60 protein-coding genes and 2 pseudogenes (1 of these 62 cut by a window edge) are annotated in these 55163 nt (G+C 70.3%); 35 read left to right on the top strand and 27 right to left on the bottom strand.

The features are described from left to right. The 3 genes from ACFWV3_RS15940 to ACFWV3_RS15930 form a co-directional block, all read right to left on the bottom strand. A protein-coding gene (locus ACFWV3_RS15940) for a hypothetical protein (RefSeq protein ID WP_382411940.1) crosses the window boundary here: on the bottom strand, positions 1-294 show its 5' portion. 111 nt of this gene lie to the left of the window's left edge; the window shows 294 of its 405 coding nt (coding positions 1-294); its start codon is at positions 292-294; its stop codon lies off the left edge, out of view. Continuing rightward, the gene (locus tag ACFWV3_RS15935) at positions 291-1184 is read right to left on the bottom strand and encodes a LytR/AlgR family response regulator transcription factor (RefSeq protein WP_382411939.1); all 894 of its coding nucleotides are present in this window, start codon (positions 1182-1184) and stop codon (positions 291-293) included. The genes ACFWV3_RS15940 and ACFWV3_RS15935 overlap by 4 nt, the downstream gene beginning before the upstream one ends. A 320-nt stretch (positions 1185-1504) precedes the next feature. Next, positions 1505-1792: a hypothetical protein gene (locus ACFWV3_RS15930; protein ID WP_382411938.1), complete on the bottom strand. Its 288-nt coding sequence runs from the start codon at positions 1790-1792 to the stop codon at positions 1505-1507. An 855-nt stretch (positions 1793-2647) separates the two neighbouring features. Between ACFWV3_RS15930 and ACFWV3_RS15925 the strand changes: the two genes are divergently transcribed. Continuing rightward, the gene (locus ACFWV3_RS15925) at positions 2648-7357 is read left to right on the top strand and encodes an NACHT domain-containing protein (protein WP_382411937.1); all 4710 of its coding nucleotides are present in this window, start codon (positions 2648-2650) and stop codon (positions 7355-7357) included. 5 nt (positions 7358-7362) lie between these two features. Here ACFWV3_RS15925 and ACFWV3_RS15920 read toward each other — a convergent pair whose 3' ends face one another. Together ACFWV3_RS15920 and ACFWV3_RS15915 are read right to left on the bottom strand one after the other, a co-directional pair. Continuing rightward, positions 7363-9852, bottom strand: a complete 2490-nt coding sequence (locus ACFWV3_RS15920; protein WP_382411936.1) for a DEAD/DEAH box helicase — start codon at positions 9850-9852, stop codon at positions 7363-7365. Between the two features lie 10 nt (positions 9853-9862). Next, the gene (locus ACFWV3_RS15915; RefSeq protein ID WP_382411935.1) at positions 9863-11212 is read right to left on the bottom strand and encodes a glutamine synthetase family protein; all 1350 of its coding nucleotides are present in this window, start codon (positions 11210-11212) and stop codon (positions 9863-9865) included. Positions 11213-11512: 300 nt separating this feature from the next. Between ACFWV3_RS15915 and ACFWV3_RS15910 the strand changes: the two genes are divergently transcribed. After that, a complete protein-coding gene (locus ACFWV3_RS15910) occupies positions 11513-12088 on the top strand; it encodes a MarR family winged helix-turn-helix transcriptional regulator (RefSeq protein WP_065920564.1) in 576 nt (191 codons plus the stop codon). A gap of 83 nt (positions 12089-12171) precedes the next feature. Here ACFWV3_RS15910 and ACFWV3_RS15905 read toward each other — a convergent pair whose 3' ends face one another. Next, positions 12172-13521 carry a pyridoxal phosphate-dependent decarboxylase family protein gene (locus ACFWV3_RS15905; RefSeq protein ID WP_382411933.1) on the bottom strand — a complete coding sequence of 450 codons (1350 nt, stop codon included), beginning with the start codon at positions 13519-13521 and terminating at the stop codon, positions 12172-12174. 221 nt (positions 13522-13742) lie between these two features. On the opposite strand from ACFWV3_RS15905, the gene ACFWV3_RS15900 reads away from it, so the two are divergent. From ACFWV3_RS15900 to ACFWV3_RS15885, 4 genes and pseudogenes are all read left to right on the top strand, one after another. After that, on the top strand, positions 13743-14429 hold the full coding sequence (locus tag ACFWV3_RS15900) for an energy-coupling factor ABC transporter permease (RefSeq protein ID WP_382411931.1): 687 nt from the start codon (positions 13743-13745) through the stop codon (positions 14427-14429). After that, the gene (locus ACFWV3_RS15895; RefSeq protein WP_382411930.1) at positions 14426-14707 is read left to right on the top strand and encodes a PDGLE domain-containing protein; all 282 of its coding nucleotides are present in this window, start codon (positions 14426-14428) and stop codon (positions 14705-14707) included. The genes ACFWV3_RS15900 and ACFWV3_RS15895 overlap by 4 nt, the downstream gene beginning before the upstream one ends. After that, positions 14707-15345 (top strand): annotated as a pseudogene (gene cbiQ / locus ACFWV3_RS15890) (cobalt ECF transporter T component CbiQ); the annotation flags it as partial. The gene ACFWV3_RS15895 and the pseudogene cbiQ, both read left to right, overlap by 1 nt. Next, entirely contained in the window at positions 15334-16119 is a 786-nt protein-coding gene (locus ACFWV3_RS15885) for an energy-coupling factor ABC transporter ATP-binding protein (RefSeq protein ID WP_382412334.1), read from the top strand. The pseudogene cbiQ and the gene ACFWV3_RS15885, both read left to right, overlap by 12 nt. Here ACFWV3_RS15885 and ACFWV3_RS15880 read toward each other — a convergent pair. Beyond that, positions 16101-16616 carry a TetR/AcrR family transcriptional regulator gene (locus ACFWV3_RS15880; protein ID WP_382411928.1) on the bottom strand — a complete coding sequence of 172 codons (516 nt, stop codon included), beginning with the start codon at positions 16614-16616 and terminating at the stop codon, positions 16101-16103. The genes ACFWV3_RS15885 and ACFWV3_RS15880 overlap by 19 nt on opposite strands. An 80-nt stretch (positions 16617-16696) precedes the next feature. On the opposite strand from ACFWV3_RS15880, the gene ACFWV3_RS15875 reads away from it, so the two are divergent. Both ACFWV3_RS15875 and ACFWV3_RS15870 read left to right on the top strand, forming a co-directional pair. Beyond that, on the top strand, positions 16697-17113 hold the full coding sequence (locus ACFWV3_RS15875; protein ID WP_382411927.1) for a nuclear transport factor 2 family protein: 417 nt from the start codon (positions 16697-16699) through the stop codon (positions 17111-17113). Continuing rightward, a complete protein-coding gene (locus ACFWV3_RS15870) occupies positions 17110-18015 on the top strand; it encodes a phosphotransferase (RefSeq protein WP_382411926.1) in 906 nt (301 codons plus the stop codon). The genes ACFWV3_RS15875 and ACFWV3_RS15870 overlap by 4 nt, the downstream gene beginning before the upstream one ends. Here ACFWV3_RS15870 and ACFWV3_RS15865 read toward each other — a convergent pair. Continuing rightward, positions 18012-18740, bottom strand: a complete 729-nt coding sequence (locus ACFWV3_RS15865) for an RDD family protein (RefSeq protein ID WP_382411925.1) — start codon at positions 18738-18740, stop codon at positions 18012-18014. The genes ACFWV3_RS15870 and ACFWV3_RS15865 overlap by 4 nt on opposite strands. Before the next feature lie 19 nt (positions 18741-18759). Between ACFWV3_RS15865 and ACFWV3_RS15860 the strand changes: the two genes are divergently transcribed. Continuing rightward, positions 18760-19767 carry a stage II sporulation protein M gene (locus tag ACFWV3_RS15860; protein WP_382411924.1) on the top strand — a complete coding sequence of 336 codons (1008 nt, stop codon included), beginning with the start codon at positions 18760-18762 and terminating at the stop codon, positions 19765-19767. Here the strand turns inward: ACFWV3_RS15860 and ACFWV3_RS15855 are convergent. The 6 genes from ACFWV3_RS15855 to ACFWV3_RS15830 all read right to left on the bottom strand — a co-directional run bounded on the left by ACFWV3_RS15855 (position 19764) and on the right by ACFWV3_RS15830 (position 25254). Then, the gene (locus tag ACFWV3_RS15855; RefSeq protein WP_382411923.1) at positions 19764-21053 is read right to left on the bottom strand and encodes a DUF58 domain-containing protein; all 1290 of its coding nucleotides are present in this window, start codon (positions 21051-21053) and stop codon (positions 19764-19766) included. The genes ACFWV3_RS15860 and ACFWV3_RS15855 overlap by 4 nt on opposite strands. A gap of 1 nt (position 21054) precedes the next feature. Beyond that, the gene (locus tag ACFWV3_RS15850; protein WP_382411921.1) at positions 21055-22011 is read right to left on the bottom strand and encodes an AAA family ATPase; all 957 of its coding nucleotides are present in this window, start codon (positions 22009-22011) and stop codon (positions 21055-21057) included. Beyond that, on the bottom strand, positions 22008-23039 hold the full coding sequence (locus ACFWV3_RS15845; RefSeq protein WP_382411919.1) for a DUF4350 domain-containing protein: 1032 nt from the start codon (positions 23037-23039) through the stop codon (positions 22008-22010). Before ACFWV3_RS15845 ends, ACFWV3_RS15850 begins: the two co-directional genes overlap by 4 nt. Beyond that, positions 23036-23635 (bottom strand): DUF4129 domain-containing protein, encoded by a 600-nt coding sequence (locus ACFWV3_RS15840; RefSeq protein WP_382411917.1) that lies wholly within the window; start codon positions 23633-23635, stop codon positions 23036-23038. The genes ACFWV3_RS15845 and ACFWV3_RS15840 overlap by 4 nt, the downstream gene beginning before the upstream one ends. After that, positions 23622-24605 (bottom strand): hypothetical protein, encoded by a 984-nt coding sequence (locus tag ACFWV3_RS15835; RefSeq protein ID WP_382411915.1) that lies wholly within the window; start codon positions 24603-24605, stop codon positions 23622-23624. The genes ACFWV3_RS15840 and ACFWV3_RS15835 overlap by 14 nt, the downstream gene beginning before the upstream one ends. 70 nt (positions 24606-24675) lie before the next feature. After that, positions 24676-25254, bottom strand: coding sequence for a uridine kinase (locus ACFWV3_RS15830; RefSeq protein ID WP_382411914.1), 579 nt, complete (start codon positions 25252-25254; stop codon positions 24676-24678). A 138-nt stretch (positions 25255-25392) separates the two neighbouring features. Here ACFWV3_RS15830 and ACFWV3_RS15825 point away from each other — a divergent pair, with 138 nt between their 5' ends. Beyond that, on the top strand, positions 25393-26742 hold the full coding sequence (locus ACFWV3_RS15825; protein WP_382411913.1) for a replication-associated recombination protein A: 1350 nt from the start codon (positions 25393-25395) through the stop codon (positions 26740-26742). Here ACFWV3_RS15825 and ACFWV3_RS15820 read toward each other — a convergent pair. Beyond that, on the bottom strand, positions 26729-27202 hold the full coding sequence (locus tag ACFWV3_RS15820; protein WP_382411912.1) for a GNAT family N-acetyltransferase: 474 nt from the start codon (positions 27200-27202) through the stop codon (positions 26729-26731). The genes ACFWV3_RS15825 and ACFWV3_RS15820 overlap by 14 nt on opposite strands. A 23-nt stretch (positions 27203-27225) precedes the next feature. Further along, entirely contained in the window at positions 27226-27633 is a 408-nt protein-coding gene (locus ACFWV3_RS15815; RefSeq protein WP_382411911.1) for a MarR family winged helix-turn-helix transcriptional regulator, read from the bottom strand. Between the two features lie 84 nt (positions 27634-27717). Between ACFWV3_RS15815 and ACFWV3_RS15810 the strand changes: the two genes are divergently transcribed. Together ACFWV3_RS15810 and ACFWV3_RS15805 are read left to right on the top strand one after the other, a co-directional pair. Continuing rightward, positions 27718-28614, top strand: a complete 897-nt coding sequence (locus ACFWV3_RS15810; RefSeq protein ID WP_382411910.1) for an alpha/beta hydrolase — start codon at positions 27718-27720, stop codon at positions 28612-28614. A 20-nt stretch (positions 28615-28634) separates the two neighbouring features. Further along, entirely contained in the window at positions 28635-29270 is a 636-nt protein-coding gene (locus ACFWV3_RS15805; protein WP_382411908.1) for a maleylpyruvate isomerase N-terminal domain-containing protein, read from the top strand. Here the strand turns inward: ACFWV3_RS15805 and ACFWV3_RS15800 are convergent. Next, entirely contained in the window at positions 29267-29845 is a 579-nt protein-coding gene (locus ACFWV3_RS15800) for a GNAT family N-acetyltransferase (protein ID WP_382411907.1), read from the bottom strand. The genes ACFWV3_RS15805 and ACFWV3_RS15800 overlap by 4 nt on opposite strands. Before the next feature lie 142 nt (positions 29846-29987). Between ACFWV3_RS15800 and ACFWV3_RS15795 the strand changes: the two genes are divergently transcribed. The 8 genes from ACFWV3_RS15795 (at position 29988) to ACFWV3_RS15760 (ending at position 36983) form a co-directional block, all read left to right on the top strand. Beyond that, positions 29988-30482 carry a DinB family protein gene (locus ACFWV3_RS15795; protein WP_382411906.1) on the top strand — a complete coding sequence of 165 codons (495 nt, stop codon included), beginning with the start codon at positions 29988-29990 and terminating at the stop codon, positions 30480-30482. A gap of 94 nt (positions 30483-30576) precedes the next feature. Next, positions 30577-30969, top strand: a complete 393-nt coding sequence (locus ACFWV3_RS15790) for a DUF948 domain-containing protein (RefSeq protein ID WP_330851618.1) — start codon at positions 30577-30579, stop codon at positions 30967-30969. Then, positions 30966-31235, top strand: a complete 270-nt coding sequence (locus ACFWV3_RS15785; RefSeq protein ID WP_382411905.1) for a hypothetical protein — start codon at positions 30966-30968, stop codon at positions 31233-31235. The genes ACFWV3_RS15790 and ACFWV3_RS15785 overlap by 4 nt, the downstream gene beginning before the upstream one ends. Positions 31236-31308: 73 nt before the next feature. Then, positions 31309-33978 (top strand): alanine--tRNA ligase, encoded by a 2670-nt coding sequence (alaS, locus tag ACFWV3_RS15780; RefSeq protein WP_382411904.1) that lies wholly within the window; start codon positions 31309-31311, stop codon positions 33976-33978. After that, positions 33965-34468, top strand: a complete 504-nt coding sequence (gene ruvX, locus ACFWV3_RS15775) for a Holliday junction resolvase RuvX (RefSeq protein WP_382411903.1) — start codon at positions 33965-33967, stop codon at positions 34466-34468. Before alaS ends, ruvX begins: the two co-directional genes overlap by 14 nt. Next, a complete protein-coding gene (gene mltG / locus ACFWV3_RS15770) occupies positions 34465-35682 on the top strand; it encodes an endolytic transglycosylase MltG (protein WP_382411902.1) in 1218 nt (405 codons plus the stop codon). Before ruvX ends, mltG begins: the two co-directional genes overlap by 4 nt. Continuing rightward, the gene (locus ACFWV3_RS15765; RefSeq protein WP_382411901.1) at positions 35682-36500 is read left to right on the top strand and encodes a shikimate dehydrogenase; all 819 of its coding nucleotides are present in this window, start codon (positions 35682-35684) and stop codon (positions 36498-36500) included. The genes mltG and ACFWV3_RS15765 overlap by 1 nt, the downstream gene beginning before the upstream one ends. A gap of 3 nt (positions 36501-36503) precedes the next feature. Next, positions 36504-36983, top strand: a complete 480-nt coding sequence (locus ACFWV3_RS15760) for a DUF6985 domain-containing protein (protein ID WP_382411900.1) — start codon at positions 36504-36506, stop codon at positions 36981-36983. 31 nt (positions 36984-37014) lie between these two features. Here the strand turns inward: ACFWV3_RS15760 and ACFWV3_RS15755 are convergent, their stop codons facing one another. From ACFWV3_RS15755 to ACFWV3_RS15745, 3 genes are all read right to left on the bottom strand, one after another. Next, positions 37015-37449, bottom strand: a complete 435-nt coding sequence (locus ACFWV3_RS15755; protein WP_382411899.1) for a hypothetical protein — start codon at positions 37447-37449, stop codon at positions 37015-37017. Beyond that, positions 37446-38792 (bottom strand): sensor histidine kinase, encoded by a 1347-nt coding sequence (locus ACFWV3_RS15750; RefSeq protein ID WP_382411898.1) that lies wholly within the window; start codon positions 38790-38792, stop codon positions 37446-37448. Before ACFWV3_RS15750 ends, ACFWV3_RS15755 begins: the two co-directional genes overlap by 4 nt. A gap of 80 nt (positions 38793-38872) precedes the next feature. Beyond that, positions 38873-39547, bottom strand: a complete 675-nt coding sequence (locus tag ACFWV3_RS15745; RefSeq protein WP_382411897.1) for a response regulator — start codon at positions 39545-39547, stop codon at positions 38873-38875. A gap of 102 nt (positions 39548-39649) precedes the next feature. Between ACFWV3_RS15745 and ACFWV3_RS15740 the strand changes: the two are divergent. Next, positions 39650-40141: pseudogene (locus ACFWV3_RS15740) on the top strand (phosphatase PAP2 family protein); the annotation flags it as partial. A 204-nt stretch (positions 40142-40345) separates the two neighbouring features. Here the strand turns inward: ACFWV3_RS15740 and ACFWV3_RS15735 are convergent. The 3 genes from ACFWV3_RS15735 to ACFWV3_RS15725 are packed head-to-tail and all read right to left on the bottom strand — an operon-like array spanning position 40346 to position 42678. Further along, a complete protein-coding gene (locus ACFWV3_RS15735; RefSeq protein ID WP_382412333.1) occupies positions 40346-40612 on the bottom strand; it encodes an HPr family phosphocarrier protein in 267 nt (88 codons plus the stop codon). Positions 40613-40639: 27 nt separating this feature from the next. Continuing rightward, positions 40640-41926, bottom strand: a complete 1287-nt coding sequence (locus ACFWV3_RS15730; RefSeq protein ID WP_382411896.1) for a PTS transporter subunit EIIC — start codon at positions 41924-41926, stop codon at positions 40640-40642. After that, the gene (locus ACFWV3_RS15725) at positions 41923-42678 is read right to left on the bottom strand and encodes a GntR family transcriptional regulator (protein WP_382411895.1); all 756 of its coding nucleotides are present in this window, start codon (positions 42676-42678) and stop codon (positions 41923-41925) included. The genes ACFWV3_RS15730 and ACFWV3_RS15725 overlap by 4 nt, the downstream gene beginning before the upstream one ends. Before the next feature lie 110 nt (positions 42679-42788). Here ACFWV3_RS15725 and ACFWV3_RS15720 point away from each other — a divergent pair, with 110 nt between their 5' ends. The 7 genes from ACFWV3_RS15720 to aroQ all read left to right on the top strand — a co-directional run bounded on the left by ACFWV3_RS15720 (position 42789) and on the right by aroQ (position 47492). Then, entirely contained in the window at positions 42789-43025 is a 237-nt protein-coding gene (locus ACFWV3_RS15720; protein ID WP_325517905.1) for a PTS glucose/sucrose transporter subunit IIB, read from the top strand. Then, positions 43022-43477: a PTS glucose transporter subunit IIA gene (locus ACFWV3_RS15715; RefSeq protein WP_382411894.1), complete on the top strand. Its 456-nt coding sequence runs from the start codon at positions 43022-43024 to the stop codon at positions 43475-43477. The genes ACFWV3_RS15720 and ACFWV3_RS15715 overlap by 4 nt, the downstream gene beginning before the upstream one ends. Before the next feature lie 315 nt (positions 43478-43792). Next, complete coding sequence (locus ACFWV3_RS15710; RefSeq protein ID WP_382411892.1) at positions 43793-44245, top strand: prepilin peptidase; 453 nt, start codon at positions 43793-43795, stop codon at positions 44243-44245. Positions 44246-44258: 13 nt separating this feature from the next. Beyond that, on the top strand, positions 44259-45458 hold the full coding sequence (gene aroC, locus ACFWV3_RS15705; protein ID WP_382411890.1) for a chorismate synthase: 1200 nt from the start codon (positions 44259-44261) through the stop codon (positions 45456-45458). Further along, complete coding sequence (locus tag ACFWV3_RS15700; protein WP_382411888.1) at positions 45455-45961, top strand: shikimate kinase; 507 nt, start codon at positions 45455-45457, stop codon at positions 45959-45961. The genes aroC and ACFWV3_RS15700 overlap by 4 nt, the downstream gene beginning before the upstream one ends. After that, positions 45958-47067, top strand: a complete 1110-nt coding sequence (aroB, locus tag ACFWV3_RS15695) for a 3-dehydroquinate synthase (RefSeq protein ID WP_382411887.1) — start codon at positions 45958-45960, stop codon at positions 47065-47067. The genes ACFWV3_RS15700 and aroB overlap by 4 nt, the downstream gene beginning before the upstream one ends. Next, positions 47064-47492 carry a type II 3-dehydroquinate dehydratase gene (gene aroQ, locus ACFWV3_RS15690; protein WP_382411886.1) on the top strand — a complete coding sequence of 143 codons (429 nt, stop codon included), beginning with the start codon at positions 47064-47066 and terminating at the stop codon, positions 47490-47492. The genes aroB and aroQ overlap by 4 nt, the downstream gene beginning before the upstream one ends. A 49-nt stretch (positions 47493-47541) precedes the next feature. Here aroQ and ACFWV3_RS15685 read toward each other — a convergent pair whose 3' ends face one another. After that, a complete protein-coding gene (locus tag ACFWV3_RS15685; RefSeq protein WP_382411885.1) occupies positions 47542-48273 on the bottom strand; it encodes a Long-chain-fatty-acid--CoA ligase in 732 nt (243 codons plus the stop codon). Positions 48274-48296: 23 nt separating this feature from the next. On the opposite strand from ACFWV3_RS15685, the gene ACFWV3_RS15680 reads away from it, so the two are divergent. After that, complete coding sequence (locus ACFWV3_RS15680; RefSeq protein ID WP_382411884.1) at positions 48297-48674, top strand: VOC family protein; 378 nt, start codon at positions 48297-48299, stop codon at positions 48672-48674. A gap of 58 nt (positions 48675-48732) precedes the next feature. Here the strand turns inward: ACFWV3_RS15680 and ACFWV3_RS15675 are convergent, their stop codons facing one another. Further along, positions 48733-49137: a B-4DMT family transporter gene (locus ACFWV3_RS15675; RefSeq protein WP_382411883.1), complete on the bottom strand. Its 405-nt coding sequence runs from the start codon at positions 49135-49137 to the stop codon at positions 48733-48735. 35 nt (positions 49138-49172) lie between these two features. Here ACFWV3_RS15675 and ACFWV3_RS15670 point away from each other — a divergent pair, with 35 nt between their 5' ends. From ACFWV3_RS15670 to ACFWV3_RS15655, 4 genes are all read left to right on the top strand, one after another. Then, positions 49173-50246, top strand: coding sequence for a M24 family metallopeptidase (locus ACFWV3_RS15670; RefSeq protein WP_382411881.1), 1074 nt, complete (start codon positions 49173-49175; stop codon positions 50244-50246). 31 nt (positions 50247-50277) lie between these two features. After that, positions 50278-50847 (top strand): elongation factor P, encoded by a 570-nt coding sequence (gene efp / locus ACFWV3_RS15665; protein WP_382411880.1) that lies wholly within the window; start codon positions 50278-50280, stop codon positions 50845-50847. Further along, positions 50847-51266, top strand: a complete 420-nt coding sequence (gene nusB, locus ACFWV3_RS15660; RefSeq protein WP_382411878.1) for a transcription antitermination factor NusB — start codon at positions 50847-50849, stop codon at positions 51264-51266. Before efp ends, nusB begins: the two co-directional genes overlap by 1 nt. Positions 51267-51339: 73 nt before the next feature. Next, on the top strand, positions 51340-51945 hold the full coding sequence (locus tag ACFWV3_RS15655; RefSeq protein ID WP_382411877.1) for a dihydrofolate reductase family protein: 606 nt from the start codon (positions 51340-51342) through the stop codon (positions 51943-51945). A gap of 4 nt (positions 51946-51949) precedes the next feature. Here ACFWV3_RS15655 and ACFWV3_RS15650 read toward each other — a convergent pair whose 3' ends face one another. Together ACFWV3_RS15650 and ACFWV3_RS15645 are read right to left on the bottom strand one after the other, a co-directional pair. After that, positions 51950-52588 carry an HD family hydrolase gene (locus ACFWV3_RS15650; protein WP_382411875.1) on the bottom strand — a complete coding sequence of 213 codons (639 nt, stop codon included), beginning with the start codon at positions 52586-52588 and terminating at the stop codon, positions 51950-51952. Between the two features lie 12 nt (positions 52589-52600). Beyond that, positions 52601-53308: an SDR family oxidoreductase gene (locus tag ACFWV3_RS15645; RefSeq protein WP_382411874.1), complete on the bottom strand. Its 708-nt coding sequence runs from the start codon at positions 53306-53308 to the stop codon at positions 52601-52603. 88 nt (positions 53309-53396) lie between these two features. Here ACFWV3_RS15645 and ACFWV3_RS15640 point away from each other — a divergent pair, with 88 nt between their 5' ends. Together ACFWV3_RS15640 and ACFWV3_RS15635 are read left to right on the top strand one after the other, a co-directional pair. Further along, the gene (locus tag ACFWV3_RS15640; RefSeq protein WP_382411873.1) at positions 53397-54206 is read left to right on the top strand and encodes a sigma-70 family RNA polymerase sigma factor; all 810 of its coding nucleotides are present in this window, start codon (positions 53397-53399) and stop codon (positions 54204-54206) included. Positions 54207-54291: 85 nt separating this feature from the next. Continuing rightward, positions 54292-55023, top strand: a complete 732-nt coding sequence (locus ACFWV3_RS15635) for a hypothetical protein (protein WP_382411872.1) — start codon at positions 54292-54294, stop codon at positions 55021-55023. The last annotated feature ends 140 nt before the right edge of the window (positions 55024-55163 follow it).

The following is a 55163-nucleotide window of genomic DNA, read 5'->3' as shown; positions in this document are numbered from 1 at the left end:
CCACGGCAACCCGAGCCCGAGCACCCGGAACCTGCCCAGCTCCGGCTCGATCGCGAACAGCAGCGGCAGCAGCGCGAGCGCCCCGCACGTCACCAGGCACACCGACAGGCCCAGCCGCCGTTGCGCCCGGATCAGCGAGCGCATGTAGACGGCGCCGAGCTCGCTCTGCTCGTTGATCTCGCGGGTGCCCGAGTACGGCCGCCGCGCACGGGGCGCCCGCGTGCGCGGGCTCGTCACCACCACGCGCTGGGCCGGCTTCGGCACCGGCCGGTGGGGTGGTGGCGGCGTGGTCACGATCCGAGCCCGTTCCTCGGTTGCACGGCACCGGGCACCGGCGCGGGCCGGGTGCGGCGGACGAGCAGCTGCCGCAGCTGTCTCGCGTGCCGGCGGCTGACCGGCAGCACGGCGCCGCCGATCGTGACGCTGAGGTGACCGTCCTCCAGGCGCATCTCGTCGATGTGCCCGAGCGACACCAGGTGGCTGCGGTGGATGCGGACGAACCCGGCGCTGCGCCAGCGTTCCTCCAGCCCGTTCAACGCCGCGCGGACCAGACCACTGCCCGTCGCGGTGTGCAGGCGGGCGTAGTCGCCGTGCGCCTCCACGTACCGGATGTCGGCGAGGCGGATGAACCGCGTGACGCCCCCGAGCTCGACGGGGATGACCTCGTCGCCGACCTCGGGCGGCGTGCCGGCGGTGGGCTGGCCGGACGGGGGAGTGGTGGGCTCGGCGGCCGTCTTCGAGTCCCAGACCTCGTGCACGATGCGGTGCACGGACTCGGCGAGGCGCTCCTGGCGCACCGGCTTGAGCAGGTAGTCGAGCGCCTTGAGCTCGAACGCCTCCACCGCGGGCTGCTGGTGCGCCGTCACGAACACGATGGGCGGCGGCTGCGCGAACCGGGAGAGCACGCGGGCGAGGTCGAGACCGTCGAGCCCGGGCATCCGGATGTCGAGGAACACGGCGTCCAGCGGCTGACCGGCGTCCATGGCGCGGTGCAGCACCCGCAACGCCTTCGTCGCGTCGGTGACCGCTTCCACGTGGGCGATGCGCGGGTCGGAACGCAGCAGGTACACGAGATCTTCCAGCGCGGGCGCCTCGTCGTCGACGGCGAGCACCCGCAGGGAGCGCTCGAGGCTGCCACGTCGATCCGGCCCCTCGCAGACGGGGCAGGGCAGACCAGAGGTCATTCGAGATCGAGTCCAAACTGTGTACGGCCGATCCTCACGTGGCGGCGATCAGACCACGTCCGGTCCTCACGCGCCCGGTGAGCCGAGGGCGTCGGATACGCGATCATGCCCCCTCACGGAGGGTGACCCGCCGCGGGGGTCCGTGTGCCGCACGTGCGCACAGCCGAACACCCCCTCCCACCCCTCGAACCCGGACGGCCGAATCATCCGCCAGGGTGAGGACGTGCGGAAACCCTCCGAACGGAGGTGTCTCGGATGCCAGACGTAAACCGTCTGACCACCCTCGATCGGGTGGGTTCCGTGGAGTGGAAGAACCGGCGTCAGGGCTGCCGGACGGCGCGGGGCGCGGCCGCGAGCGCGTCACCGAGCGTGATCTCCAGCTCGATGAACGACTCCTCCGCACGCCGGGCGGCCACGCTGACGGACGCGGCGGCCGCGGGCCCGACCAGTCTGCGGGTGGGCGCGCGCAACGCTTGGATCGCCTCGGACCACTGGTTCGAGAGCTTGGCGAGACCGCTCAGCGTGTCGACGAGGTCGTCGGCGTTGTCCGGCGGTGACGCGACGATCTCCGCCAGCCGGGCGCGCAGAGCGTCCAGGGCCGGGTCCACTTCAATCCTCCCGTCGTGTCGCGACAGCGGGTGAGGACGAGTGCGAACATTTCCCCCACTGGGCGACACCATATCTCGGCAACGGTGGTCCCGCGCAATGATGTTGCCGCACTGCGACTAACGAGGTCAATCGGCCACCATTGCGTCTCAACAGGCGCCGTTTAGCGTTCTTCCCGGCGCGTTGCCGGTTCTGCCGGTCAGATGGGCCAGGTGGCGCCGGGGTGTTGGGCCGAACCGGTGTGTCGGGGCGTGCGCGATTCACCGCATTGCGTTAGCGGACCGCGGTTTGCGGGTAGACCAATTAACTCTTTTGCGGGTGTTCGGCAGGAATGGTGGACGGTTCTACGATCTCGCGCGCGGGCCGTCGCTGCTGATCTTCGCGCAACTGCCGCTTCAGTTGATCGATGGGCGACACGGATGGCGCAATGCCCGAGACCACGTCTCCGGTGCGAGGTACCGTAGCCCGAGCCTTCGAAGCCGAACGAACACGGCAGGGGGTCGGGCATGGCCTCGGAGCGGGCGAGCGACGCAGCCAACGTAGTCCAGGTAGGTACTGTTCACGGCGACCTCAACGTCTCCATCGGCTCTCGCCGCGACGCCCCGGTGGAAATAGCGTCACTGATGCGCGCCCACGTCCTCATGGCTGAGCAGCTGCCTTACAGGCTGCGAGGCGCCCGTACACCGTCGTTGTCCACGGTTTACGTACGTCAGGACTTGGGCAGCGGCGGTGACGAGCTCTCGGTCGACGAGTCACGGCCGCGACCCATGGTGGACGGGCATGGGCAGCTCGTCGATGTGTCCACACCTTCGCGCGTGCGGGCGCCAGTGCGGCCTCCGTCGCACACTGTGCGTGAGGTGCTGGACGCCGATGACCACTTGGTGATTACGGGCGGCCCCGGCCAGGGCAAGTCCACCCTCGCACTGCGCTTGGCTGCCGACCTGGCGCTGAGCTGGTCCGGCGACGGAGCCGCCCCGTTGACCGAGGACGTCGTGCCGCTGCGCCTGCCCGCCAGGGAGCTTGCCGCGCGCCTCAACATGCCGTTCGCCGAGGCGTTGGCTGCGAGCGCACGCGCCGAATACAACGTGCGTCTGAAGTGCGCGATCGATCCGTCGCACTTCGAGGAGCGCGTCGATGGCCGCCGTTGGCTGCTGCTCGTCGACGGCCTCGACGAGGTCACCTCGTCCACCGACCGCGACGACCTCGTGCACGCGCTTGCCGGCTGGGCGTCCTCAGGCGACGTCTACCGGATCGTGCTGACGACCAGGCCGATCGAAGGTGGCGTTCTGACACCACTTCAACGCATCGGCGCCGTGCGCTACGAACTGCAGCCGTTCGACGAGGAGGCACTGAGGCTGTTTGCCGTGAGCTGGTTCGAGGAGGACAACGACTCGGCCACCAGCTTTCTGCGCCAGATCCGCAAGGCTTACCTCGACGAGCTGGTACGAGTGCCGCTGCTAGCGACGATCGCGGCGATCGTCTTCGAACAACGCCGCGCGCACCCGTTGCCGGACAACCAGTACGAGCTGTATGAGGCGTATCTCAAGTACCTGCGTACCGGCCACCCCCACCGCCCGAGTGCGCTGGACCCACACCGTGAGGCCCTGTTGGAACATCTCGGCCTGGTCCGTGTGGACGCCGACACCTCCTTGCTCGGCGCGGCCCGTGCCTGGGCCGCCGAAAACGCCAAAGGGGAGTGGCAGGACGACCTCGCCCGCTTCCTCACCGCGGTCGGCCCGTTCATGCTGCGAGCCGACGACGTTCAGTTCCTGCACCACAGCTTCGCCGACCACCTCGCCGCTACAGGAAGAGCGCGTGGCCTGCCGGACCGGTTCTCCGCTGAGCACACCGACTTCGCGCACCTCCTGCATGCCGCCCGCCCGCGGGAACACGGCCGCCATGCCCGACGAGTTTTGTTGCACTACGGCCGCCTGCACCCGCCCCAGGCCGACGCGTTGCTGGATGCATTGAACGGCGGTGACTCCGAGCAGCACTTGCTGGCTGCCCGTCTCCTGGCAGGTCACCTCCCTGCCCGTCCGGAGGCGGTCAGCAACTTCCTGGCCACCGCGCGTGGCTGGGCGATGACCACCCACTTCAACGCCTACGAGATCCTTGCGGGCGCGAGCAGGGCAACCCACCACCCAGGCTTGTCCGACTGGCTGGTTGGCCTTATGAACGACGAACGTGCGCCATGGAGCAGCCGCGTCGAGGCAGCGGCAGCTCTCGCTACCCGCCTGCGGGACCATCACGAGCAATCGGCTCTCGCATGCCTGCACACGACTGTCAGCAACCCGGATACTCAAGCTGGTCATCGTCTGATCGCAGCCGAAGCGCTGTCAGAACTCGGCGAGAGCCAACGAAACATGGCAGAGCACGCCTTGCGCGCGATTCTCGCCGATCCGTTCGCGACTTCGCGAGACCACCGCGACGCGGCCCTGGTGATGGCGTCACTGGGTGGTGCCGCCCGCCTCCATGCCGTTGATGAGCTGGTGGCCGCGTTGAATCATTCTGAGGCCTCCCAGACCAGCCTGGTCGAGGCAGCACGTGGACTGGTCGAGATCGCCGCTGAGCACTCCGGCATCTGCGCCGAAGTCCTCGCGGAGGTCCTGAGGACCAGGTCGGCGTCGGGCGGGACGAGCACATTGAACTTGGCTGCCGAAGCTCTCAGCGCGATGGGCCCTCGTGAGGTTGCACTCGGGGTTCGTGCACTTACCGAACGGATCACCAGCGTGCACCTCGCGCGGTGGGATCGTGTTGTCGCAGCGGCGACTATGGCCAGACTCGGCCCACCGCAGAGAGATCTGGCGGCCAGACACCTTCTGATGATGGCGGACGAGCCAGGTGTGCCACGCCACAACCTGTGGCAATGCGGCGAGATGCTCAGCAAGTGTGGGTGGGAACACCGCGAGCACGCGGTATCGGTCCTGCGGCGCGCGCTCCACGACGTCTCGGCCGACGCGAACATGCTCCTCTGGGCGGCGATGGCGTTCGGCGAGCTCGGTCCCCGGCATCAGGCGGAGGCCGTTGGCCACCTGAAGCATCTCATCGAAGCAACCGATCACCGGCACGCGGTGCACTGGGAGCGTGAAACTGCGCTCAGGGCACTCGCCACCACCGACAAGTCCGAGCGGCCGGGTGCTGTTGCAGCGCTGCGGGCGGTCCTGGCCGACGAGGTCATCGATCCAGGGCGTCGCAACCAAGCGGCCTTGGAGCTCGTGGAACTCGGGCCTGAGTTCCACGCCGAGGTCGTCGGCCCTCTTCGAGGGCTGACTGTGCAGCGGTACGCCCCCGAACTCAAGGTTTCGGCTTTGCGGTGCCTCGTCGCGCTCGACAGCCGCGTTCGTCCGGAGCTGGCGACTACCTTGATCTCGTTGATGGCTGTTCCCGGTGAGAGTGAAGACGCCGCGCCGATCGCGCAGTGGTTCACGAAAAGCACTTTCGATGACGTGCCCGCCGCGGCGGAGGTGCTGCTTCATGTGCTCGACGACCAAGGTCGCGACGAGGGCTGGCGGGGCAGCGCTGCCTGCAATCTGGTCACGCTGGGACAGCAGTTCCATCGCGACGCTGTACGCGGGCTGGTCGACCTCATCCGAGCAGAAGCGATTCCCAGGTGTTACCTGCGGCAGTGGCTGAAGCAGTTCACGGATGTCGCTGCGGTGTTCCAGAGGCAGATCGCGGACGCGCTGTGGGCGATGACAACGTGCAGTGACAGCACGACCGGGAAAGTCGTGAACTTCGCCGAAGCGATGGAGACGACCGGACGTCCGCACGAACCGGAATTCGTCGCCGTCCTCTGGCCGATAGTGGTAGATGCAAAGGCGGATCCTGAGCACCGCGTCAGAGCAGCGCTGCTCGTCGCCTCCGCGCAACCGGAGCTCGCGGGCCAAGTGGCCGAGGCAGTGGTGGGTGACCACCGCGATCGATCATCCGACTGGGACGACGAGCTGTGCGTGCTGACTCTGCTCGGCGCCGATCCGGCGCCACAACTGATCGAGCTCGTGGAAGATGCGGATACTCCCGTGGGGCACCGGGTGAGAGCGGTGAGCGCACTCGTCCAACTGCGGCGATGCGGGACGAGCGATTTTCTCCGGCGTTTCGCGGACGACGAGTACTTGTGTCACGAGGTCCGCGTGCACGCCTTGAAAGCACTCGCCGAACACTCCCGCAGCGCTGTAACCGAGGTGCTCGATTTCCACCAACGCGTGCAGAACGACCTGACGGAGACGGCCGTTAACCGGTGCGAATCCGCCAGACACACACATAAGCTCGACGTAACGGCAACGTCCGCTGTAGTCGATCAGTTGCGCGATGTGGCGGCGCACCCGGATCTGACTGCGGCAGAGAAGGTGCGGGCGCTCCGTCCTCTTGATGACATGACCCACGAGACGACCGTCGCCACGAACTTCCTGGCAGGCGCCATCGCGCGGGATCCGGCCTGCAGAGCGGCGGACCGGAAGACCGCACTTCACTACCAGATGCGGAGGGAGCGGCTGGCCGGTCAGCGGATGCTGCTCTCCGATCGATGGATCCCGCTGGAAGATCGTGTCCCGCATTGGGACTACTGGAGTTATCAACCTTTGCCGCGGGAGATCGAAGCTGCTGTTCGCGACGTGCTCGCCGCGCCGGAAAGCACCGTGCGCGATCGCGTGACTGCGGCCGTTGAACTGGCGCGGCTGTCGACGAGGTTCGTTGGTGAGGCAGTCGAGGTGTTGAACGGACTGGGGTGGCGAGGTCAGGAAGAGCTCGCGAAGTTCGGCCCTCGCTGGAGCAGCCAGGTGCAGACGAACGCACATGCCGTCGTCGCCGACCGTACGAAGCCGTGGCGGGACCGGTGGCTGGCGTCTCGTCTGCTGTGGCCAGCTGAACCGGGTGTGGAACCGCGTTCCGATGAACAGCGGATGGAACTGGCCGAGGCGTGCAAGGAGATCAACGTGTTGCGCGCGATGCTGACGAGCGACCGGCCGGCGACCCGATGGCGTGCTGCGAAACGGCTGCGCGAGTACGACTTCGCAGACCGGATCGCCGCAGCACAGGTGTTGGAGGCAATCGGCCGAGATCCGAGCACCAGCCCCGCGCTGCGGTGGCGGGCCGCCGAGGAGCTGGCCAGGTTCGGGGCGAAAGGTCGGGAACGTGGCGTTCCGGTGCTGCGCGACCTCATCGTCGACGAGAGCCTGCCGGCGCTGGCGCGGGTGGAGGCCGCAGGGGTGGTCGGCAGAATCAGGCCAGACCTGCGCTCCGAGATTGTGCGGTTCCTTCGCGCCATGAACGTTGGCGAGCCGATGTGGCGAATAAGGCTTCAGCAGACTTTGGGCGAGTTCGAATCCGAAGAAGGTGCGCGGGCGTTACATGGCATGACCACCGATCAGTCACCCGTGGTTCGGATCAGGGCCGCCGAGGCCATGCTCCAGCTACGGCGTGACTACCGCGAACGGGCCGCCATCACCGCGAGGAGCGTCATGCACGACGAGACGGCGCCGCGACATGTGCGTCGCCGTGCGGCGTGTGACCTCGCGCGGTGGAGCGACCTCTGTCTGGAGGAGGCGCGTGCCTTCCTGCGCGAGCTCTGAACGGGTCAGAGCTGGCCGACGTCCGTGATCGTCACGACCGCCTCGCCCAGCTCGTCCGACGCCGCCAGGTCCACCTCGGCGTTGAAGCCCCAGTCCTTGTCCCCCGCCGGGTCCTCGAAGATCTGCCGGCACACCCAGCGCTCGGGCTCGACGTTGATGATGAGGAACGCCGGGCCGCGCGCGTTCGGGCCCGCGCCGATGGTCGCGTGCTCCTCGAAGTACGGCTCGAGCGCGTCCATCCACTCCTTGGCCGTCCAGCCCGACTCGTGGTCGAGCTCACCGAGGGAGTACCAGTCGCGCTTCGCGGCCAGTTCCACGCGGCGGAACAGGGCGTTGCGGACCAGCACGCGGAACGCGCGGACGTTGCGGGTGACGGCGGGCGGCAGGTCGACGCGGACCTCGGGGGCAGCCTCGCCGTCCGGGTTCGTGAGCTTCTCCCACTCGTCGATCAGCGACGAGTCGACCTGGCGGACCAGCTCGCCCAGCCACGAGATCAGGTCCTGCAGCTCCTCGGTCTTGGCCTCTTCCGGCACTGTCTGCGACAGGGCCTTGTAGGCGTCGGCCAGGTAGCGCAGGACCAGGCCCTCTGAGCGGGCGAGGCCGTAGAAGGAGACGTACTCCGAGAACGTCATCGCGCGCTCGTACATGTCGCGCACGACGGCCTTCGGGGACAGCGCGTAGTCGCCGACCCACGGGTGGCCGCGGCGGTAGGTCAGGAACGCGGCGTCGAGCAGGTCGGCCAGCGGCTTGGGGTAGGTGACCTCGTCGAGCAGCTCCATGCGCTGGTCGTACTCGATGCCGTCGGCCTTCATCGCGCCGATCGCCTCGCCGCGCGCCTTGTGCTCCTGCGCGCCCAGGATCTGCCTCGGGTCGTCCAGGGTGGACTCGATCACCGACAGCACGTCGAGGGCGTAGCCCGGTGCCTCGCGGTCGAGCAGCTCGATGGCGGCCAGCGCGAACGGGGACAGCGGCTGGTTCAGCGCGAAGTTGAACTGCAGGTCGACGGTCAGGCGGAAGTCGTCGCCGTCGCGTTCCACGACGCCCGCGGCGACGAGCGCCCGGTACATCGCCAGCGCGCGCTTGATGTGCTTGAGCTGCTTCGGGCGGTCCTCGTGGTTGTCCTCGAGCAGGTGGCGCATCGCGGCGAACGCGCCACCGCCGGGGCGGCCGATCACGTTCAGCAGCATCGCGTGCGAGACCTGGAACGACGACGTCAGCGGCTCGGGCTCGGCGCCGACGAGGCGGTCGAACGTCGACTCGCTCCACGACACGAACCCGTCCGGTGCCTTCTTGCGCACGACCTTGCGGCGCTTCTTCGGGTCGTCGCCGGCCTTCGCCAGCGCCTTGATGTTCTCGACCTCGTGCTCGGGCGCCTGCACGACGACCGTGCCCACGGTGTCGTAGCCCGCCCGGCCCGCGCGGCCGGCGATCTGGTGGAACTCGCGGGCCTTCAGGATCCGGGTCCTCGTGCCGTCGTACTTCGACAACGCGGTGAAGACGACCGTGCGGATCGGCACGTTGATGCCGACGCCGAGGGTGTCCGTGCCGCAGATGACCTTCATCAGGCCCGCTTGCGCCAGCTGCTCGACCAGGCGGCGGTACTTGGGCAGCATGCCCGCGTGGTGCACGCCGATGCCGTGCCGCACGAGCCGCGACAGCGTCTTGCCGAATCCGGAGGAGAACCGGAAGTTGCCGATGGCGGCCGCGATCTCCTCCTTCTCCGGCTTCGAGGCGACGTTCACGCTCATCAGCGACTGCGCGCGCTCCAGCGCGGCGGCCTGGGTGAAGTGCACGACGTAGATCGGCGCCTCACGGCCGTGCAGCAGGTCCTCGATCGTCTCGTGCAACGGCGTGGAGACGTACTGGAAGTTCAACGGCACCGGGCGCTGCGCCGAGCGGACCACCGCGGTCGGGCGGCCGGTGCGCCGGGTGAGGTCCTTCTCGAAGAACGAGACGTCGCCCAGCGTCGCCGACATCAGCAGGAACTGCGCCTGGGTCAGCTCGACCAGCGGCACCTGCCACGCCCAGCCGCGGTCGGGCTCGCTGTAGAAGTGGAACTCGTCCATCACGACCTGGCCGACGTCGGCGTCGGCCCCGTCGCGCAGCGCGATGTTCGCGAGGATCTCGGCCGTGCAGCAGATGATGGGCGCCTGGTCGTTGACCGAGGCGTCGCCGGTCATCATGCCGACGTTCTCCGGACCGAACACGTCGCACAGCGCGAAGAACTTCTCCGAGACCAGCGCCTTGATCGGCGCCGTGTAGAAGCTGCGCTGGTTGCCGGCCATGGCGACGAGGTGGGCTCCGATGGCCACCAGGCTCTTGCCGGAACCGGTCGGCGTGCTGAGGATGACGTTGGCCCCGGAGACGAGTTCGATGACCGCCTCCTCCTGCGCCGGGTACAGCGCGAGGCCGCGTTCGGCGGCCCAGTGGGAGAAGGTGTCGAACAGTTCGTCTTCGTCGGCGATCGAGGTGAGCCGGTCCGTGAGTGCAGTCATCGCAGGTGAACTATAGGTGGTACGCGTACTCGGTGAACTCCCAGTCGGTCACGAACCGCTGGAACCGGGCCACCTCCTCCCACTTGAAGTCCACATAGGACCGCACGAAGTCCTTGCCCAGCACCTCGACCATCGCCGTGTCCTCCTCCAGGTACGCCAGCGCGTCGGGGAGGGTGGCGGGCAGCGTCGGGGCCTTCGACGGGTCGTAGCCGTAGCCCGCTGACGGCCGGGGCGGCTCGATCCGGTCGCGAATGCCCAGGTAGGTGGCCCCGATGAGGCCCGCGATGCCGAGGTAGGGGTTCGCGCTCGCGTCGCCGAGGCGCAGCTCCAGGCGGGTGGTCTCGCCGCGCTCGGCCGGCACGCGGAGCATGGCGCTGCGGTTGTCGAGGCCCCAGTCGATCAGCCACGGCGCGAGCGAGTCGGGGCCGAACCGCTTGTACGAGTTGACCGTCGGGTTGAGCAGCGCGGCCAGCGCCGGGGCGTGCTTGAGGATGCCGCCGATCGCCCAGCGCGCCTCGTCCGACAGGCCGTGCGATGTGCCCGCGGCCTGGAACGCGTTGCGGCCGTCCTTCTCGTGGCACGAGAGGTGCAGGTGGAAGCCGGACCCGCCGCCGTCGTTGAACGGTTTGGCCATGAACGTCGCGAGCCGGCCCTCCCGCCTGGCCAGCTCCTTGACGCTCGTCTTGAAGCGGAACGCGCGGTCGGCGGCGTCCATTGCGGGGGAGTGGACGAGGTTGATCTCGAACTGTCCGCCCGCGTACTCGTGGTTGCCGCCGGTCGTCTGCAGACCCGCCGAGCTGAGCGTCCGGAGAGTTCTCAGCAGATGCCCGTCGGAATCGCCGCGGCGCCCGGTCGCGTACACGTTGCCCGGCTCGTCGCAGTAGGGCCGCCACCCGTTCGGGCGGTCTTCGTCCGGTTCGCAGAGAAAATATTCCAACTCGGGGCCGACCACCGGCTGCAGTCCGGTGGTCTCGAATATTTCCAGCGTCCTGCGCAGGACTTGCCGCGGGGATTCGTCCACGGGTCTTTCGTCGGCGGGGCTCACGGCGTCGCCGATGCACCACGCGACGCCCGGCTCCCACGGGATCGGCAGCAGCGTGTCGAGGTCCGGGACCACGATCACGTCGGGCAGCCCGGCGTCGAGCACACCCCCGTTCTCGGTGGTCTTGCCTCCGGGCGTGGTGCTGTAGACGGCGCGGCAAAATGACAGCCCGCGCTGTATCACCGCTGGTAGATGCTCCACGAGGACGTCACGGCCGCGGTCGGTGCCGAGCAGGTCGGGGAAGACGACGCGCACCACGTCGATCCCACCCTCGCCCAGTCTCGTCGCGAGCTCCCGTGTCACCTGTTCACCGACCACGTCGGACTACCTTTCCGGCACAGTGTGTCGCTGGCACGGAGGGGATAACGTCGAGGGGCAAACGTTATGAACCCGTCCGCGGGGTAAAGACCACGTTCGGTCTCGGTGGTGCTCCACACTCATCGTCCACCACGGGGCAACAGTCCGTAACTGGACGGGTGACGACCGTCACGAGATCTTGCACGATGTGGGATCGTGATCAAAGTGGGTGCGGACAGACTCGCACCACATCACAGACATAGTTCGGAACCGCAAGTATTGTGCCGGGAACACCTGAGCTCGAGCACGGGAGACTTTGAGTTGTCTGGTCACCACACGATTGCCGAGACCGAGAAAGCCGTCCAGGCGAAGCTCGGCGCGGTGCCGCTGCACCGCGAGCAGATGGCGGCGGTGTCGAACATCCACCGCGCCGCGACCGCCATCCGCCAGCACCTCGAGAACTCGGTGCTGCGCACCAGCGATCTGACCTGGACCGGCTTCGTCGTGCTCTGGGTCGTGTGGATCTGGGGCGAGATGGAGACGCGGTACGTCGCCGAGGAGGCCGGCATCTCCAAGGGCACCCTGACCGGCGTCGCCAAGACGCTGCAGTCCAGGGGCCTGCTGGAGCGCATGGGCCACCCCACGGACGGGCGCCTCGCGGTCCTGCGCCTCACCCCCGAGGGTGAGGAGCTGATGGCCGACCTCTTCCCGAAGTTCAACGAGGAGGAGGTCTTCGTCTCCGACCCGCTGGAGTCCTCGGAGGCCCAGTCGCTGGCCGAGATGCTGCGCCGGATGGTCACGCACCTCGAGGCCAACGGCGAGCAGCGCCGGCTCGACCTGCGCGGCGACACGCCGTTGCCGCCGCGCCGCTCCGGCCGCAGGGCCAAGCACGGCTGACCGCGCACGCCGACGGGCGGCTCACCGGGGGTGAGCCGCCCATTTCGGCGTTGCCGCGGGTCTGACGGACCAGAGCGCGGGCCTCAGACCAGGCTCGACACCCGCGCGTGCAGCGTGTCGAGGTACTCCTCCGACTCCGGCTTCATCAGCACGCTGCGCAGCACCCTCGCCCCGTCCGCGTCGGCCGCCACCTCCGGGTGCCTGGCCGCGAACGCCGCCCTCGACGCCCGTGCCACGCTCAGGAACACCGGGTCGACGGCGGCGTTCATGCCGGTCTCCATCACCCGGTGCGACGCCGCGTCCACGGCCGACAGGCTCAGCGGGCTGGTGCGGGGGAAGTACGTCACGATGTCCAGCTCGGGCTCCTGGTAGAGCTCCAGGTGCTCCGACCCGCGGATCAGCGACGCCCACCGCACGGCCGCCCGCCGTCCCGCCGCCAAGACCTCACCCAGTCCGTCGCGGGTCAGCGGCAGCAGTCGCAGCGTCAGCCAGAGACCAGCGGCGGCCGCGCCCGCCCGTGAGCACTCCAGGCTGATCTCACCCAGGTGCATCTCGTCGGACGTGAAGTACGTATAGGGCGAATCGTGCAGGTAGAAGCGCCCGACCGAGGTGTCGCGGAACAGGACCGCGCCGCAGCCGTAGGGCTGCAAACCGTGCTTGTGCGGGTCCACCACCACGGAGTCGCACGAGCCGATGGCCTCCCACGGTTCTGGCTCCAGATCCGTGCCCGCCAGCAGGGTGAAGAAGCCGCCGTACGCTGCGTCGACGTGCACCCGTGCGTCGTAGCGACGTGCGACGTCCAGCACGAGATGCACCGGTTCGACGGCACCCAAAGCGGTAGTTCCCGGCGTAACCACGACCGTTCCGACCTTGCCGGTCTTCAGGAGCTCCTCGAGAGCGCCTACGTCCATGCGTCCACGGCCATCCACGGCCACAGGGAAACCCTTGACTCCGAGAACCCCGCACATGCGTGAGTGCGTGTAGTGCGCCTCGGAGGAGTAGGCGATGCCGCGGCCCGGATGCAGCGAACGGGCGACGAAGAGCGCCTCCAGGTTCGCGATCGTGCCGCTGGACGTCAGGTGCCCCAGGTGGTGCTCGCCGTAGCCGAACATCGTCGCGAGCTGCGAGATGACCTCGCGTTCCATGGCGGCGGTCGCGGGGCCGCCGTCGAGCGCGTGGTTGTTCGGGTTGATCAGCATCGCCGACAGGTAGCCCACGACCGCGGCCGGGTGCGGAGGCTTGAGCATCTGGCCTGCGTAGCGCGGGTGGAAGAACGGGTAGTTGTCGTGCAGCCGGTCCTGCAGCTCGGCCAGGGCGGAGCCGAAGACCGTCGGGTCGACCTGGAGCGACGAGTGGGGTGTGAAGGAGCCGTGCTCTGCGGTCCACTTCTCGTGGTTGGCCAGCGCCTCGTTGAGCCAGTGCTGAAGATCCACCGCACACCCCGCTCGTCGTGAAATCCGGATGTTCGAATTTGGACGTTACGGCAGACCCCGCGCGGTGACGAGCCGTCGCGGCGCACGCTCGGCCCGGCCGTCGAACCCGTTCGACAGGCCGCCACGAACACCGGGGTGTGACCACCGCCGCCTTCTTGCCTGCAAATCGTTGTTGCACAGTTCTAGCCATAGCCGAGTACCGGCAATTAGCGTGATCAGACATGTCACCTGTTGCCATGCACATGAGCGACGGTCTGCTGAACGCGCCGGTCTCGGTCGTGTTCCTCGTCATCGCGGCCGTGGGGGTCGGGTACGCGCTGGTCAGGGCACGCGCTGACCTCGACGACCGCACGGCGCCGATGGCGGGCCTGGTGGCCACGTTCATCTTCGCCGTCCAAATGATCAACTTCCCGATCCTGCCCGGCGCCTCCGGCCACCTGCTGGGCGGCGCGCTCGCGGCGATCCTCGTCGGCCCGTACGTCGGCGCGCTCTGCGTGACGATCGTGCTGGTCGTGCAGGCGCTGCTGTTCGCCGACGGCGGGCTCACCGCGCTCGGCGCCAACGTCACGAACATGGCGCTGATCGGCACCGCGACCGGGTTCCTCGTCGCCGTCGCCCTGCGCAAGCTCGCCGAGCGCGGCAAGGGCGGGCTGGCTGTCGTCGCGTTCGTCTCGGCCTTCGTCAACACGCTGCTCGCCTCGACCGGCTTCGTCGTCGAGTACGCGGTCGGCGGCGTCGGCGGGGTCGAGATCGGCAAGGTCGCGCTGCTGATGTGGGGCCTGCACGCGCTGATCGGCGTCGGTGAGGGCCTGATCACCGCCGTCACGGTCACGTCGGTCGCGGCGATCCGGCCTGATCTCGTGTTCCTGCTCAAGAACAGCCGCAAGCCGCTGGAGGTGCGGTCGTGAAGAAGTTCTTCCTCGGGTTCGCGGTGGTGTCCCTGCTGATCGCGGGCGTGCTGTCGTACTTCGCGTCGGGCGACCCGGACGGCCTGGACAAGACGGTCGAGGAGACCGGCATCGCCGAGCACGCCCAGGACCACCCGCTCTCCGGCAGCACGTTCGCCGACTACGCGTTCGGCGGCGACGACCGGTTCACCGGCCTCGCGGGCGTCCTCGGCGTCGTCGTCGTGCTGGCGCTGTCGTTCGGCCTGTTCTGGTTCCTGCGCAAGAAGACCGACGCCTGATGGCCGGCGCCCACGACGTCCTGCACCACGCCGGCGACTCGCCGGTGCACCGCCTCGCGCCCCACGTGAAGATCCTCGTGGCGTTCGCGGCGGTGCTGGGTGTCGTGGCGACGCCGCGCACGATGTTCCCGTTGTTCGGCCTGTACCTGCTGCTCGTCGTGGCCGTGTGGTGGGTCGCGCGGGTGCCGGTGCTGTGGTTCCTCAAGCGCGCGGTGATCGAGGTGCCGTTCGTGGTGCTCGCGTTCCTGCTGCCGATCTTCGGCACGGACCCGCGCACCGACTTCCTGGGCTTCTCCGTCTCGGTCGAGGGCTCGCTGGCGGGGTGGAACATCCTGGTCAAGGGCACCCTGGGTATGCTGGTCAGTCTGACGCTGGCCGCCACGACCGCGCCGGGGGAGCTGCTGAAGGGGCTGCAGACGCTCCGCGTGCCCGCGCCGTTGATCATGATCGCCACGCTGATGCTCCGCTACGGCGAGGTCGTGGTGGGGGAGGCGAAGCGCATGCGCGTCGCCCGCATCTCACGCGGCGACGACCCGCGTTTCCTGTGGCAGGCAGGCGCCACGGCCCGTGCGGTCGGCACGTTGTTCATCCGGTCCTACGAACGCGGAGAGAGGGTGCACCTCGCGATGGTGTCGCGCGGCTGGGCGGGCAGTCCTGGAGGCTCGGTGGCGTTCGTCCCGGAAACCCCCGCGGCACCGGCGCTGGAGGTCTCGAAGCTCGCCTTCGCCTACCCGGACGGGCACCAGGCGCTGTTCGGCGTCGACCTGCGGGTGGAGCGCGGCGAACGGGTCGCGGTGCTCGGCCCGAACGGTGCCGGCAAGACCACGTTCGCCCTGCACCTCAACGGCGTCCACTCCGGTGGCTCCGGCACGGTGTCGATCGCCGGGCTGGAGGTCACCAAGAAGAACCTGCGCGAGATCCGCCGCCGCGTCGGGCTCGTCTTCCAGGACCCGGACGACCAGCTGTTCAGCCCGACCGTCGCCGAGGACGTGGCGTTCGGGCCGCGCAACTTCGGCATGTCCGATGTGGACGGACGGGTGCTGAGGGCGTTGCGCGCGGTCGGCATGGAGTCCGTCGCCGACCGCTCGCCGCTGCACCTCTCCGGCGGCCAGCGGCGCCGCGTCGCGCTCGCGTCCGTGCTCGCCTGCGACCCCGAGGTCCTGGTGCTCGACGAGCCGTCCGCGAACCTCGAACCCGTCGCGCGGCGCGAGCTCGCCGAGCTCCTGCTGGCGTTGGACCGCACGATGCTGATGGTCACGCACGACCTGCCGTTCGCGCTGCAGATCTGCCCCCGCAGCGTGCTGATCGACGACGGCGTGGTCGTCGCGGACGGCCCGACGCGCGAGATCCTCGCGGACGCCGAGCTCCTGGCGCGCCACCGCCTGGAGCTGCCCTACGGCTTCCGGCTCTGAAGGCCGCTGAGCACGATCTCCAGCAGCACGGCGGGGTTCGCGCCGCCCTCCTGCAGGCTCTGCAGCATCCCCTTCATCAGCACCACCAGGTCCGTGGCCGTGACGTCCGCACGGACCTCGCCGGCCTCCTGGGCGCGTTCCAGCAGGCCGCCCAACGCCGCGTGCAGGTTCTTGCGCAGGTCCGCTGACAGCGTGAACGCATCGGTCATGTCCCGCTTCGCCGCAGCCTCGTCCGCCATCCGCCCGAGGAACGCGAACAACGCGTCCTTCGCGCTCTCCGCCGGTTCGGAGGCCGACGCGATCATGGCCGTCACGCGCGTCTCCGTGACGGCCTGGAACAAGGCCTGCTTCGTCGGGAAGTGGCGGTAGACCGTGCCGGGCCCGACGCCGGCCTTCGTCGCTATCTCGTCCAACGGCACGTCGTAGCCCTGTTCCGCGAACAGCGCCCGTGCCGCGTCCAGCACCTTCTCGCGGTTCCGCGCCGCATCGGCCCTCACCGTTGCCAACCGGGGCGTGCGTTCCGTATCGTTCTAACCGGGGTCACCGTTCCGATTCTACTGAAGTGGGGGCACGAAAGATGACGCGCACGCCAGAGCAGATCGTCGAGCACGTTCGCCGGATGGTGGCGGGGGAGGAGACGCACGGCCAGTTCGCCGACCTCTTCGCCGAGGACGGGGTGATGGCCTACCGCTTCCCGACGTCCTTCCAGCCGGAGGAGATCAAGGGCCGCGAGGAGATCCGCGCGTACTTCGGCAAGGTCCGCGGCGCCTCGGTGCGGGAGCGCATCGAGATCCAGAAGGTCGAGGCGCAGTGCTGGCTCACCAACGACCCGTCCGTGGTCGTCTCGGAGATCACCCACCGCGGCTGGTCGAAGGTGAAGCAGGACTACTACACGTTCACCGCCATCGCGATCATCCGCTTGCGCGACGGTGAGATCGTCCGCTACGACGACTACATGAACCCTCTGCTGCTGCAGGAGCTTCTCGGCGTATGACGTTCGACCTCGCATCCTGGTGCGCTTCCTGGTTGGGGAGCGCACCGGTCGAGGTGTTCTACTCGCGCGTGTCGATCTCGTCGGTGCACGGCGTACGGCTGGCCGACGGGCGCTCGGTCTACGTGAAGGCGCGCGAGGACGACGGCCGCGCTGTGTCCTGCCTGACCGCACAGGCTTCTTTGGCGTCTCGCGGACTGCCGTGCCCTCGCCCGATCACGCCGGTCGTCGTGGTCGACGGGCTGGCCGTGCACGCGGAGGAGTCGTTGCCCGGCGGCGAGATGCTGCTCGGCTCGTCACCGGACGTGGCCCGGCGATACGCGGCCGTGTTCGCTAGGCTGACGGCCGCGTTGGAGGAGGTCGTCGTCGCGCCTCCGCTGCCGAACCCGCGCTGGTCCCGCTGGGACCACAGCGATTCCGGGGTGTGGCCGGTGATCGGCTTCCTCGACGCGCGGGACCAGAGCGTGGTGCCGGCGTTCGTGGTCGAGATCGCGGAGCGGGTCCGCAAGCGGTTGCTCGCCGCGGACCGGCCGTGCGTGCTGGGCCATGCGGACTTCGAGGCGCAGAACCTCCGCTGGCAGGACGGCGACGTGCTGGCCGTGCACGACTGGGACAGCCTCGGCTGGCAACCGGAGGCGGCACTCGTCGGCGCGGCGGCCGGGGCGTTCGCGAACGCGTCCCCGCCGAGTCTGGTGCCGGTCGCGAGCTCGGCGGCGTTCCTGGAGGCCTACCAGTCGTGCCGCGGACGGTGGTTCTCCGGAGAGGAACTGGAGATCGCCTGGGCCGCGAGCCTGTGGACCGCCGTGCACAACGCCCGGTGGGAGGCGCTGCACGGGGACGCGCCGGTGTCGCTGGAGGCCGTCCGCGAGCAGGGGCCGGAACGTCTGCGGCTCGCAGGCGCCTAACTCGCGCGCCGCCGCCGTTCCGCCAGCACCGCCGCCAGATAGGCCCGCGGGTGCGCGTACTCGACCCGGGGCGATCGGATCGCGGCCCCCACGTCGTCCGCCAGCCGTGCCCCGAGGTCCCACTTCGCCGTCTCGCTCAGCTCCGGGTACCGCGTGAGGTACTGCCGCGCCGCCAGCACCAGTTCCTCCGGCAGTTGCGACAGGTCGAGACCCGACGCCCACTGAGCCATCTCCGGCGGCATCTCGGTGAGCGCCACCTCCTGCTTCGGCGCGCGGGTGTGGATCACGACGGTACCCGCCAGGTAGTCGCCGACCCGCTTGCCCTGCGGGGAGAACAGCGACACGAACAGCGCGATCGCGCCGCCGAGCCCGAGGACCCAGAAGTCCACGACGAACCCGCCGAGGGCGCGCACCAGGGCCTGCCGGAAGCGGATGGCGCCGCCGTCGTCGCGCACCACGCGCAGGCCCATGACGAGCTTGCCCAGCGAGCGGCCGCGCGTCAGCGTCTCCACCGCCGTCGGGTAGCCGATCATCACGGCCACCGTCAGCGCCAGCGCGAGCGCCGTCCGCAGCGCGCCGTCGAGGTCGACGGGCGAGATCAGGAACACGAGCAGCAGCAGGCCGAACTGCACGGCCACGTCGAACGCGAACGCCACCGCCCTGCTGGCGAGCTGAGCGACGCGCAGGTCCAGAACCACGGCTTCGCCGGTAACCAAGTCCCCCACGCGGATAGTGTGACCCATCGTGGATCTGGACGTGTTCATCGAGCGCCACCGCGCGTCGTGGCAGCGGCTCGAGCAGCTCGTGAAGCGGTCCGGCAGGCTCAGCGGGCCCGAGGCCGACGAGCTGGTCGAGCTGTACCAGCGCGTCACGACGCACCTGTCGACCGTGCGCAGCCGGATGCCGGACCCCGCCACCGTCGAACGCCTGTCGTCCCTGGTCGCGGGCGCCCGCGCGGCGCTGACGGGTGCGCACACCCCGGCGTGGCGCGTCGTCACCCGCTTCTTCACCCACCGCCTGCCCGCCGCGATCTACCTCGGCTGGCGCTGGTGGGTGCCGGCCGGGCTCGCGTTCTACCTGGTCACGGGTGTCATCGCGGCGTGGATCGCGTCCAACCCCGAGGTGCAGGCGACCATCGCCGCGCCCGACGAGATCCGCGAGATGACCAAGGCGGGCGGCGCCTACGAGGCCTACTACTCCAGCGGCCCCGCCGGGTCGTTCGCGGCGCAGGTCTGGACGAACAACGCCTGGATCACCGCCGCCTGCCTGCTGTTGGGCGTGCTGTTCGCTATCCCGCCGATCTACCTGCTCTTCACCAACGCCCTGAACGTCGCCGTCGGCATCGGCCTGATGTTCGGCGCCGGCCGCGGCGAGCTGTTCCTCGGACTGCTGGCGCCGCACGGGTTGCTGGAGCTGACGGCGGTGTTCGTCGCGGCCGGCATCGGCATGCGGCTGGGCTGGCAGGTGATCGACCCCGGCCCGCGCACCCGCGCCGCCGCACTGGCCGCCGAGGGCCGCTCGGTGGTCGCCGTCGCGCTCGGGCTGGTCGTGGTGCTGCTGGTGTCCGGTGTGCTGGAGGGGTTCGTGACGCCGTCCAGCCTGCCCACGTGGGCCCGTGTCGGCATCGGCGTGGTCGCCGAGGTGCTGTTCCTGCTCTACGTGTTCGTCGTCGGCAGGCGAGCCGCTCAGGAAGGCGAGACGGGCGACGTCGACGCGCGTGAACGCGAGGACGTTGCACCCGTCTCGGTCTAGAGCTTGCCCGCAGCCTTCAACGACAGATAGCGGTCCGCGAGAGCGCGCGGCAGTTCGTCGGGCAGTGCGTCCACCACGTCAACGCCGTGCCGTGCGAGCAAAGCGGTGATGCGGCGGCGTTCGGCGAGAGTCCGTTCCGCGGCAGCGGCGGCGTACACGGACTCCAGATCGTCACGGCCCGACGCCATCGCATGCACTGCGGGATCCTGCACGGACGCGATCAGCAACCGATGCCGTGCCGCCAGAGGAGGCAGCAGCGGCAGCAGACCGTGCTCGATCGACGGCTCCAACGACGTCAGCACGACCACCAACGACCGGCGCGAGGCCCGGCGCAGCACCTCGGCGACCGCGCCACGGGCGTCGAACTCCACCAGCTCGGCTTCCAGCGGTGCCATCGCCTGCACCAGCACGGGCAGCGAGACGCGCGGCACCGACGCGCGGACCTTGTGGCTGAACGCCAGGAAGTCCACCTGGTCGCGCGCGTGCGATGCCAAGGCGGACAACAACAACGCGGCGTCCATCGACGTGTCCAGCCGCGGCAGGCCACCCAGCGCGCCGTCCACCCGTGCGGCCGAGGTGCGCGAGGTGTCGAGCACGATCGTCACCTGACGGTCGCGTTCCGGCCGCCACGTGCGCACCACCACGTCCGACGAACGGGCCGACGCACGCCAGTCGATCGAACGGACGTCGTCGCCGATGACGTACGAGCGCAACGAGTCGAACTCCGTGCCGGCACCACGGATCAGTGAGGCACGACGGCCGTCCAACTCGCGCAAGCGTTCCAGCAGGGGCGGAAGGTGGCGACGGCTGTGGAACGGCGGCAGCGCACGCACGGTCCACGGCACCTGATGCGAACCCTGCCGCGCCGCGATGCCCAACGGGCCGACGGAACGCACGGTCACACGGTCGGCCACGCGATCGCCTCGACGCACGGGCCGTAGCTCGAAAGACAACACACGCGAGCCACCGGCGGGCACGTCCACCGCAACGCGGTCGGCGACCACACCGGCGGAAGGCGCCCATCCGTCACGAAGAACACCCTGCAGCCTGCGTCCAGGGTTGTGCACGGTCAGCCGCACCTCGCACAACTCGCCCGTGCGCACCGAAGTCGCCCCGGCACGCGAGAACGTCAACCGCCGCACACCGGCGGCCAGCACCAGGTCGGCCGCCACGCACACCACGAGAACACCGAACATGAGCAGGACTCCTTGCCACGACGGCAAGAGCAATCCCACCACGAGGACGCCGATGAGCGCGAGCAGGCCCGCGCGGCCCGTGAGCGCCACGTCAGCGCGGCACCTGGACCGCGCCGAGCACGCCGTCCAGCACGCCGTCCGCCGTCACGCCCTCCAGCTCGGCTTCCGGACGCAGCTCCAACCGGTGCCGCAACGCGGGCCGTGCGAGCGACTTCACGTCATCGGGCGTCACGTAGTCGCGGCCCGACAACCACGCCCAAGCGCGCGCGACAGCCAGCAAAGCCGTTGCGCCACGCGGAGAAACACCCAGACGCACCGCAGGAGAATCACGGGTCGCACGGCACACGTCGACGACGTATGCGATCACCTCGGGCGCCACGGTCAGCGACCGCACCGCCGCGGACCCGGCCTCCAGGTGCTCGGCGCCGGCGACCGCGGACAACGCCGACAGGTCGCGCGGGTCGAACCCGGCCGCGTGCCGCGACAGGACGTCGATCTCGTGCTCGCGCGCCGGGATCGGCATGGTGACCTTGAGCAGGAACCGGTCCAGCTGCGCCTCGGGCAACGGGTAGGTGCCCTCGTACTCGACCGGGTTCTGGGTCGCCACGACGATGAACGGCGACGGCAGCGGCCGCGTCGTGCCGTCGGCCGACACCTGCCGTTCCTCCATCGCCTCCAGCAGCGCTGCCTGCGTCTTCGGCGGCGTGCGGTTGATCTCGTCGGCGAGCAGCAGGTTCGTGAACACGGGACCCTCGCGGAACGAGAACGCGGCGTTGTGCGAGTCGTAGACCAGCGACCCGGTCAGGTCGCCCGGCATCAGGTCGGGCGTGAACTGCACGCGCGTCGTCGACAGGTCCAGCGCCCGCGCGAGCGCCCGCACCAGCAACGTCTTCGCAACGCCCGGCACGCCCTCCAGGAGCACGTGTCCCTTGCACAGCAACGCGAGGATCAACGACGTTACGGCGGCGTCGTTGCCCACCACGGCCTTGCCGATCTCCGTGCGCAACGCCACCAGCGCCGTGCGTGCTTCGTCTGTGGTGACAGTCATCCCTTGCGAACCTCGTTCTCCAGTGCGTCCAGCGCGGATGCCAGCGCGACCAGCCCCCGGTCGTCCACCGGCTCCTCGGAATACAGCAAAGTCCTGATCTCCGCGGCAGGACGCGAGGTCCTGCGGGCGATCTCGCCGGACGGGTCCTCGCCCGCCGGCAGCCCCAGCAACGGCGTCACCCGGTCACGCGTCGCCTGGCGCAGCACCGCGGCGGCGTGCCCCGCGGCGTGCGAGCGGCGGTAGAGCCGGGCGCGTCCCTCCACGGTCTCGGCGGCGCGCACCACGACCGGCAGCGGCTCCGGCACCACCCGGCCCAGCCGCCGCGCCCGCCACAGCGCGATCAGCACGGCCGCGATGCCGAGCTGCAGCGCGCCGAACTTCCAGCCTGCGGGCATCAGGTCCGTGAGCGACTTCTGCTGCGACCGGTCCGCCGCCGACGGCACGTACCAGACGAGCCGCTCGTGCTGGCCCAGCAACGACAACGCGAGCGCGGCGTTGCCCTCGGAGTCGAGGTCGCGGTTGGTGAAGATCGCCCCGTTGCCGAGCGCCGTCACGGTGCCGGTGCGCACCAACGTCGAGTCGTAGCACCGTTGGTCGCCCTCGTAGACGAACCCGCCGACGGTCGCGGCGCCGGCCTTCATCGCCAGCGGGCACCCCGGCTGACGCGTCTCGACCTCCACCCGGCCCACCCCGCCCGCGGGCGCCACGAGCACGGTGGCGGCGGCGCGGCGGCTCAGGTCCGCGAGCCGCGCCGGGTCGATGAGGTTCGGCTGCGTCACGAACAGCGTCGCGCCCTCCACGGACGACGCGGTGTCGGTCAGGTCGACGCGCACGCCGTTCTGCTCCAGCAACCGCGCGAGCGCGTGGCTGCCCCCCGGCTGGTACGAGCGCGGGTCGAGCGAACCGCCCTCGCCGGTGCCGCGCAGCAACGTCAGCACGACGGCCGCGAACAGGATGATCACGCCGATCAGCAGGGGACCGCGCGTCGCGGTCCAGATCCGCCGGGCGTCCGGGGAGACCGCCGTCATCCGCGCACCCTGTCGTCGACCGAGACCAGCCGCCGGTACCCCTCGCCGGTCGCGGGACGGCCGCCGTACCAGACGTCGTCGAACTGCACCGCCGCACCGCGCAGGTCGTCGGCGAGCACCGGGAGTGCCCTACCCGCCTCGAGGGCGACCTCGTCGACGGTGCGCCCGGCGCGCGGGTCGAGCACGCCGCGGTGTTCGAGCTCCCGCACGACCGCGCGGAACCGTTCGCGCACGGCCTCGGCGAAGTCACCGCCGGCCGCGGCCCGTTCGGCGGCGGCGCGGTGCTCGGCGGCGGTGAGGACTGCCGTGCCGAACACCTCGCCGCCCGAGCGCAGCGACCGCGTGGTGCGGCCAGTGCGCAGCCGGACGACGATCACGATGATCACCGCGACCACGACCAGCACGGTCACCGCCGTGATGCCGCTGACGCCGCCCGCCCCGGCGAACAGCTCGCCGAGGCGGTCCAGCACCCAGTCGATCGCGCGTTCCAGCGGGTTGGGGTCGTCGGAGACGTAGGCGGGGTCGCTCAGCTCGCGTGCGGCCGCGTCCCGCGCCTCGTCCCCGCCGAGATCTACCGGTACGTCAGATACCGCCATGTCCCGCGGCCCGCTGGAGTTCGATGTCCATGCCCTCCGAGCGCATCCGGCGGTCGACGTAGAGCAGCACGGTGACCGCCGAGCTGAACGGCAGCGTGATCGTCGAGGCGATGATCGCGCCGATCGTCGACAGGATCAGCGAGCCGATGCTCAGCGCCGCGAACGGGTCCGCGCTGAAGCCGGTGGTCGCGGCGCCCAGCAGGCCGAACGGCAGGCTGACGATCCAGCTGATCACCCAGCCGATGACGAGGGTGAGCAGCAGGACGCCGAACGTGCGCCACCACGCGTTCTTCACGAGTGCCCGCGAGCGGCTGAACGCCACGCCGACGCTGCAGCGCTCCAGCACCAGCGCGGGCGTGACCAGCGAGAACAGCACGTAGAGGTAGATGCCGGGGATGGCGCAGAAGACCAGGCCGACCGCGATCGCGAGACCGGCCAGCAGCGTCGCGCCGACCAGCGGCAGCAGGCGCGGCTTGAACTCCTCCCACGCCTGCGCGAACGTCACGGGCTTGCCCAGCACGGCGTGCCCCACCACGATGGTGACGAAGCCGGACAGGAACACCGTGCCGAACAGGATCGGCAGGACGCCCAGCAGCACGCCGCCGAAGGAGCTGATCAGGGAGTCCTGGAGCTGCTGCGCGAGCTGTTCCTGCGACATCGTGTTCGGGTCGAGCGTGGCCAGGTCGGTGATGCTCGAGAGGAACGGCAGCTGCACCAGCAGACCGATGATCTGGGTGACCGCCGCGACCACCGCGGCCGCACCGAGGATCAGCTGCGGGTAGCGGCGCATCGTGGTGATCGCGCCGTCCACGATCTCGCCGACCGCGAGCGGGCGCAGCGGGATCACGCCGGGCTTGATCGTCGGCTGCGCTCCCGGCGGGGGCGGCGCGTAGTAGCCGGGAGGCTGCTGCGGCTGCTGGGGCTGGTCGGGGTGCTGGTCTGGTGAGGACCAACCAGGCGTTTCGGACATAGCGGCTACTCCCGGTCGTGGTGTGAGCGGCATCCTGCCAGATCAGAGCCGTCACCACCGGCGAAGCTGATCACGAAACGAGTTCGGTCCTCGCCCTGGCCGGAGTCGTGGCGCGCATGCCGGCGTTCACGCACCTCCTGACCACCTGCGGCTGCTCGCGCATCAGCCGCCACCCGCGCCTGAGCAGCGTCGGAACCGGCTTGCGGGCCTCGGCGACGTCCCTGGCGAACCGGCGGACGAACGTGACCGGTGGGCTCGGCGCCAGCACGATGGCGTCCCTGAGCACCCCGGCCTCCCGCGCGCCCTCGACGAGCAGGTCCGCGAACAGGCCCTCGGCGATGAACGCGGGCGCGTCGCCGAGCTCGATCGTCTGCGTGCCGACCGCGCGGTCCTCGCTGATCGAGTAGACGGGTGCCTCGACCTTGCCGGTCTCCGACAGCTCGATCACCGCCCGCAACGCCTTGTCGGCGTTCCACGACCCGATGTCGTCCCAGTCGGCGCGGCCGTGCTCGTCGCGCGGAAGCAGCGGGTCGTCGCCGTCGCGGTAGAAGTCGTCCAGGCGCAGGACGGGCCAGCCGAGGTGGGCGGCGAGGGTCGACTTGCCGGAGCCGGACGGTCCGGCGAGCAGCACGGCGCGGGGGATGGGCACGGAACGCGATCCTCGCACACGACTTGGGCCGCTCCTGTCCGCAGCCGGGTTCGAACGCCGTGCTTCGGCGCTCGCGCACGTCGGCTGGGCTCGAACGCCGTGCCTCGGCACTCGCGCACGTCAACTAGGCTCGAACGCATGAGCGAAGGTCTGTTCGACGAGGGCCTCTTCGGCGCGACCGACGAGGAGAAGGCCGAGCGCATCGCGGCCAACGCCCCGCTGGCCGTGCGGATGCGTCCGGCCACGCTGGACGAGGTCGTCGGTCAGGACCACCTGCTCGGGCCGGGCGCGCCATTGCGCCGCCTGGTCGAGGGTGCGACGCCCGCGTCCGTGATGCTCTACGGCCCTCCCGGCACCGGCAAGACGACCCTCGCGACGCTGGTCTCCAAGGCGACCGGCCGGCGGTTCGTGGCGCTGTCGGCGTTGTCGGCGGGCGTCAAGGAGGTGCGGGCGGTCATCGACGAGGCCCGGCGGCGCCTGGTGCGGTCCGGCGAGTCGACGGTGCTGTTCATCGACGAGGTGCACCGGTTCTCCAAGACCCAGCAGGACGCGCTGCTCGGTGCCGTCGAGGACCGGATCGTGCTGCTGGTGGCGGCCACGACGGAGAACCCGTTCTTCTCGGTGGTCTCGCCGCTGCTGTCGCGCTCGCTCGTGTTGCAGCTCAAGTCGTTGACCGACGACGGCGTGCGGTCGGTGATCCGGCGCGCGGTGTCCGACGAGCGCGGGCTGAAGGGCGAGGTCACCCTCGAACCCGACGCCGAGGACCACCTGATCCGGCTGGCGGGCGGCGACGCACGGCGGTCGCTGACGGCGTTGGAGGCGGCGGCGGACTCCGCGCTGGCGTCCAACGGCGGCGTGATCACGTTGCCGCTGCTGGAGTCCACCGTGGACAAGGCGGCGGTCCGCTACGACCGCGACGGCGACCAGCACTACGACGTGACGTCGGCGTTCATCAAGTCGATCCGCGGCTCGGACGTGGACGCGGCGCTGCACTACCTCGCGCGCATGATCGAGGCGGGGGAGGACCCGCGGTTCATCGCGCGGCGGCTCGTGATCCACGCCAGCGAGGACGTGGGCATGGCCGACCCGACGGCGTTGCAGACGTGCGTGGCGGCGGCGCAGGCCGTGCAGCTCATCGGGTTGCCGGAGTGCGCGTTGAACCTCGCGCAGGCGACGATCCACCTGGCCACCGCGCCGAAGTCCAACGCCGTGACGACCGCGATCTACGGCGCCATCGAGGACGTCCGCAAGGGCGCGATCGGGTCGGTGCCGGCGCATCTGCGCGACGGGCACTACGCGGGCGCGGCGAAGCTGGGCAACGCGCAGGGCTACCGGTACCCGCACGACGTGCCGGAAGGCGTGCTGACGCAGCAGTACGCGCCGGACGACCTGGTCGGCCGCGACTACTACGAGCCGACCGGCCGCGGTGCCGAACGGGCGGTGGCCGAGCGGCTGCCGAAGCTGCGGCGCGTGATCAGGGGCGAGTGAGCGGGCGCGACCGCCACACGATGCCGTCCTCGACCCGCTGGATCGTGAAGCCCTCACGCTCATAGAACGCGCCCGCTCGTTCGTTCTCTACGAAGTGCTCGATGTAGAGGACGTCGGCGTCGATGTGTGCGCTCAGCGCGTCGATGAGTCTCGGCCCGATGCCGTGGCCACGCAGTCCTGGTTCGACGTAGAGCTTGTAGATGACGTGGTCGGAATCTCGTCGCCCGCGCTGCCCGACGCCCACGATCCGCCCGTCGTGCTCGGCCACGACCACGAGCCCGTTCGTGACGGCTGTGGTGATCTGGTCGTCGTTCCAGTACCTCGCGACCTGCTGGCCGGCGGCCTCGTCGCCGATCAACGGCGTGTAGTGCGCCGGGACGTGCTCCTCGCCGAACCGGCAGATCTCCGCGACGTCGTCGAGCTTTGCGTCCCGCACGACCGGGTCCTTGGTTGCGTCCACACCCCATGATCCCCGCACGGACGTCAGTCCAGCAGCTCCAGCAGGATGCGCTGCAGCTCGGTGCGGTCGCGCGCGGCGATCTTGGCCAGCCTGCGGTCGAACTCCGCCGCGAGCGCCGCGAGGGCACGGGTCCGCGCCTCCTGGCCCTGCGCGGTCAGCACGAGTCGGTGCCGCCGCAGGTCCGCGTCGTCGATCTCGCGGCGCATGAACCCCTTCGCCACGAGGTTGCGCACGTAGACCGTCATGGTCGCCTTGGGGATCACCAGCGTTGCCGCCAGCTCGGCCGGGTAGGGCGACGCCGGTGCCTCGGCGAGGACGAAGAACTCCTTGGGATCCAGGCCGAGCGCGGTCAGCTCCGCGGTGCAGGCGTCCAGGACGACGGTCAACAGGCGGTGGTTCAGCGTCCACAGCTCAGCGGCGTCCACCGGCATGACTTCTCCCGATCTGGTACCGTTCGGAACTAGTTCATTTATGTACTAGTGGTGTTGTTGAACGATACTCGAAGGGACGACCCAGTGCTCCGCCACCTGACGATCCCGCGCGGGCCGATCGAGCTCGCGGCCGATCTCCACCTGCCCGGCGACCACGCGACGCCGCGGGCCGTGGTGCTCTCCACGCCCGGCAGCAGCGTGAAGGAGCAGATCGGTGCGAACTACGCCTCCCGCCTCGCCGCCCACGGCATCACGGCGCTCGTCTTCGACCCCGCTCATCAGGGACGCAGCGGCGGCGAACCGCGCGACCTCGAAGACCCGTACCGCCGCGGCGAGGACATCTCCTGCGCGATCGACGCGCTGAGCACGGTGCCCGGCGTCGACCCGGACCGCATCGGTGTCCTCGGCATCTGCGCCGGCGGCAGCTACGCCGTGCACACGGCACGCACGGACCACCGCATCAAGGCCGTCGGCACCGTCGTCCCCAGCGACATCGGGGCGGCGTTCCGCGGCTTCCAGCCGGACGGCCCGGCGGCCGCGCTCGACGCCATGGCCGCCGCGCGCACCGAGGAGAACCGCACCGGCGAGCTGACCCGCCTGAACTGGCTGCCCGACACCCTGGAGGAGGCGGGCCCGGCCGACCTCGACACCACCCAGGCGATCACCTACTACCGCACCGAGCGCGGCAGGAGCGAGCACTCGACGAACCGCCGCCTGGCCCGCGGCGACGCGCTGCTGCTCGGCTTCGACCCGTTCCACCTGGCCGACGAGCTGCTGACCCAGCCGGTGCAGGTGGTCCTGGCCGGGCGCCGCGGCACCACCGGCAGCTACGAGTCCGGCATGCGCCTGTGGAAGATGGTGCCCAACCCGGTCGACCTCATGGTCGTCGAAGACGCCGGGCACTACGAGATGTACGACGTGCCGGAGTACGTCGACGCCGCCGTGGACCGGCTCGCCGCTTTCTACTCCGAGCACCTCTGATCCCGCGTAGCTTCGGCGAGGTGACGATCAGAGAAGACTTCCTGACCGCGGCTGCCATCGCCCTCGACCTCCTGCGCCACGACCAGGTGGCCCAGCACTGGGACAAGCCGAGCGCACTGCCCGAGTTCGGCGTCAGCGGCCTGGCCGGCCACCTCGGCTACCAGGTCCTGCCGCTGCCGTCGATGATCTCCACGCCCCTCGGCGACGAGCCGGTCGTGCCGCTGATGGAGCACTACGCGCGGGCGAACTGGACCGACCTCGACGTCGACTCCGACTTCCACACCCGCATCCGCGCGGGCGGCGAGAAGCTGGCCGCGGACGGTCACGCCGCGCTGTGCGACGAGGTCGGGCGCACGCTCGCGGATCTGGAGAAGTCGTTGCCGGACAGCGAGAACCGGCCGGTGCGGATGCCGCACTGGGGACCGTGGGCCGTGTCGCTGGACGAGTACCTGGTGAGCAGGACGATGGAGCTCGTCGTGCACTCCGACGACCTCGCGGTGAGCGTCGGGGTGGACACGCCCGAGTTCCCGCGGCCGGTCAACGAGACCGTCATCGACCTGCTGACCCGCATGGCGCTCAACAAGCGCCCAGCCATCGACGTGGTGCGCGCGCTCAGCCGCAAGGAACGCGCGCCCGAGGACATCACCGCGTTCTAGCGCTTGCACACCATCAGCAGCGCGAGCTTGCCGGACAGCATGATCTCCTCGACGGCCATGAACCCGCCCGCCTCGAACGACTCGATGGCGCGCACGTTCTGCACGTCCGGCTCCACCACGATCCGCGTGCAGTGCGGGTCCTCCTCGAACAGCGCGTCGGTGAGGCGGGGGAGCAGCGAGCGCACCAGCCCGCGGTCGGTCAGCGCGAGCTCGCCGACCGCGAGGTTCAGGCCGAGGTCGTGCGGGCGCGCCCGGTAGCACTGGGCCAGCGCGTCGCGGGCCGCCCGGTACAGCTCCGCGTAGATCACGGGGCGGCCGTGCCAGCTGACCAGCAACGGCCGCACGTCGTCGCCCGCGAGGTGCTGCGCGAGCCGGCGTTCCCACTGCGGCAGCGTCCAGGCGCGCCGCCAGAACGCCGCCACGTGCGGTGCCTGGTTCCAGCGGTGCACGAGGTGCAGGTCGTAGCCGTCCGACCGGGCCAGGCGGGCCGCCCAGGGCGCGCCGAGGTCCGGGACCGGGGGCGCCTCCGCCCTGGTGTGCCTGCGGTAGGAGTCCAGGTGCGACACCGGCTTCACGTGGCCTCCTGCGACATGAATTAGGGTACCCTAAGTTCCAGGGCGCGAGGCTGCGGTGTCAAGCCCTGGGTGACGGGTATTTCACAGCCTGTGACGGCTGTGCGTCAATGAGCATTCCTCACACTCCCGTAGGTTGGGCGCCATGCCGGAGACCCAGCGCGAGCCCGTGCCCCGCGTCGACACGGGCGAGCTCGACGTCGCGCACGCGTTCCTCAGGTTCCAGCGGCACTGCGTGCTCAAGAAGGCGGAGGGGCTCACCGACGAGCAGCTCCGCCGGCAGCTGGTCGCCAGCGGCACGTCGATCCTCGGCCTGGTCCAGCACCTCGCCGAGGCCGAGCGCGGCTGGTTCCGCCACCACCTCGCGGGCGGCGAGTGGGCGGAGGAGGCCGAGCTGGGCATGACCGTGCCGCTCGACAGGGCCGCCGCCGACGTGCTCGACGACTACCGCGCCGCCATCGCCGAGAGCGACCGCGCGATCGAGGCCGCCGGCGACCCGGAGGCGCTCATGGCGATCCCGGTCGACGGCACGCGCAAGTCGCTGCGCTGGCTCCTCGCGCACATGACCACCGAGACCGCCCGGCACGCGGGGCACGCCGACGTCCTCCGCGAGCAGATCGACGGCGCCACGGGCCGTTGAAGATCAACAAATGATGCCCCCCATCCGAGTGTCGGACCCACCCGGTAACCTCATCCCCAATCCAAGCCAGAACACCGGTTCACCAGGAGGATCCGTGTCGCCAGGGTGGCTCGCCGCCGGTGCCTTCGTGCTGCTCGTGCTGCTGCTGGCGATCCCGGCCTTCAAGGCCGCGCGCTTCTTCGACGAAGCGACGATCGCGATGCGCAAGGCCCACGAGAACACGGACCCGTTGTTCACCGAGGCCAACACGACGCTCACGCACGTGAACACGCAGCTCGAGCGCGTCGACGGCATCACCGCCAACGCGCGCGCCGTCACGGGCAACGTCTCCGCGCTCACCAGCCTGTTCACCGCCACCCTCGGCGGTCCGCTGGTCAAGGCCGCCGCGCTGTCCTACGGCGTGAGCAAGGCCGTCAAGGCGCGCCGCAAGGCCGCCGAGCAGCCCAACAAGCACGCCAAGCGCCGTCCGAGGCGGGGATCGCGATGAGCCGTCTCTTCTGGTTCGGGCTGGGCGCCGCGGCCGGTCTCTTCGTCGCGAAGAAGGCCTCCGAGGTCACAAAGCAGGCGACTCCCGCCGGCATCGGCGCTAACGTGGGCGAAGGCCTGCGCGAGCTCGCGGGCGCCATCGGTTCCTTCGGGGCCGAGGTGCGCCAGGGAATGGCCGAACGGGAACAGGAGTTGCAGGACACGGTGGAACGTCAGACGGGATTCACGCCGGGGCGCCGAGCGCCCGGGGCGAACGGGAAGCACTAGTCCGTTCGCCTCCGCGTCATGCCCTTCTCCGGGCGCCCCCTGACCAGCACCAGCAACACTTCGAGGAACTCCCGTGCAGACCCACGAGATCATCAAGCGTTTCCGCGAGCACTTCGAGAACGCCGGGCACAAGTACATCCCCAGCGCCTCGCTGCTGCTCGACGACCCCAACCTGCTGTTCGTCAACGCCGGCATGGTGCCGTTCAAGCCGTACTTCCTCGGTGAGGCCCCGCCGCCCGCCCCGCGGATGACGAGCATCCAGAAGTGCGTGCGCACGCCCGACATCGACGAGGTCGGCAAGACGACGCGCCACCTCACGTTCTTCCAGATGGCCGGCAACTTCTCGCTCGGCGACTACTTCAAGGAAGACGCCATCCGGCTGGCCTGGGAGCTCATCACCAAGTCCCAGGACGACGGCGGCTACGGCTTCGACCCCGAGCGCATCTGGGTGACGGTCTACGAGACCGACGACGAGGCCATCGAGCTGTGGCAGAAGGTCGCCGGCATGCCGCTGGAGCGCATCCAGCGCCGCGGCGTCGAGGACAACTTCTGGTCGATGGGCGTGCCCGGCCCGTGCGGCCCGTGCTCGGAGATCTACTACGACCGCGGCCCCGCCTACGGCAAGGAGGGCGGCCCGGTCGTCGACGAGGACAGGTACCTGGAGATCTGGAACCTCGTCTTCATGCAGAACGTCCGCGGCGAGGGTGGTGCCAAGAAGGACTACCCGATCCTCGGCGAGCTGCCGTCGAAGAACATCGACACCGGCATGGGCGTCGAGCGCGTCGCCTACCTGCTGCAGGGTGTCGACAACGTCTACGAGACCGACCTCGTCCGCGCCGTGATCAACAGGGCCGAGGAGCTCTCCGGCCGCAAGTACGGCGCCAACGAGACCGACGACGTCCGCTTCCGCGTCATCGCCGACCACGCCCGCAGCGGTGTGCTGCTGGTCGGCGACGGCGTCACGCCCGGCAACGAGGCCCGCGGCTACGTGCTGCGCCGCCTGCTGCGCCGCATCATCCGCAGCTCCCGCCTGCTCGGCGTGACCGAGCCGGTGCTGCAGACGTTCGCCGAGGTCGTCCGCGACTCGATGGGCGAGGCCTACCCCGAGCTGGTCAGCGGTTTCGCCCGCATCCAGCAGGTGCTCAAGGCCGAGGAGGACACGTTCCTCCGCACGCTCGACTCCGGGTCGCGGATCTTCGAGAACGCCGCCGCCGAGGTGAAGTCCGACGGCCGCGCCACGCTGCCCGGCGACAAGGCCTTCCAGCTGCACGACACGTACGGCTTCCCGATCGACCTGACGCTGGAGATGGCCTCCGAGGCCGGGCTGACGGTCGACGAGGACGGCTTCCGCAAGCTCATGGCCGAGCAGCGCGCCCGCGCCAAGGCCGACGCCGCCGGCAAGAAGACCGGCCACGGCGACCAGTCGGTCTACCGCGAGCTGCTGGAGCAGGGCCCCACCGAGTTCACCGGCTACACCGAGCTCGCCTCCGAGGCCACCCTGCGCGGCATCGTGCTGAACGGCGCCCGCGTGAAGTCGGCTCGCGAGGGCGACATCGTCGAGGTCGTCCTCGACCGCACGCCGCTCTACGCCGAGTCCGGTGGCCAGGAGTCCGACGCCGGCACGATCGTCACCGCCAACGCCGAGCTCGAGGTGCTCGACGTGCAGAAGGTCGCCCGCAAGCTGTGGGTGCACCAGGTGCGCGTGCGCTCCGGCGAGGTCGCCGAGGGCGAGCACGTCGAGGCCCGCGTCGACCAGGAGTGGCGCGTCGGCGCCCGCCAAGGCCACTCGGGCACGCACGTCGTGCACGCCGCCCTGCGCCAGGTGCTCGGCCCGTCGGCCCTGCAGAGCGGTTCGTACAACAAGCCCGGCTACCTGCGCCTCGACTTCGCCTGGACCGGTGGCCTGTCCGCCGAGTCCAAGTCCGAGATCGAAGAGGTCTCCAACCTCGCCGTGCGCAAGGACCTGCCGGTCTCCGTCGTCTACACGGACATGGCCGGAGCCCAGGACATGGGCGCCGTCGCCCTGTTCGGCGAGACCTACGACGAGACGGTGCGCGTCGTCGAGATCGGCGGCCCCTGGTCGCGCGAGCTCTGCGGTGGCACGCACGTGGAGCACTCGTCGCAGATCGGCCCGATCACGCTGCTCGGCGAGTCGTCGGTCGGCTCCGGCGTGCGCCGCCTGGAGGCCTACGTCGGCATCGAGGCCATGCGGTTCCTGGCCAAGGAACGCGCCATCGTGCAGAACCTGTCCGACCTGCTCAAGGTCGGTTCCGACGGCCTGCCCGAGCGCATCGAGTCCCTGGTCGAGCGCCTGAAGGCCGCCGAGAAGGAGCTCGAGAAGGTCCGCGCCGCCCAGCTGCTCGGCAACGCCGGGTCGCTGGCCGACAAGGCCCTCGACGTCCGCGGTCTCTCGCTCGTGGCCCTCGGCCTGGAGGGCGTGTCGGGCAACGACCTGCGCACGCTCGGTGGCGAGGTCCGCAACCGCCTCGGGAACAAGCCCGGCGTGGTGGCCCTGTTCTCGGTCGACGGCGACAAGGTGAGCTTCGTGGTCGCCACGACGTCCGCCGCCCGCGACCTGGGCCTGGCCGCCGGCAAGCTCGTCCCGGTGTTCGGCCCGGCCATCGCCGCCCGCGGTGGCGGCAAGCCGGACCTGGCCCAGGGCGGCGGCACGAACCCCGGTGGCGTTCCGGAGGCCATCACGGCCCTCACCAACGAACTGGACAAGGTGCTTGAGCAGCGCTGATGGTGCTCATCCTGCCAGGCCGGGCGTCGACGACCCCGGCCTCGGCAGGAGACTCGGCGTCGACGTCGGGTCGGTCCGCGTGGGAATCTCCCTCAGCGATCCGGGTGCTTTTCTGGCGACTCCGCTGGTTACCCTGCAGCGTGACGAGAAGCGCGGCTCGGACCTCACCGAGCTCGTACGTCTCGTGGCTGAGCATGACGTCGTCGAGGTCGTGGTCGGTCTGCCGAAGACGCTGGCAGACCGCCACGGCCCCGCGGCGGAAGCGGCGACCACGTACGCTGCCGCCTTGGCAGCGCGGGTCGCCCCCGTACCGGTCAGGTTCAGCGATGAACGGCTGACGACGGTGGTGGTGAGCCGGGTGCTGGCGCAGCGCGGTGTGAAGGGCAAGAAGCAGCGTGCCGTGGTCGACCAGGCCGCCGCTGTCGAGATCCTGCAGTCTTGGCTGGACGCACGGGCACGGTTCCTGGCCGCCCGAAAGGACGAGTTGTGAGCGACGATCTCGGGTTGTTCACCGACCCCGAAGTGGACGAGCGCCGTCCCCTCAAGCGTGACCGCGAGCGCGAGAAGACCCGCGCCAAGGCGAAGAAGCGCAAGAAGACGATCCTGTGGCTCGTCGTGGCGCTGGTGCTTGCCGCGGGTGCCGGCGGCGCCTACTACGGCTACCTGGAGCTGCGCGGCATCGGGTCCTACGACGACTTCGCGGGCAGCGGTGAGGCGGACGCCATCGTCGAGGTCTCCGACGGCGACGTGGTCAGCAAGATCGCCTCGACCCTGTACGACAACGGCGTCATCGCCTCGGCGCGCGCCTTCATCGAGGCCAGCAAGACCGACGCCCGCGTGACGTCGATCCAGCCGGGCTTCTACCTGATGAAGACGAAGATGTCGGGCCAGGAAGCCGTGGCCCGCATGATCGACCCGAAGACGCGCGTCCCCGCGGTCCAGATCGTCGGCGGCCTCAAGCTCACCGACATCCAGGCCGACGGCAAGACGGTCCCCGGCGTCTACTCCCAGCTCGCCGCCGCGAGCTGCACGGAGAAGGACGGCCAGAAGAAGTGCCTGTCCACCGAGGAGATCAAGGCCGCCGCGGAGCAGACCGACCCGGTCGCCCTCGGCGTCCCCGACTGGGCGCTGGCCGACGTGAAGCGCGCCGAGCCGCAGTTCCGCCTCGAAGGCCTGATCATGCGCGGCGTGTACCAGGTCAAGCCGGGTGGCTCCGCCGTCGAGCTGCTCCGCAGCGTGATCGTCTCCTCCGTGCAGAAGCTGCAGGGTGCCGGCATCCCCGGCGGCACCATGAACACGGGCTTCCGACCGTACGAGGTGCTCGTGATCGCGTCCCTCGTCGAGAAGGAAGCGATCGAGAAGGACTTCAGCAAGGTCTCGCAGGTCATCTACAACCGCATGAAGATCAGCCAGAAGCTGGAGTTCGACTCGACGGTCAACTACCTGCTGAACCAGCCGCACATCCGCACCTCGGACGCGAACCGGAAGGCGCAGAGCCCCTACAACACCTATCAGAGCGTGGGGCTGCCCCCGACGCCGATCGGGTCGCCGTCGCAGCAGGCCATCGCCGCGGCGCTGAACCCGGAGGGCGGCGACATCCTGTTCTTCGTGAAGTGCCAGAAGGACGGCACCTCGTGCTTCGCGAACAACCTCGACGCGCACAACGCGAACGACCTGAAGGCCAGGCAGGAGGGCGTGTTCTAGTGCGCAGGGCGGCGGTGATCGGCTCGCCGATCGAGCACTCGCTCTCACCCGTGCTCCACAACGCCGCCTACGCCGCGCTGGGCCTCGACTGGGAATACACGCGCCTGGAGTGCACCGAGGCCGAGGTACCCGCCCTGGTCTCCTCGCTGGGACCGGAGTGGGCCGGCCTGTCGTGCACGATGCCGACGAAGCACGCCGCCCTGGCCTTCGCGACGTCGGTGACCGACCGCGCCACGGCAGTGGGCGCCGCGAACACGTTGGTGCGCACGGAATCCGGCTGGCACGCCGACTGCACCGATGTGGACGGTGTGGTGGGAGCGTTGCGGGAGAAGGGTTTCTCCAGCGGCGCGAACGGCGTGGTGCTCGGCGCCGGCGGCACGGCCCTGGCCGCCCTGGCCGCGTTCGCCGAGCTGGGCGTGAAGTCGGTTTCCCTTGTCGTGCGCGACATCTCACGCGCCGGCGAGGCCGTCGAGACCGCGGCCCGGGTCGGCATCGAGGCCGAGGTGCTGGACATGTCCTCCGTGGACCTGGCCGTCCTGGCGGGCGCCACGGACGTGCTGGTGTCGACCGTGCCCGCCGAGGCGACGGCACCGCTCGCTGCGGCCCTGGCACGGGCGCCGTACGTGCTGGACGTGATCTACCACCCGTGGCCCACCCCCGTCGCGGCCGCGGCGGAGGAAACGGGCGCACGGCTCGCGACGGGCCTGGACATGTTGCTGCACCAGGCTTTCGGGCAGGTGGAGCAGTTCACCGGCATGGCGGCGCCGCAGGACATGATGCGCGAGGCCCTGGCCGCCGAGCTGGCCCGGCGCGGCTAGCCCGTGGAGATTCCCGGACTGGGTCCCGTCACCGAAAGCGACTACGAGACCCTCGTCAGCGCACCGGTCCCGGTCCCGCTCTTCGGCAACGCACCCGTGCCCTTCGCCCTCGACGGCTACGAGGACGACGACGCGCCAGAAGACTTCCACGCCGCCATCCGCACGTTCCTCAGCCTGGACCGCACGACGCTCACCGCCGCAGCACCCCAGGCGTTCGCCTACTACCGCGAGATCTTCGAGGCGTTCGGCGAGGGCCTGGACGACTTCCCCCTCATCGAGGAACCGGAAGACGTCTGGGACCACGTCACCTTCGACCGCCACGAGGTGACGGTGCAGCGCAACGGCGAGGGCACGCCGGTCTACATCTCCGTCGAGTGCGAGTGCACGTGGGAGGAGGAGCACGGCCTGCAGCTCGTGCTCCGCGAAGGCAAGAGCGTGACCAGAGTCGGCCCGTACGACGGCCACCTCACCGACGACCTGTGAGGCGCCGGGCTCCGGTGTCCGCGCCTGTGCGTCAAGGGCACTCGATGCCGGTGGACGGCACGCCTTCGACCTTCGCCCGGTTCGCGACGGCGGTGCAGTACAGCTGGAACTGGCCCATCTTCGACAGCTTCAACATGTCCTCGGGCAGCACGATGACGTTGGAGATCGCGTAGACCCGTGACGACGAGGCAGGCACCTCGGTCACCAGGCCGAGCTTCTTCTCCTCGTCGGTCGGCCCGGCGACGAGCAGGTTGATGGCGGTGGCCGTGTCGACCTCGCCCGAGTAGGTCCTGGTGCGCCGGACCAGGTCGGTGCCGTCGGCGGAGACCAGGTAGACGGTCAGCTCGTGCGAGGAGATCGTGGGGGCGGCGCCGCCGGTCAGGATCGGGGTCGGGCGGATGCCGCACCCGGCGAGCATCACCAGGGCCAGTGTCACCAGGGCGGGCATGACCAGGGCGGGCGTCACCAGGGCAGGCGCACGGTGAAGACCGCGCCGCCGGACGGCGCGTTGGCCGCTTCGATGGTGCCGCCGTGCAGGCGTGCGTTCTCCCATGCGATCGCCAATCCCAGTCCGCTGCCCTCGGAACGGGAGCGGGCCGTGTCTGCCTTGTAGAAGCGTTCGAAGAGGTGGGGGAGTGCTTCTGGCGAGATGCCGGGGCCGTGGTCGGACACCTCGATGACGCCGGGCCGCACCTCGACGCGCACCGGGCCGCCGCCGTGCTTCAGGGCGTTGCCGACGAGGTTGGCCACGATCACGTCCAGGCGCCGCCGGTCCACCCTGCCGACGACACCCTCGGGCAGCACCGCGTCGACCGACGTGGTCCAGCCGCGGGCCGCCAGGGTGTCGCGGACCGCCGTGCCGATGTCCCAGTCGTCGAGCTCCAGCAGGTTGCGGCCCTCGTCGAAGCGGGAGATCTCCATCAGGTCGTTGACCAGGCGGGTGAGCTTGCGGGTCTCGGCGGAGACCAGCCTGGCCGCGACGGCGGTGTCGGGCGGCAGCGCGTCGGCGTCCTCGTCCAGCACGGCCGTCACGGCGTTCATCGCGGTCAGCGGGGTGCGCAGCTCGTGGGACACGTCGGCCACGAACCGGCGGGACGCGGCCTGGGAGCTCTCCAGCTGCTCGGCGGCGCTGTTGAACGTGCGGGCGAGGTCGGCGAGCTCGTCGGAGCCGCGTTCGTCGACGCGGGTGTCGAGCCGTCCCGAGCCCAGCGCACGGGCCGCGGCGCCGAGGCGGCGGACCGGGCGCAGCACGCCGCGGGCCGTGAAGAGGGCGAGGCCGAGCGCGAGCGGCAGGACCAGGCTGACGCCGACCCAGGCCGCCGTGGAGAAGCTGTTGATGGCGGCCTGCGTCTCGCCCAGTGCCGTCACCGACCACACCTCGACACCGGTCGGGGAGCCGTCCGTGTGCAGCAACGGGATGCCGACGACGACGTACGGCTCGATCATGTCGGTGCGGCGCTGCCAGAGGACCGTCGAGCTGCCCTTGAGGGCCGTGCGCATCTCCTGCGGGATGAACGACGGGTCGGGGCCGACGCGCGACCGCAGGTCCCCGTAGAGCACGACGCCCTTGCCGCGCAGGAACGCGCCGAAGTCGTCGAGGTCCTGCTGCCGCGGCGGCACCGTGAGCCGGGGCGCGTAGTCGCGGACGTCGTCGACGACGGGGTTCATGAAGCCGTCCTGGGCGTCCTCCAGCAGCAACGTGCGGGCGGTCGCGTAGGAGGCTCCGGCGGCCGCCACCGCGCCCAGCAGCGTCAGGAGCAGGAACGCGGCCATCAGCCTGGGCCTCAGGCCGCGGAACAGCGTTCTCATCGGGCGGTCCTCATCGCGGGGTCCTCGGTGCCGGGTTCTCGGTGCCGGATTCTCAGCGCCGGATTCTCAGCGCCGGGTCCTCAGCGCGGGCCGAAGCGGTACCCGAAGCCGCGGACGGTGTGGACGTAGCGGGGCTCGGACGGCACGTCCTCGATCTTGGCGCGCAGCCGCTGGACGCAGGCGTCGACGAGCCGGGAGTCGCCGAGGTAGTCGTGCTCCCAGACGGCCTCGAGGATCTGCTGGCGGGTCAGCACGCGGCCGGGCGTGCGGGACAGCTCGAGCAGCAGCTTGAGCTCGGTGGGCGTGAGCGCGACCTTCGCGTCGTCCTTGAGCACCTGCAGGCCGGCCCGGTCGATCACGAGGGTGCCGTGGCGTTCGACGTTCGACGGCTCGGAGACGGTCCGGCGCAGCACGGCGCGGATGCGGGCCTCCAGCACACGCGGTTCCACGGGCTTGACCACGTAGTCGTCCGCGCCCGCCTCCAGCCCCGCGACCACGTCGAAGTCGTCGCCGCGCGCGGTCAGCATGATGATCGGCACCTCGGCCTGGACGCGCATCCGGCGGCACGTCTCGAAGCCGTCGATGCCCGGCAGCATGATGTCGAGGACGACGATGTCGGGACGGGACTCGCGCAGCCGGTCGACGCCTTCCTCCCCCGTCCCCGCCGCCCGGACGTCGTGGCCCTGACGGCGCAGCGCCAGCCCCAGTCCTTCACGCACCGCGGGGTCGTCCTCGACCAGCAAGACCATCGCCACGAGATCCATTATCGGGCGGTCACAGCGACTGTGCTCTTTCTGTAGCGGAACCATGACATGGCGTGGACGCTCCCGTAGAGCGGCGCGCGGAGTCTCGGTCGCATGGCAGGGAGCTTGCTGGGATTCCTCTTCACGTACTTCGCGCTGGTGTGGACGTCGTTCGGGCAGAAGGCGGAGAACGCCGCATTGCCCGAGCTGTCCCTGCAACGGTCGTGGGCGTCCAACGTGGACATGGCGATCCTCTTCGCCGCCGTCCTCGTGGTCCTGTTCGCCCGCCGGAAGTCGTTCGCGCCGCTGCTCGTGCTCGGCGGGTCGGTGCTGCTCGCCCAGGTGCTGAAGCTCTCCGTGCTGGTGCGGCCGCCGCTCGACGACGAGGCGGTGCTCGTGCACAACAGCTTCCCGAGCGGGCACACGACGGCCGCGGTGGCGTCGGTCGTCGCGGTGACGATGGCCGTGCCGCGCCGGTTCGCGCTGCTCGTGGCGGTGCCGGGGGCACTGGGGGCGGGGGCCGTGGCGGCGGAGACGGTGTCGCTGGGCTGGCACCGGTTCAGCGACACGCTCGGCGCGGCGCTGCTGGTCTCGACGCTCGCGTTCCTGGTGCTGCGCAGGTGGACCGCGGGACTGCTGGTGCCGCCCGCGCTCGCGGTGGGCGGGGTGTGGCTGGTGGTGGAGAACCCCGGCGCCACGCCGTCGATGCTCTCGGGCGTGGTGACCGCCGGGGTCGTCCTGCACTGCGGGGTGGTCGTGAGCGGTCTCGCTCGTCGGGGAGAGCGGGACCGCCCACGACCGGGGCACGACTCAGTCGTCGTGGTCGGTGGCGATCAGCTCGGCGATGGCCTCCAGAGCGGCATCCGCTCCGTCTCCATCGGCGCTGAGCACCACCTCGTCACCGTGCATGGCGCCGAGGGTCATCAGACCCAGGACGCTCGCCGCTTCCACGGCTTCGCCGCCGTCCTTTCGGATGGTGACCGTGACCGGCTGGTCGGCGGCGGCCTTCGCCAGCAGTGCGGCAGGCCGGGCGTGCAGTCCGACCTTGCTGGCCACGGTGACCCGTCGCTCGGCCATGATGGTTCCTCCCGGTAGAGCTGGTGCTTACTTGTCGGTCTGCGGCCTGCGGACGTCGGTCCGCGTGGTGGCCGCCTCGTCCCGGCTGCCGACGATGCTCTCGTCCGCCTCTGGCGACTCGTCGTCCTCGCGGCCGGGCGTCTTCAGGTTCCACTTGGTGATGACGAACCGGAACAGGAAGTAGTACACCACCGCGTAGATCAGGCCGAGGATGATGAGCAGCCACGGCTTCTGCGCGATGTTCCAGTTCAGGATGAAGTCGATCGCACCGGCCGAGAACGAGAAGCCGTCGTGGGCGCCGAGGGCGTTCGAGATCGCCAGCGACGTACCGGTCAGCAGCGCGTGGATGACGTACAGCGGCCACGCGACGAACATGAACGCGAACTCGAGCGGCTCCGTCACACCGGTGATGAACGCGGTGAGCGCGGCGGAGCCCATGATGCCGCCGATGATCTTGCGCTGGTTGGGCTTCGCGGTGTGCACGATCGCGAGAGCGGCCGCCGGCAGGGCGAACATCATGATCGGGAAGAAGCCGGTCTGGAACGTTCCGGCCGACGGGTCGCCCGCGAGGAAGCGCGGGATGTCACCGGTCTTCTCGTTGTACTCGCCGAACTGGAACCACACGACGTTGTTGACGATGTGGTGCAGGCCGAGCGGGATCAGCAGGCGGTTCACGACACCGTAGATGAAGGCACCGATGATCGTGCTGCCGGTCACCCACTCACCGACGGCGGTCAGGCCGGCGTCGAACCACGGGTAGACCAGGCCGAGCAGGACGCCGAGGAGCGTCATGACGCCCGCGACGATGATCGGCACGAAGCGGCGGCCACCGAAGAACGCCAGGTACGGGGGCAGCTTGATGCGGTGGTACTTCTGCCACAGCAGCGCCGTCAGGATGCCGACGACGATACCGCCGAGGACACCGTAGTTGATCACCTCGGGCTTGGCGGCCGGGTCGGTCGGCTGGTCGAGGACCAGCGGCGACATCGCCTTGAACACGCTCGTCAGCACGACGTAGCCGACGACGCCGGCCAGTGCCGTGGAACCGTCACCGCGCCGGGCGAACCCGACCGCGATGCCGACCGCGAACAGCAGGGCGAGGTTGCTGAACAGCGCGTCACCCGCGGCAGCGATGACCGCGGCGACCTCGTTCCAGCCGAGACCGTCCTTGCCCAGCAGGTCGTCCTGACCGAAGCGGAGCAGAAGGCCTGCCGCGGGCAGCACGGCGATCGGCAGCATGAGGCTGCGACCGAAGCGCTGCAACGTGGCGAGGCCCTTGATCTCACGACCACCGGTTGCGGCGTCCGTGCTCATCGGGTTCCTCCCTTGGCGGAGTTGGGTCCGGAACCCGGGACGGTCCGGTCCAGTTGCATGGTCACCTGGTAGAGATCGCCCCGGTACCAGGAAGTCACGTCTTCGCAGGGCCTGCCCTCGGAGCTGGCGACCCTGCGGAACACGAGCAGCGGGCTGCCCTTGCGGACGTCGAGCGCCTTCGCGGTGTCCGCGTCGGCGGTCTCGGCCCACACGGTCTGCCGCGCGTGGTCGAGCTGCACCCCGTACTTGGCCGCGAAGAGCTCGTAGAGCGACCCGGACAGGTCGCACCGGTCGAGCTCCGGCAGCAGGTGGGGGCTGTACCAGCCGGTCTCGAGCGCCAACGGCGCGCCGTCGGCCATGCGCAGGCGCACGACGCGGTAGGCGTACTCGTCGGGGTCGAGGCCCAGCGAGGCCTTCGAACCGGGGGTCGCCTGCCCGCAGCTGATCACCTCGGTGCTCGGCTCGATGCCCCTGGCCTTCATGTCCGAGGTGAACGAGGCGAGCAGGTGCTGCAGGTCGTAGCGCCGCCGTGCGGTGAACGTCCCACGCCCCTTGGCCCTGGTGAGCAGGCCTTCGGCGACCAGTTGGCCGACTGCGGCCCGCACGGTGATGCGGGACACTCCGTACCGCTCCGCGAGGTCTCGCTCGGACGGGATCGGTGAGCCGGGTGCGAGGTCCTGCTCAGCGAGCCGGCGCAGGATCTCGCGCAGCTGCGCGTGCTTCGGCTTGGGCCCCTCCACGATCTCGTGCACTCGCTCACCTCCTCGCAGTGGTACTTTCCGGTCTAGACCAGTTGGTGCGGGAGAATGCTCCGCGCACTGAGCGGGTGTCAACCGCTGTTACGGGAACGAGAGGTACGAACGTGGCTGACGAGAAGGCGCAGAAGATCATCGCCGCCCTGGGCGGCGCCGACAACATCGTCGAGATCGAGCCCTGCATCACCCGCCTGCGGTGCGAGCTCGAGGACGGTTCCGTCGTCGACGAGAAGGCGCTCAAGGCGTTGGGAGCACACGGAGTCATGCGTTCCGGCAACGTCGTCCAGGTCGTCGTCGGCCCCGAGGCGGACACCATCGCGTCGGACATCGAGGACCTCCTGTGAGCGTCCGGGTGGGCAGCCCGGTGGCCGGCCGCGTGGTCGCGCTCTCCGAGGTGCCGGACCCGGTCTTCTCGCAGGCGATGGTCGGCCCCGGCGTCGCGGTCGAGCCGGTCAGGACGAAGGCCGACGTGGTCTCGCCGCTCGACGGCAAGGTCGTGACCCTGCACCCGCACGCCTTCGTGGTCGCCTCGGGTGACGGCGCCGCGGTGCTGGTCCACCTGGGCATCGACACCGTGAAGCGCAAGGGCGAGGGCTTCGAGCTGCACGTGGTGAAGGGCGAGGAGGTCAGGGCCGGTCAGCGGATCGTGACCTGGGACCCGGCCGAGGTCGAGGCGGCCGGGTACGCGCCGATCTGCCCGGTGATCGCGCTGGACGCGTCGGCGGACGTGCTGGGCGACCTGGCGCTGGACGTGGACGTGTCGGCGAACGACGCGCTGTTCGACTGGTCGCGCTGAGGCTTGGATCGTCGCGACTTGTGACGGGCGCGAGCTTGGTTTGTGGTTGCGTTTTGGCGGGCGCGTCCCGTTTAGAGAGCGGGGCGCTGCCCCGGACCCCGCCAATCTGATCAAAAACCGGGGCCGGCGCCGTACGCGGGTTGATGGCACGCCTGTTCGTGTCGGGCGGCTGCGCGTTGCGCAGGCGCTTGCGTTGGTGCGGCCCTCGATCAAATGCTTCGCGGGCTCAGGGCGTGCGTGCCCAGGTTCGTGAGTGGACCGTTCACGACAGGCCGGGATTTGGCCCCGGACGTGCCGAGCAGGACCGTGGTTCCCATGACCACGGTCCTGCTCTCGTTCGCGCTGTGCTCGTTGTGGACAGTCGCGGATGTCCTCGACGCACCACCCTCGTCGTACGTGCTGGCGTGGTTCGGCATCGTGCTGGCGGTCGCGGACCTGCGGTACCACCGGCTGCCGGACGCGCTCACCCTCCCGCTGGCGGCGGCCCTGCTGCTCCTGCAGTCCCATCGGCTGGGAGCCGCGGCGCTCGGAGCGGTGGTCTTCGGTGGCGCTCATCTCGCCGTCCGGTGGGTGAACCCGCGGCTGATGGGCGGCGGCGACGTGAAGCTCGCGTTCGGGCTCGGCGCGCCGCTCGCGCTGCCGGCGCTCTTACCGGCGGCGATCCTGTCGAGCGCGGTGACGCTCGCCGTCGCGGCGCTGAGACGTACTCGCGCCGTGCCCCACGGACCGGGGTTGCTGGCCGCCACCTGGGCGTTGACGACGCTGTGAAAGGATTGTGAACGTGCTGCGCTGGATCACCGCTGGAGAGTCACACGGCCCCGCCCTCGTCGCCGTCCTGGAGGGCATGCCCGCCGGTGTCGAGGTGACGACCGACGACCTGGTCGCCCAGCTCGGGCGCCGCAGGCTCGGGTTCGGCCGCTCGCCCCGCATGGGGTTCGAGCAGGACGAGGTCGAGATCCTCGGCGGTGTGCGCCACGGCAGGACCCAGGGCGGTCCGATCGCCGTCACCATCGGCAACACCGAGTGGCCCAAGTGGCAGACGGTCATGTCGCCGGACCCGGTCGACCCGAGCCTGCTCAAGACCACGGGCCGCAACGAGGCCCTGACGCGGCCGCGGCCCGGCCACGCCGACCTGCCCGGCATGCAGAAGTTCGGCTTCGACGAGGCCCGCCCCGTGCTGGAGCGCGCCAGCGCCCGCGAGACCGCCGCCCGCACGGCGCTCGGCACCGTCGCGCGCCAGTTCCTCCAGCAGTTGCTGGGCGTGCGGATCCTCAGCCACGTCGTGTCCATCGGCAAGGCGGCGACCCCCGAGGACGCGGCGCTGCCGACGCCGGACGACCTGGCGGCGATCGACGAGTCGCCGACGCGCTGCTTCGACCCGCGCGGCACCGAGGCCATGGTCGCCGAGGTCGAGGCCGTGAAGGAGGCCGGCGACACGGTCGGCGGCGTCATCGAGGTCCTCGCCTACGGGCTGCCGCCGGGCCTCGGCTCGCACGTGCACTGGGACCGCCGCCTCGACGCGCGCCTGGCCGCCGCCCTGATGGGCGTGCAGGCGATGAAGGGCGTCGAGATCGGCGACGGGTTCACCTCCGCGCAGCGGTGGGGCTCGCAGGCGCACGACGAGATCGACCGCGGCAGCGGCCCCGTCGGCGTGACGCGCCGGTCGAACCGCGCCGGTGGTCTGGAAGGCGGCATCACCAACGGCGAGATCCTGCGGGCCCGCGTCGCGATGAAGCCGATCTCGACCGTCCCGCGCGCACTGTCCACCGTGGACGTGCGCACCGGTGAGGCCGCCGTCGCGATCCACCAGCGCTCGGACGTGTGCGCCGTGCCGCGCGCCGGCGTGGTGCTGGAGTCGGTCGTGGCGCTGGTGCTCGCCGAGGCGGCGCTGGAGAAGTTCGGCGGCGACTCGCTCGACGAGACGCGCCGCAACGCCCACGCGTACCTCAAGGCACTGGAAGCCCGCTGGGAGGGCATGTGAGCCCGCGCTACGTCGTGGTCGGCCCGCCCGGCGCGGGCAAGACCACCGTCAGCGAGCTGCTGGCCGCCCGGCTCGGCCTGCCGTTCCGCGACGTCGACGCGGACGTCGTCGAGCTCGCCGGCAAGCCGATCTCGGACATCTTCACCGACGACGGCGAGCCCGTTTTCCGCGCCCTGGAAGAGGAAGCGGTCGCCAAGGCGCTCGTGGAGCACGAGGGCGTCCTCGCACTCGGCGGGGGAGCGGTGCTGTCGGCGACGACCCGCGAACGCCTGCGCGGGCACACCGTCGTGTTCCTGAACGTGGGCATGGCCGAGGGGGTGCGCCGCACCGGGCTCGCGACCAACCGCCCGTTGCTGACCGGCATCAACCCGCGCGCCACCTTCAAGGCGCTGCTGGACGCGCGCCTGCCGCTGTACCGCGAGGTCGCGACGATCGAGGTGCTGACCGACGCCCTCGACCCGGAGCAGGTGACCGACGCGGTGATCAAGGGAGCAGAACAGTGACCGAGCCCGTGCGCATCCGGGTCGCCGCGGAGAAGCCGTACGACGTGGTGGTCGGCCGCGGCCTGCTCGGCGACATCGTCGAGTTCCTCGGCGGCACCGCCAAGATCGCCATCATCCACCAGCCGACCCTCGCCGAGACGGCGAAGGTGCTGGTCGACGAGCTGAAAGCCGCCGGTGCCGACGCGCACCGCGTCGAGGTCCCCGACGCCGAGGACGGCAAGGACCTCGCAGTCGCGGGCTTCTGCTGGGACGTGCTCGGCAAGATCGGCCTGTCGCGCTCCGACGTCGTCGTCGGCCTGGGCGGCGGGGCGGTGACCGACCTGGCGGGCTTCGTCGCGTCCACCTGGATGCGCGGCGTGCGCCTGGTGAACATCCCGACGACGCTGCTCGGCATGGTCGACGCGGCGGTCGGCGGCAAGACCGGCATCAACACCGACGCGGGCAAGAACCTGGTCGGCACCTTCTACGAGCCCGACGCGATCTTCGTCGACCTCGCGACCCTGGAGACGTTGCCGCGCAACGAGCTCGTCGCCGGCATGGCCGAGATCGTGAAGGGCGGCTTCATCGCCGACCCGGTCATCCTCGACCTGATCGAGGCCGACCCGGCCCTCGCCCTCGACCCGACCGGCGACGTGCTCGCGGAGCTGGTCCGCCGCAAGATCCAGATCAAGGCCGACGTCGTCACGAATGACCTGCGCGAGTCGTCCCTGCGCGAGATCCTGAACTACGGCCACACCCTGGGCCACGCCATCGAGCGCCGCGAGCGCTACCGCTGGCGCCACGGCGCCGCCATCAGCGTGGGCCTGGTCTTCGCCGCCGAACTGGCCCGCCTGGCCGGCCGGCTGGACGACGAGACCGCCGACCGCCACCGCTCCGTCCTGCAGCTGCTCGGCCTGCCGACGTCCTACGACCCGGACGCCCTCCCGCAGCTGATGGAGGGCATGAAGGTCGACAAGAAGAACAAGGCGGGCGTGCTCCGCTTCGTGGTCCTCGACGGCCTCGCCAAGCCGGGCCGCCTGGAGGGCCCCGACCCGTCGCTGATCGCCGCCGCCTACTCCGCGGTCGCCGCCGAGCCCACCACCGGCACCGGGAAGGTCATGCTGTGAAGGTCCTGGTCCTCAACGGCCCCAACCTGAACCGCCTGGGCACCCGCGAACCGGACGTCTACGGCCACACCACCTACGCCGACCTGGTCGAGCTGTGCGCCGGGGAGGGCCGCGAGCTCGGCTTCGAGGTCGAGGTCCGCCAGACCAACCACGAGGGCGAGATGGTCGAGTGGCTGCACGAGGCCGCCGACACCTCGACCCCGGTCGTCCTGAACGGCGCCGCCTGGACCCACTACTCGATCGCCGTCCGCGACGCCTGCTCCCAGCTCACCGCGCCCCTGGTCGAGGTGCACATCTCGAACATCCACCAGCGCGAGGAGTTCCGGCACCACAGCGTCATCTCGGCGGTGGCGAACGGCGCGATCGTGGGGCTGGGAGTGGAGGGCTACCTGCTGGCCCTGCGCTGGCTGTCGCTGAAGAAGTAGCCCGCTCAAGGCGTGGCCGCTCGAGAAGCAGCGGCTCGAGAAGCAGTGCTCACCGGTGGCGCATCCAGAGGTTCGTCTCCTCGTAGACCCCCTGGTCGCGCTCCCGGTCGATCGCCACCAGGTCCAGCCCACCCGCGACCACGTACCGCCCGCTCTGCGGGAACGCCATCCCGGTCCACCGCTCCCACTCCGCCACCGGCCCGGTCACGACCATCGACCGCGGCGCCGGCCCCAGGATCACCGCCCCGAGCCGTTGGTGCGTCCGGATCCACGGGTCGAGGTGCAGCCCGTCCTCCCGCGTCCACCCGGCGAAGTCGTCCATGGACGCCAGCGGATAGCGAGCCTTCAACGCAGGCCGCACCGGCACGATCACCCGTTCCAGCCCCGCCGCGACCGCCCGCTCCCGCAACGCCGTCAGCACCACTCCCGCCAACCCGCCGCCTGTGCGGTCCGACCGCACGGTTGCGGACACGACGCACAGGGTGTCCGGCACGACGCCGCGCTCGTGCTCGGCGACCGAAGCGACCAACGCGCCGTCGTACCCTCCCTCCGGCAACGTCGACGTGCGGCCGTCCCACCGCAGCGCCACCGCGGTCGCCCGCGCCAGCACCGTGTCGCCTTCTAACAACAGCACGTCGAAGTCGGGGAAGTACGCGGCCACGGCGTCGCGGCACCGGGCGGAGACCGGGGCGCGCAGCACGAAGGCGGGCCATCCGTCCCGCAACGGGGCCTGGGCGCTGCCCTGGAGGTCGGGGCGCTCGCCGTTCGGGACGATCTCCACCGGGATGATCATAGGATTCCGGGATGCTGCACCACGTCGAGTTGTGGGTACCGGACCTCGCCCGCGCCGAGGCCACGTTCGGCTGGCTCCTCACCGAGCTCGGCTGGACCGAGCACCAGCGCTGGAGCGCCGGCGTCAGTTGGAAGCACGGCGAGACGTACGTCGTGACCGAGCAGTCCCCGGCTCTCACCGGTCCACACGATCGGATGAAAGCAGGCCTCAACCACCTGGCCCTGCACGCCGGTACCCGCGCGGACGTCGACCGGCTCACGGAGGAAGCCCAGGGGCACGGCTGGCGGCTGATGTTCGCCGACAAGCACCCCCACGCCGGCGGGCCGGCCCACTACGCGGCGTTCCTGGAGAACGAAGACGGCTTCGAGGTCGAGCTGGTCGCAACCTGAGCGCGCCGCGCCACTCGGCGATCGCGGGTTGCTGCAGTCGCTTGGGGGTGGCGTGCGGCTATTCGCGGGCCGAGTCCTTCTGCACCAGGAAGCCGCCCAGCAGCATCCCGAGCCCCGCCGGCGCCAGCACGAGCAGCGCCGTGAACGCCGCCCCGCCCGTCAGCGCCACCCACAGCGCCTCCTGCCCGGTCTGGTCGACCAGCAACGACGACCCGATCACGCCCAGCGCCCCCGCGAACGGGCCGGCGATCAGCGCCGCGATGAACCACTGCATGCCGCGGCCCTCCAGGTCGCGCAGCGTGTCCACCGCGCCCCAGATCACGGCCGCGGCGACGAGCAGGGCGATCGCGATCGGGCGCACCGAACCCGCCTCGGGGCTGCGGACGGCGACTGCGGACACGCCGGTCTGCACGGCCCCGTGCAGGAGCCCCATCCACAACGCACGGACGAACCAAGGACGCATGCGGACAGCTTAGGACTGGCCGTACGCTGCGAGACATGTCGTCCTACTCCGCACGCCGGACCGCACTGCGCCAAAAGCTCCAGGCAGCGAACCTCGACGCGCTGCTCGTCACGAACCTCCTGAACGTCCGATATCTCACCGGGTTCACGGGCTCGAACGGCGCGGTGCTGATCGGCGCGCGGGGTGACGACGACGTCTTCTGCACGGACGGCCGCTACCTCACGCAGTCGGCGAGGCAGGTGCCGGACCTGGAGCGGCTCATCGACCGGCCGTGCGACATCGCGCTCGCCAGGAAGGTGCGGGGCAGGCTCGGGTTCGAGAGCCACCACGTCACGGTCGACGGCCTGGACAACCTCACGAAGGCCGCCGAGAAGGCCGAGCTCGTCAGGGCCGGTGGTCTGGTCGAGACGTTGCGGCTGGTCAAGGACGAGGTCGAGATCGAGGCCCTGCGGATGGCGTGCGCGGCGGCGGACCGGGCGCTGGCCGCGTTGATCGGGCACGGCGGGCTCCGGCCCGGCCGCACCGAGCGCGAGGTCGCGCGCGAGCTGGAGAGCCGCATGCTCGACCACGGCGCGGAGGGGCCGTCGTTCTCGTCGATCGTGGCGTTCGGCGCCAACTCGGCGGTGCCGCACCACTCGCCGACGGACGCGACGCTGCACGTGGGCGACTTCGTCAAGCTCGACTTCGGCGCGCTCGTCGACGGCTACCACTCGGACATGACGCGCACGCTGGTGCTCGGCAAGCCCGCCGACTGGCAGCGCGACCTGTACGACCTGGTCGCGCGCTCGCAGGCGGCCGGGCGCGGCGCGCTGAAGCCGGGGGCGAGGACGGGGCACGTCGACCACGCGTCGCGCGAGGTGATCGAGAAGGCCGGGCACGGGGACGAGTTCCTGCACGGCCTCGGCCACGGGGTCGGCCTGGAGATCCACGAGGCACCGGCGTTGTCGAAGGCAGGTGACGGTACACTTTCGGCCGGTATGGCGGTCACCGTCGAGCCCGGCGTCTACTTGTCGGGGCGGGGCGGGGTCCGCATCGAGGACACCCTCGTGGTGCGCGAAAGCGGGCCGGAGCTCCTCACCCTGACCACGAAGGAACTCGTGGTCGTCTGACACCCCCGTCCAACACAGGAGAAATCCCACCGTGGCCACCACGAACGACCTGAAGAACGGCCTGGTGCTGAACCTCGACGGCCAGCTGTGGACCGTCACCGCGTTCCAGCACGTCAAGCCCGGCAAGGGTGGCGCCTTCGTGCGCACGACCCTCAAGCACGTGCTGACCGGGAAGGTCGTCGACAAGACCTTCAACGCGGGCACCAAGGTCGAGACCGCCACCGTGGACAAGCGCGGCATGACCTACCTGTACAAGGAAGGCACCGACTTCATCTTCATGGACGGTGACACCTACGACCAGATCCCGGTTCCGTCCGAGACCGTCGGTGACGCCGCCAACTACATGCTGGAGAACCAGGAAGCGATGGTCGCCACGCACGAGGGCGTCCCGCTGTTCGTCGAGCTCCCGACCTCGGTCGAGCTCGTCATCCAGCACACCGACCCCGGCCTGCAGGGCGACCGCTCCACCGGCGGCACCAAGCCCGCGACGCTGGAGACCGGCGCCGAGATCCAGGTCCCGCTGTTCGTGACGACCGGCGAGAAGATCAAGGTCGACACCCGCGACGGCCGCTACCTCGGCCGCATCAGCGACAAGTCCTGATGGGTGCTCGGAGCAAGGCCCGCAAGCGCGCGGTCGACTTCCTCTACGAGGCCGACCTGCTGGGCACCGACCCGGTGACGCTGCTGGCCGAACGGGTCGGGTCGCCGGACGTCCCGCCGGTGAACGACTACACCGTCTCGCTGGTCGAGGGCGTCACCGCGAACCGCTCGCGCATCGACGACCTCATCTCGGAGCACGCCGAGGGCTGGACCCTGCAGCGCATGCCGGCGGTCGACCGCGCGGTCCTGCGCATCGGCCTCTACGAGCTGCTGTGGGCGTCCGACGTGCCGGACGCGGTCGCGATCGACGAGGCCGTGGAGCTCGCCAAGGGCCTGTCCACGGACGACTCACCGCGGTTCGTGAACGGTGTGCTCGGTCGGATCGCGGTCATCGCGGACCAGCTGCGCGCCGTTCTGTAGGACTTTCTCGCTTACGGCCGTTCTTCCCCGTTCGGGGTGGGGCGGCCGTTTCGCGTACTCCAGAATGACCCGCATGACGAAGGTGACCTGCGACCTGTCGATCTCCCTCGACGGCTGCGCGGCCGGGCACAACCAGGCGGAGGACCGTCCGTTCGGCGACGACGGCGGCGACGGCTGGGGCAGCACCCTGCACGCCTGGTACGACGACCCGGCCGAGCAGCAGTACCAGGCCGACCGGCTCGCGGAGACCAAGGCCTTCATCATGGGCCGCAACATGTTCGGCCCGGTCCGCGGCGACTGGGACCGCCCGTGGAACGGCTGGTGGGGCGACAACCCGCCCTACCACGGCCCGGTCTTCGTGCTCACCCACCACCCGCGCGACCCGCAGCCGATGGACGGTGGCACGACGTTCCACTTCGTCACCGACGGCGTCCAGGCGGCGTTCGACCTGGCGACCGAGGTGCCCGGCGACGGCAACATCTCCATCCACGGCGGCGCGACGACCGTCAACCAGTACCTGGCCGCGGGCTTGGTCGACGAGCTGCGGCTGCGCATCGTGCCGGTCACCCTCGGCGCCGGCACGCGGCTGTTCGACGGCGTTCCCGGGCTCAAGCTGGAGCAGGCGGAGTCGAGGGCGGGCAACGGGTTCACGCACGTCACCTACCGCGTGGTGCGCTGACGGCTCAGCGGGCCCAGCCGCGCCGTTCGCCCTCGTCGATCAGGCTCTGGGCCGCGTCCCACAACGGCGTCGACGCCTCACCGATGACCGCCTTGCGCGCACGCACGTCGTTCGCCGTGACACCGGGCGTGCGCCAGGTGCCGCCCTTGGCCATCCAGTTGAGCAGCAACGGCTGGAGCCGGTCCATCGCCTTGGCGAACCGCGCCTCCGGCGTCGTCCGCGCCTCGAACTCGTCGAACAGCGCCCGCATCTCGCGCTCCGCGTCCTCGGGGAGGAGGCCGAACAACCTGTCCGCGGCGGCTTCCTCCCGTTCCTGCTGGCTCGCGCCCGCCTCGGTGTCGTAGAGCGGCGTGTCCCCCGCGTAGATCTCCACGAGGTCGTGGACGACGACGAGCTTGATCGTGTGGCCGACGTCGACCGGTTCGTCGGCGTACTCGGCGAGCGTCATCACCATCAGCGCGAGGTGCCACGAATGCTCCGCGTCGTTCTCCCGCCGGTCCGCCGCCGCGAGAGGTGACTGGCGCAGCACCGTCTTGAGCTTGTCGACCTCGATCAGGAACGTCAGGTGGTCGCGCAGCCGGGAGTCCAGATCGGACGGCAGCGGGTTCGAGTCGGCGAGAAGTCCCGCGTCGGAGGTGGTCACGGTGCCAGGAGCTTACCGACCGGCGGCCAGGAACTCCTCCCACGTGCGGGTGCCGCGGACGCCGTCGGCCGTCAGGTTGAGACCGGCGCGGTAGGCCTTCCCCGCCTTGCCCGGCAACCGCAGGCCCACGGTGAGCCGGCGCTTGCCCGTGGTCGTCAGGTAGTCCCTGACCAGCTGCCGCAGGTCGTAGTCGGCGGGTCCCGCGAGGTCGGTGACGCGCCCGGCGGGCTGTCCGAGTGCGAGCGAGGCGATCCGCTCGGCCACGTCGCGGACGTCGACCGGCTGCAGCCGCATCCCCGGCACCGGCACGACCGGGAGCTTCGCGAGACCGCGGACCATCGTCAGCGCCAGGTCGTGGAACTGGGCCGCGCGCAGGATCGTGAACGGGAGGCCCGACGCGGCGACGGCGTCCTCGCAGGCGAGCTTGGTCCGCAGCCACGCCAGCGGAACGGTGTCGGCGCCGATCACCGAGATGTAGACGAGGTGCCGGACGTCCGCGCAGGCCGCGAGCAGGTTCCTGGTCGCGACGTCGTCGCCCTTCTGACCACCGGCGAGGTGTACGACGACGTCGGCGTCGATCGGCGGGACGTCGCCCGCCAGCAGGTCGCACGCGATGTCGCCGTGCCTGCTCAGCGTCGTGACGTCGGCGCCTGTCTCCCGCAGCAACGCGACGACGTGGCTGCCGAGCGTCCCGGTGCCGCCTGTGACGAGGATCTTCATGGTTACCCTCCTGGATGAGTCGTTGCCCGGTCGACCCGGCGGCGCGGGGGAACGTGACAGGGTGTGCGTCAGGTCACAGGGGGAAGCTTTGATCGCGCAGTTCGAGCAGGAGCGCGCCCGGCTGCGCGCCGTCGCCCACCGCATGCTGGGCTCGTTCGCCGAGGCCGACGACGCGCTGCAGGAGGCCTGGCTGCGCGCCGACCGCGCTGACACGAGCGAGGTCGAGAACGCGGCGGCGTGGCTGACCACGGTCGTCGCCCGCGTGTGCCTGAACATGCTGCGCGACCGGCGTGAGCACGCGTTCGAGATGCCGGACCCGGTGATCGACACCGCCGACGAGCCGGAGCAGCGCGCCGTCGCGTCCGACGAGGTCGGGCTCGCGATGCTGATCGTCCTCGACACGCTCAAGCCCGACGAGCGCCTGGCGTTCGTGCTGCACGACATGTTCGCGGTGCCGTTCGACGACATCGCGCCGTTGATCGACAAGACCCCCGCCACGGCCCGTCAGCTCGCGTCGCGCGCACGCCGGCGCGTGCAGGACCGCCCGGTGCCGAACGTCGGCCTGCCCCAGCAACGCGAGGTGGTCCGGGCGTTCCTCAGGGCGTCGCAGGAGGGCGACCTGGAGGGGCTGGTGTCGGTGCTGCACCCGGACGTCGTGCTGCGCGCCGGTGCCCTGGAGGTGCTGGGCGGACGGGCCGTCGCCGGCCGGGCCAGCCTGTTCAGCAGGTTCGCGTTGTCGGCCGAGGTCCGCTTCGCGCTCATCGGCGGGGAAGCGGGCTTCGTCAGCCTCGTCGGCGGGGTGCTGTTCTCCGCGATGGCGTTCACCGTCCGAGATGGACAGATCGTCGCAATCCACGTGATTCAGGACAAAGCGCAACTGGCCGCGCTTATTCCGTGAGGATCACCACGCGGTGGCCGGGCACAACCTCCGCTCGTCCGGTGTCTAGTGGAAGTGGGCGCTCGAACGAAGGGGGACCGGCGACGTGGACCAGGAGGACAGGCTCGCCTACCGCATGCTCGGTCGTTTCACCGAGGCGGCGGACGCCGTGCGCGAGGCACGCCGCAAGATCGACAAGACGGGGGAGCAGGGCTGGCTGAGCACCGTGGTCGCACGGGTGAGCCTCACCATGCTGCGGACACGGGCCCAGCGCGGCTTCGAGATGCCGGACCCGGTGGTGAGCCGGGGCCCGAACGACGAGGTGGGCCTGGGCGTGCTGACCGCGCTCGACGCCCTGACGCCGGACGAACGCGTGGCGTACGTGCTGCAAGACATGTTCGACGAGGGCCTGGAGCAGGTGGCGCCGCTGATCGGCCGCACCCCGCTCGGGGCGCTGCAGGTCGAGGCGCGGGCGCGGCAGCGGGTGGAGGCCAGACCGGTGTCCGATGTGGACCTGGAGGGGCAGCGCGAGGTCGTGGACGGGTTCCTGGCCGGTGACGACGTGCTGGACCCCGAGGTGACGCTGCGGTCGGAGGACCTGTGGCTGCGCGGCGAGGCGATGGTCGCGCCCAAGGCGGCGCTGCTGCGGGCACCGTGCATGGTGCCGGCGGTGGTCGGCGGCGAGGCGGGGCTGATGTCGGTGGTGGACGACAAGCCGGTCGCGCTCGTGTCGTTCACGGTGCGCGAGAGGAAGGTGGCGGCGATCCACGCGATCACGGACCGGGAGCACGTGCGCCGGATCGTGCCGGACCGGGTCGGGTTCGCTGTGAGCAGCTGAGCGGCGGAAAGACGGCAGTGGAGGGTCCCGCGGCCCCCCGGGGAGAACAAAGGAAAAAAGGGGAGAGAACCGCCTCCAACTGAGCAAAAAAAACTCCCCCGTTTTGTATCCCCCCCCACGGCAGAATACTCCACCCACAT

The organism is Lentzea sp. NPDC059081, assembly GCF_042738015.1.
Lineage (GTDB): Bacteria > Actinomycetota > Actinomycetes > Mycobacteriales > Pseudonocardiaceae > Lentzea.
The sequence above is the reverse complement of the archived record's forward strand: the minus strand, read 5'-3'. Positions and strand labels throughout refer to the sequence as shown.

What these genes read in the sequence shown, in the direction of transcription:
- ACFWV3_RS15835 (WP_382411915.1), bottom strand. Translation starts at nt 24,605, where the DNA reads ATGTCCGAAACGCCTGGTTGGTCCTCACCAGACCAGCACCCCGACCAG.
- ACFWV3_RS15785 (WP_382411905.1), top strand. Translation starts at nt 30,966, where the DNA reads ATGAGCCGTCTCTTCTGGTTCGGGCTGGGCGCCGCGGCCGGTCTCTTC.
- ACFWV3_RS15845 (WP_382411919.1), bottom strand. Translation starts at nt 23,039, where the DNA reads ATGACGGCGGTCTCCCCGGACGCCCGGCGGATCTGGACCGCGACGCGC.
- ACFWV3_RS15710 (WP_382411892.1), top strand. Translation starts at nt 43,793, where the DNA reads ATGACCACGGTCCTGCTCTCGTTCGCGCTGTGCTCGTTGTGGACAGTC.
- ACFWV3_RS15795 (WP_382411906.1), top strand. Translation starts at nt 29,988, where the DNA reads ATGCCGGAGACCCAGCGCGAGCCCGTGCCCCGCGTCGACACGGGCGAG.
- ACFWV3_RS15870 (WP_382411926.1), top strand. Translation starts at nt 17,110, where the DNA reads ATGACGTTCGACCTCGCATCCTGGTGCGCTTCCTGGTTGGGGAGCGCA.
- ACFWV3_RS15885 (WP_382412334.1), top strand. Translation starts at nt 15,334, where the DNA reads ATGGTGTCGCGCGGCTGGGCGGGCAGTCCTGGAGGCTCGGTGGCGTTC.
- ACFWV3_RS15670 (WP_382411881.1), top strand. Translation starts at nt 49,173, where the DNA reads ATGTCGTCCTACTCCGCACGCCGGACCGCACTGCGCCAAAAGCTCCAG.
- ACFWV3_RS15645 (WP_382411874.1), bottom strand. Translation starts at nt 53,308, where the DNA reads ATGAAGATCCTCGTCACAGGCGGCACCGGGACGCTCGGCAGCCACGTC.
- ACFWV3_RS15675 (WP_382411883.1), bottom strand. Translation starts at nt 49,137, where the DNA reads ATGCGTCCTTGGTTCGTCCGTGCGTTGTGGATGGGGCTCCTGCACGGG.
- ACFWV3_RS15750 (WP_382411898.1), bottom strand. Translation starts at nt 38,792, where the DNA reads ATGAGAACGCTGTTCCGCGGCCTGAGGCCCAGGCTGATGGCCGCGTTC.
- ACFWV3_RS15680 (WP_382411884.1), top strand. Translation starts at nt 48,297, where the DNA reads ATGCTGCACCACGTCGAGTTGTGGGTACCGGACCTCGCCCGCGCCGAG.
- ACFWV3_RS15735 (WP_382412333.1), bottom strand. Translation starts at nt 40,612, where the DNA reads ATGGCCGAGCGACGGGTCACCGTGGCCAGCAAGGTCGGACTGCACGCC.
- ACFWV3_RS15825 (WP_382411913.1), top strand. Translation starts at nt 25,393, where the DNA reads ATGAGCGAAGGTCTGTTCGACGAGGGCCTCTTCGGCGCGACCGACGAG.
- ACFWV3_RS15815 (WP_382411911.1), bottom strand. Translation starts at nt 27,633, where the DNA reads ATGCCGGTGGACGCCGCTGAGCTGTGGACGCTGAACCACCGCCTGTTG.
- ACFWV3_RS15655 (WP_382411877.1), top strand. Translation starts at nt 51,340, where the DNA reads ATGACGAAGGTGACCTGCGACCTGTCGATCTCCCTCGACGGCTGCGCG.
- ACFWV3_RS15920 (WP_382411936.1), bottom strand. Translation starts at nt 9,852, where the DNA reads ATGACTGCACTCACGGACCGGCTCACCTCGATCGCCGACGAAGACGAA.
- ACFWV3_RS15900 (WP_382411931.1), top strand. Translation starts at nt 13,743, where the DNA reads ATGTCACCTGTTGCCATGCACATGAGCGACGGTCTGCTGAACGCGCCG.
- nusB (WP_382411878.1), top strand. Translation starts at nt 50,847, where the DNA reads ATGGGTGCTCGGAGCAAGGCCCGCAAGCGCGCGGTCGACTTCCTCTAC.
- ACFWV3_RS15730 (WP_382411896.1), bottom strand. Translation starts at nt 41,926, where the DNA reads ATGAGCACGGACGCCGCAACCGGTGGTCGTGAGATCAAGGGCCTCGCC.
- ACFWV3_RS15935 (WP_382411939.1), bottom strand. Translation starts at nt 1,184, where the DNA reads ATGACCTCTGGTCTGCCCTGCCCCGTCTGCGAGGGGCCGGATCGACGT.
- ACFWV3_RS15840 (WP_382411917.1), bottom strand. Translation starts at nt 23,635, where the DNA reads ATGGCGGTATCTGACGTACCGGTAGATCTCGGCGGGGACGAGGCGCGG.
- ACFWV3_RS15875 (WP_382411927.1), top strand. Translation starts at nt 16,697, where the DNA reads ATGACGCGCACGCCAGAGCAGATCGTCGAGCACGTTCGCCGGATGGTG.
- ACFWV3_RS15850 (WP_382411921.1), bottom strand. Translation starts at nt 22,011, where the DNA reads ATGACTGTCACCACAGACGAAGCACGCACGGCGCTGGTGGCGTTGCGC.